Genomic DNA, 57,671 nt, shown 5'->3' on the forward strand with positions numbered 1-57,671 from the left:
TGTGGGGTGCTATGGGGGTGCCGGGAAATTTCCGGGGGAAACGCCGGGGCCCCGCCGCGATCGCTCGCGGCGGGCCCCTCGGTCGTGACGGCCGGTCACGGACTGCCGTGACGGGCGGTCACGGCGCCGGGATGATCGTGGTCAGCCACTCGAAGGCGCTCGGGACCATCTTCTTCCACATGTCGGTGGTGTGCGGCCCGGTGCTCTCCTCGACCTGCACCTTGGTCGGGTCCTTGGCCGCGGCGGCGATCGCCTGGCCGTCCTCGTAGCCGTCGCCCTTGGCGCCGCTGACCAGCAGGGCGACCTTCGGCGGCTGCTGGGCGGTCTTGAGGATGGTGACCGGGTTGTTGGCCTCGCGCAGCTTCGGGTCCTTGCCGACCAGGGAGTCCCCCTCGGTCGCGGGGTCGTTGTAGCCGGACATCGAGATGCCGGCCCGGTAGCGGTTGGGGTGCGCGAGCGACAGCTTGGCGGCGCAGTGGGCGCCGGCCGAGTAACCGGCGATCGCCCAGCGGTCCGCGGACGGGTCCGCGCGGAAGTTGTCCATCACCATCTGCGGGACGTCGCGGGTGATCCAGGCGTCGGCGTTGATCTTGCCGGGGATGTCGGTGCAGCCGGCGTCCTGGTGGTTGCCCAGCAGCAGGGTGCGGGGCGAGACCAGGATGAACGGCGCGACCTTGCCCTGCTGCATCAGCGGCTTGAGCTGCTCGGACACCTTGAGGGTGCCGTACCAGGTGGAGGAGGAGCCGGGGTAGCCCGGGATCAGCTCGACGACCGGGAACTTCTTGTCCTTGAACGCCGGGTCGTTGTACTGCGGCGGCAGCCAGACCAGCACCTCGCCGTCGACGCCGGAGACCTGGCCCTTCAGCTCGGTCTTCTGCACGTCGCCGGGCACCGCCGGGTCGTTCACGCCGCCGAACTTCTGCAGCACCTTCGGCGGCTGCTTGCCGGCGTCCCCGGACTGGCCGTTCCTGCCGCCCGCGGCCTGGTCCGCCGGCGGTACCGAGGGCACCGCGCGGACGTGGTCGCCGGTGCCGAGCAGGTCGTCCCAGTTGCCGTAGATCAGGTTGGCGTTGTTCACCATGACGAAGACCATCAGGACGGCCGTGACCTGGCAGAACATGATCATGACGAGCCGGGAGAGCACGCGCACCGGCTGGGGGCCGCGCACCTTCCCCCAGAACAGCAACGCCACTGCGATGGACACCGGCACAAGGATGACGGTGAGGATGAAGAATGGCGTACCTGTCAGTTCCATCAAGTTCTCGTATCCGGGTCGCTCGCCGCCCGGGCCCCACTCGCCCGAACGCACGTCAATGGCATCAGACGGCTGTGAACCGGTGATCGGTTGCCGTCCGAATCTGTGCGGAACCTGAGAGGAACATCACGTTGTGGTGATGCTCCAGCTTCGGATCGGCGCTTAGTCTGCCACCCGGACAGCTGTGATCCGGACCAGATGTTCAGCGAACTACCAGGAAGGTCCCCCAAGGCACCTTACAACCCGGGCCGTTCGCGCCGCCGGGCGAGGCGGTGCGAGAGCGCGCGGCCGGGCCAGAGAGACTAGGGGGATGAGCACAACCCGCTTTCGCCCCTCCCGCCGCTTCTGGCCCGTGTGCGCCGTCCTGGCCCTCGCGGTCACCGCGGCCGGCTGCAGCAGTACCGGAGGCAGACGCGCCGAGGAGGCCCGCGCCAAGGCCGCGGCCACAGGCGGCAGCGCCGTCACCACCCCGCGCTGGAAGGTCGCCATGGTGACCCACGCCGGCGCCGGCGACGCCTTCTGGGACAGCGTGCGCAAGGGCGCCGAGCAGGCCGCCGCCAAGGACAACATCACCTTCCTGTACTCCAACGACGCGCAGACCCAGAACCAGGTCCAGCTCGTCCAGGCGGCCATCGACCAGAAGGTGGACGGCCTGCTGGTCACCCTCGCCAAGGGCGACGCCATGGCCGACGTCCTCCGGAAGGCCGAGGCGGCGGGCATCCCCGTCATCACCGTCAACTCCGGCCAGGAGTTCTCCGCCAAGTTCGGCGCGCTCACCCACATCGGCCAGGACGAGACCACGGCCGGGCAGGCGGCCGGCGCGGAGCTGGCCTCCCGCGGCCGCAGGAACGTGCTCTGTGTGATCCACGAGCAGGGCAACGTCGGTCAGGAGCAGCGCTGCTCCGGCGCGCAGTCCAAGTCCGGCGCCGCCTTCCAGGTGCTCTACGTCAACGGCGTCGACATGCCCGACGCCCGCGCCGCGATCTCCGCCAAGCTGCAGTCCGACCCGGGCATCGACACCGTGCTCACCCTCTCCGGCCCGATGGCCGCCACCGGGCTGCAGGCCGTCCAGGACGTCCACCGGACCATCGAGCTGGACACCTTCGACCTCGGCCAGCAGGTGGTCGCCGGCCTCAAGTCCGGCAGTGTCGGCTTCGCCGTCGACCAGCAGCCCTACCTCCAGGGCTACGAGGGCGTCGACCTGCTCTGGCTGTACAAGTCCAACCTGGACATGCTCGGCGGCGGCAAGCCCGTCGCGACCGGCCCGCAGATCCTGACCAAGGACAACGCCGACGCGCTCGCCGAGTACGTCGCGAGGGGGACCAGGTGAGCACCCCCGACCTCCTCACCCGGGACGGCCTGCTCCAGGACCGCCCGGCCCCCCTGCGGCGGCTGCTCGCCCGCCCCGAGCTCGGCTCGCTGATCGCCGCCGTCGCGGTCTTCGCGGTCTTCGCCGCCGTCGCCGGACCCTTCCTGCGGGTCTCCTCGCTGGGTACCGTGCTCTACGCCGCCTCCACCATCGGGATCATGGCCGTGCCGGTCTCGCTGCTGATGATCGGCGGCGAGTTCGACCTGTCGGCCGGCGTGCTGGTCACCACCGCCGCGCTGACCTCCTCGATGGTCTCGTACCAGTTCACCGCCGTCACCTGGGTCGGCGTCCTGGTCTCGCTGGCGACCACGCTCGCGGTCGGCTGGTTCAACGGCTGGATGCTCGGCCGCACCAGGCTGCCCAGCTTCATCGTCACCCTGGGCACCTTCCTGATGCTGACCGGCGCCAACCTGGGCGTCACCAAGGCGGTCTCCGGGACGGTCTCCACCAAGTCGATCGCCGACATGCAGGGCTTCGAGTCCTGCCGCCGGCTGTTCGCCTCCGAGGTCACCATCGGCGGACTGACGGTCAAGGCCACCGTCTGGTGGTGGCTGGGCCTGCTGGTCGTCGGCAGCTGGGTGCTGCTGCGCACCCGCTTCGGCAACTGGATCTTCGCCGTCGGTGGCGACGCGGCGGCCGCCCGCGCCGTCGGTGTGCCGGTGGCCCGGACCAAGACCGTGCTCTACCTCGGCGTCGGCTTCGGAGCCTGGGTGCTCGGGCAGCACCTGCTGTTCTCCTTCGACACCGTGCAGTCCGGCGAGGGAGTCGGCAACGAGCTGATCTACATCGTCGCGGCCGTCATCGGCGGCTGCCTGATCACCGGCGGCTACGGCTCGGTGGTCGGCTCCGCGCTCGGCGCGCTGATCTTCGGCATGGCCAGCAAGGGCATCATCTACGCCCAGTGGAACCCGGACTGGTTCAAGTTCTTCCTCGGCGCGATGCTGCTGCTGGCCGCGCTGCTCAACGCCTACGTCAAGCGCCGGGCGGAACGGGGGCCGCGGTGACCACGGGAGCGGTGAACACGGGAACGGTGAACAGGGAACCGGTGGACGGGGAGCTCCTGGCGCTCGAAGGCGTCGGCAAGACGTACGGGACGGTCCGCGCGCTGCAGGACGTCTCGCTGACCCTGCGGGCCGGCGAGATCAGCTGCGTGCTGGGCGACAACGGGGCCGGCAAGTCCACCCTGATCAAGATCATCTCGGGGCTGCACCAGCACGACGAGGGCAGGTACACCATCGGCGGCGAGGAGGTCCGCTTCCACTCCCCGCGCCAGGCCCTGGACCGCGGCATCGCCACCGTCTACCAGGACCTCGCCGTCGTCCCGCTGATGCCCGTCTGGCGCAACTTCTTCCTCGGCTCCGAACGGGGCATGCGCCGCTGGGGCGGCCTGCGCCTGGACGCCGACGGCATGCGGACCACCACCCGCCGGGCGCTCGCCGAGATGGGCATCGACCTGCACGACGTCGACCGGCCGATCGGCACCCTCTCCGGCGGCCAGCGCCAGTGCGTGGCGATCGCCCGCGCCGTGCACTTCGGCGCCCGGGTGCTCATCCTGGACGAACCGACCGCGGCGCTCGGCGTCAAGCAGTCCGGGGTGGTGCTCAAGTACGTCACCGCGGCCCGCGACGCCGGGCTCGGGGTCGTCCTGATCACCCACAACCCGCACCACGCCTACCTCGTCGGAGACCACTTCACCCTGCTCAAGCGGGGACGGATGGCCGGCAGCCACCCGCGCGCCGAGATCGGCCTCGAGCAGCTCACCACCGAGATGGCGGGCGGCTCCGACCTCGCCGAACTCTCGCACGAACTGGGCCGCCCGTCAGCGGGCGACGCCGGGCGTGCCGCCTCCGACCCCCGTACCGACTCCGATTCCCGTGAGGAGCGTCCGCAGCCGTGACCAGCCCCCAAGGCAGCACCCGGCCGGCCGTCCTGCCCACCCTCCTCGGACTCGGCCCGCGCGCCGAACGCCGGCGCCGCGCCCTGCCCGCGGGGATACTGCGGCTGCCCACCATCGGCGTCGACATCGGCGGCACCAAGGTCGTCGCGGGCGTCGTCGACGGCGAGGGCAAGGTGCTGGAGAAGCTGCGCACCGACACCCCCGACAAGAACAAGAGCGCCAAGGTCGTCGAGGACGTCATCGTCGAGCTGGTGCTCCAGCTCGCCGACCGGCACGACGTCCACGCGGTGGGCATCGGCGCGGCCGGCTGGGTCGACGCCGACCGCTCCCGGGTGCTCTTCGCCCCGCACCTCAACTGGCGCAACGAGCCGCTCCAGCAGGCACTCAGCGAGCGGCTGCGCTTCCCGGTGGTCGTCGAGAACGACGCCAACGCGGCCGCCTGGGCGGAGTGGCGCTTCGGCGCGGGGCGCGGCGAGGACCACATGGTGATGCTCACCCTGGGCACCGGCATCGGCGGCGCGGTCGTCCGGGACGGCTACGTCGACCGCGGCAAGTACGGCCTGGCGGGCGAGTTCGGACACATGCAGGTGGTGCCCGGCGGGCACCGCTGCCCGTGCGGCAACCGCGGCTGCTGGGAGCAGTACTCCTCCGGCAACGCGCTGGTGCGGGACGCGCGCGAGCTCGTCGCCGAGGAGTCCCCGGTGGTGCAGCCGCTGCTCGCCCGGGCGGGCGGCACGGTCGAGGGCATCACCGGCCCGCTGGTCACCGAGGCGGCCCGGGACGGCGACCCGACGGCGACCGAGCTGCTCTACGAGGTCGGCACCTGGCTCGGCGTGGGCATCGCCAACCTGGCCGCCGCCCTCGACCCGGGCCGCTTCGTCATCGGCGGCGGCGTCTCCGAGGCCGGCGACCTGCTCCTCGGCTCCGCCCGGGACACCTTCCGCCGCACCCTCACCGGCCGCGGCTTCCGCCCCGAGCCCGCCATCGTCCACGCCGCCCTCGGCAACGAGGCCGGCCTCGTCGGCGCCGCCGACCTGGCCAGGCAGGTCGCCCGCCGCTTCCGCACCATCAAGCGGCGGCGGGTGGAGCGCAGCGCGCTGTAGCGGCGGGCGCGGGGCGGGCGCCACCGGGGGGCCCGGGGCCGGGGGCTTCCCGGGGAGCCGGGGGGGGGCGGACAACATTCAACTGACAGATTTCAGCGAACAACTTTCATTATCTGTTCGCTGAAATCTGTCATCTGTTGTTTGTCAGCCGCACGCACCCGGCTCTTCCCGGCGCGCGCCTTCCGCCGTCAGCCGGCCGCCTTCCAGCGGTCCCGCCCGTCACTGCCGGGGCCGCAGACCATCGGGGTGCCCTTGGTGGTGACCCCGGTCGCTCCCGCAGGGGAGCAGAAGGACCCCGCGTGGACGGTTCCGGCGGACCCGCCGTCCGAACCGGATCCGCCGCCCGTGCTCGAGCCGCCTGAGCCGGAGCCTCCGCCGCCGGTACCGCCGGTGGAGGGCGAACCGCCGCCACCCGTGCTGCCGCCGGTGCCGGACCCCGTCCCCGGGTCGGCCGGCTGCGCGCTGGGGTGCGGGGTCGGCTTGGGGGCAACCGGGGCCGATGGCTCGCCGTGAGTCTGCGGGGCGCGGGTCGGCACGGGCGGTTCCGGGGCGGGCGCGGCCGTCGGAGACCCGGTCGACGTGGGCGCCCCCGTCGGCGTCGGATCCGGTGCCGGAGCAGGGGGCGCGGCCGACGTCTCCGCCGCGGACGGAGGCGGGGCCGGGGACGGGGTCGACGTGGCCACGACCGGGACCGGGGTGGGCGGGTGGTCGGCCGGCTTGGGGCCGAGGACCGCGCCGATCCACAGCAGGCTGCAGAACGCCGCCACCGCCGTACTGGTGAGCTTGCGCCAGAGCGGCCGGGGCCAGGTCCACGCGATGGCGAAGACGGCGAACGGGAACACCAGGAACCCGGCGGCGTGCACGGCGCGGTGCTGCCACCAGGGCCGGTGCGGCGGAACCGCCGGTAGCTGAGGGGGCGGGGGTGGTGGCGGATACACGGAGAAGTCGGGTCCTTCTTGTGGTCGGTCCGTGGTGAGCCATCACACCGTATAGAGATCCCATCAGGAGACGTTGCGATACGTCCGGAACCGATTCCGGACCGTGACCTCCGAATCGCTCCTTTGTTCCTCGTCACGTCAAGTACCGGTTGGTAGCGGCGCGGTGTGGTTGTCGGATTACCGCTGCTGTGGAAGAACTGATGAGTTGACGTCGACTCAGGAGGACTCGGATGAGGGCTCTGACCCGTCTCGCGCCATCACTGCTGCTCGCCACCGTCCTGGTGGGTGCCACCACCGGGCCGGCCGGCGCCGCGGCGCCGCCGACGAAGGCGCCGGAGGCGGTGGGGTGGGGCGGGGCGGTGGCCACCGTGGACGCCGATGCGACCGCGGCCGGGATCGAAGTGCTGCGCAAGGGCGGGAACGCGGTGGACGCCGCAGTGGCGGCTGCGGCGGCGCTCGGGGTGACGGAGCCCTACTCGTCCGGGATCGGTGGCGGCGGGTACTTCGTCTACTACGACCACGCCACCGGCCGGGTGCACACCATCGACGGCCGTGAGGTGGCCGGCCGCACGGCCGACAGCGGGCTGTTCCTCGAGGACGGCAAGCCGCTCGCCTTCGCCGACGCCGTCACCAGCGGGCTGTCCGTCGGCGTCCCCGGCACCCCGGCGACCTGGGACGCGGCCCTGCGGCAGTGGGGCACCAGATCGCTCGCCCGGAACCTCGAGCCCGCCGAGCGGATCGCCGAGAACGGCTTCGTCGTCGACGGCACCTTCCGCGGCCAGACGGCCGACAACTACGACCGGTTCAAGGACTTCCCGGCCACCGCAAAGCTCTACCTGCCGGGCGGCAAGCCCCCCGAGGTCGGCACCGTCCTGCGCAACCCCGACCTCGCCGCCACCTACCGCCTGCTCGCCGACAAGGGCGTGAAGGCCTTCTACCAGGGCGAGTTGGCTCAGGACATCGTCAACACCGTGCAGCACCCGCCGGTCGACCCGGCCTCGGGCCGCAACGCCCGCCCCGGGAAGGTCGACACCGCGGACCTGGCCGCCTACCAGGTCCGCGGCCAGGCGCCCACCCACGTCGCCTACCGCGACTACGACGTCTACTCGATGGCCCCGTCCAGCTCCGGCGGCACCACCGTCGGCGAGGCGCTGCACATCCTGGAGGACGGCGACCTCTCGTCCGACAGCGGCACGCAGTACTACCACCACTTCCTGGAGGCCTCCCGGATCGCCTTCGCCGACCGCAACCGCTGGGTCGGCGACCCCGCCTTCAGCGACGTCCCGACCAAGCAGCTGCTCTCCGAGCGCTACGCCGCCTCCCGGGCCTGCCTGATCAGCCCCGACCGCGCCCTCACCAGCCCGCTCGCCCCCGGCGACCCGCGGCACCCGGCCGACTGCGCCGACACCGGCCAGACCGTCGCCGAGCCGTACGAGGGCCCCAACACCACCCACCTGACGGTCGCCGACCGCTGGGGCGACGTCGTCTCGTACACCCTCACCATCGAGCAGACCGGCGGCAGCGGCATGACCGTCCCGGGCCGGGGCTTCCTGCTCAACAACGAGCTGACCGACTTCGACTTCGCCCCGCTCGCCGCCGGGGTGCCCGACCCCAACCTGCCCGGGCCGGGCAAGCGGCCGCGCTCCTCGATGTCCCCGACCATCGTGCTGCGCGACGGAGAGCCGCTGCTGGCCACCGGCAGCCCCGGCGGCGCGACGATCATCACCACCACCCTCCAGGTGCTGCTCGGGCGCCTGGACCGCGGCCTGAGCCTGGAGCAGGCCATCGCCGCGCCGCGCGCCAGCCAGCGCAACACCGCCGCCACCCAGGCCGAGCCCGGCTTCCTCGACCTGCCCGAGCGGGCCGCGCTGGAGGGCCTCGGGCACCGCTTCACCAACGGCGGCGAGATCGGAGCCGCCACCGGCGTGGAGCGACTGCCGGACGGCCGCTGGGTGGCCGCCGCCGAACCGGTGCGGCGCGGCGGCGGCTCGGCCGCAGTGGTCAGGCCCGCGGGCTGATCGGGTCGGTCAGCCCGAGCGGGCCGGTCCGAGCGGGCCGGTCCGAGCGCGTCGGTATGACCGGGTCGGCCTGTCAGTGGCGGGCGGTATGTTCGGGGTGGGCCTCCCTCGGGGGCCCACCCCCGTCCGTACCGACCGAACCACCGGGAAGGCCGCCCGCCGTGACCGTCCGCATCGCCACCTGGAACATCAACTCCGTCACCGCTCGGCTGCCCAAGCTCCTGGAGTGGCTGGAGAGCGCCAAGCCCGACGTGCTCTGCCTCCAGGAGCTCAAGTGCGCGGCCGACGCCTTCCCCCACGACGAGGTCCGCAAGCTCGGCTACGAGACGGCCGCGCACGGCACCGGCCGGTGGAACGGCGTCGCCGTCGTCTCCCGGCTCGGCCTGGAGGACGTCGTGCGGGGCCTGCCCGACCAGCCCGGTTTCCTGGCCGACGGCGCCCTGTTGGCCGACGTCGAGCCGCGCGCCATCGCCGCCACCTGCGGCCCGGTGCGGGTCTGGTCGGTCTACGTGCCGAACGGCCGCGAGGTCGGCCACGCCCACTACCAGTACAAGCTGGAGTGGCTGGAGGCGCTGCGCAAGGCTGCCGTCGAGGACGCGGCCGGCCCCCGCCCCTTCGCCGTGCTCGGGGACTTCAACATCGCCCCCACCGATGAGGACGTCTACGACGTCGCCGCCTTCGAGGGCCTCACCCACGTCACCCCCGCCGAGCGCGCCGCGCTGGACGCGCTCGGCGGGATCGGCCTGCACGACGTCGTGCCCCGCCCGCTCAAGTACGACCGCCCCTACACCTACTGGGACTACCGCCAGCTGGCCTTCCCGAAGAACCGGGGCATGCGGATCGACCTCGCCTACGGCAACAAGCCGTTCCTCGACGCCGTCACCGACAGCTACGTCGACCGCGAGGCTCGCAAGGGCAAGGGCACCTCGGACCACGCCCCGGTCGTGGTGGACCTCGACCTCTGAGGCGCCGTGTGGGGCCGCGAGGGGATCCGAGCGGAGCTGAGCGGACATGAGGGGGGAGACACCCTGGGTGACGGGCCGTCGCTCGAACGGTCCTGAGCGGTGGCTGGATACCGAACAGGTACCTACCGTCGGTGAATGACCGGGTGCAGTTGCCCCACCACGTGGACTTGGAGTCCCCGGCTGCGCCCCGAGAATCCCGGAGGTTCCGGCATGCGCCCCACGCGTACGGCCGCCGCCGCCCTGATCGGCGCGACGGTGCTGACCGGGCTGACGGCCCCCCTCGCATCCGCCAGGGACGGCGCGGCCTCGGTCAGTCCGTCCCAGGCCGCACCGGGCCAGACCGTGACCGTCACGGTCTCCTGCCAGAAGTCGGACAAGCCCGACGCCAAGACCATCACCGCCCACTCCGCGGCCTTCGAGGGCGGCCCGGCGACCCTCACCCTCGGCGCCGACGGCAAGCACTCCGGCTCCGCCCGGCTGGCCTCCGAGCACCAAGGAGACAGCAAGGTCGACGGCACCTGCCCGGACGGCGGCGCCTTCTCGACCACCGTCACGGTCACCACCGTGGCCGCCGCCAGCCCCGACAAAGGACTCGGTGACTGGGGCAAGGCGGCGGGGGAGTGGGCCGGCTCGCTCGGCCAGTCCGGCGCCGGCAGCCAGCAGGTCGCCCCGCACGGCGCGGTGCAGACCGGTCTCGGTGGCTCGGTCGCGGGCGACCCGGCGGAGCTGGCCGGCGGCCTGGCCCTGGTCGCCGGTGGTGTCGGCGGCTTCTGGCTGCTCCGGAGGCGCGGTGCCTGACGGCCCTCGGCCCGACGCGATCCCGCGTCGCGTCGCCGGACCGGTGACGGGACCGGCGGCGCGAAGGCCTGACAGCGCGACGGAGTGACAGCGCGACGGCCTGACAGCGCGACGGCGCGTCAGACGGCCACCCGAGCCTGCCGCTCCTCGTGCTCAAGGATGCCGCTGGCCAGCAAGTACTGGGCCAGCACGTACGTCGCCATGATCCAGAACTGATGCCCCGGCAGCTCGCGCCACTTCGCCAACTGGGTGGCGATCAAGGTGTCGGAGAGTAGGAACAGCGCTCCGCCCAGACCGGTCCGCCAGCCCAGCCCGGCCGAGCTGACGGCCGTCGAGGCGAGCAGCAGGCTGTAGCCGGCCACCGGCAGCTGCAGCTCCCCGAGGTCCGGCCAGAGGCGGCCGACCATCGCCGCCCAGGCCGTCGCGTACGCGGCCGCGACCACCAGGGTCCGGCGGCGGTCGGTGAGCGCCCTGCGCTGGACGAACATCGTCACGTAGCAGACGTGCGCGGCCGCGAAGGACCCCATGCCGGCCAGGAACGCGGGGTCGCTCTTCAGCTGCAGCAGGACGTCCCCGCCCGCGCTCGCCAGCAGAGCCGGCGCCAGCAGCTTCGGCGCCCGCCTCCCCGCCGTCGCGGCCGCCGTCACGCTGTGTGCGGCCAGCAGCGGCATCAGGGTCGGCTTGGTGGCGTTCCGCAGCGCCGACGCCCCCGACAGGATCGAACCCAGATGCGCCGCCGAGGCGGCCGCGAAACCTCCGAGCAGGCCGGTCGCCGAACGCAGGCGCCCGCCGAGGCCGGCGGCGCGGGTCGTCGTGGGGATGCTCATGCGGGGCCTCCGGGAACGGGCGGTGGTCACTGACCCTAAGGGACCCGGCAACGCCGGGAAAGAGGAGGTACCGGTGCGTAACCCAGGCTGGCCGCGGAGGCTGACGGCCGACCGGGGTAGCGGACCGCGACCGGCCGCTTCGAGGGCTCGTGTGGAGAGTTCCTCAGGAGGGCGGTTGCTGCCACCGGCTGACCGGCCACCGTCTAGTCTGGTCCCCGACATGGAGCAGCAGGAGTACGGGGCCGGCGCCACCCGGGTGGCCGTCGGCGGGCCGGACGGACGTACGGGCGCGGCAGGCCGGGGGACCGCCGACGCCGTCCTCGCCGTACAGGAAGCCGACCTCCTGCCCGGCGCCGCCCCCAGCGACGCTGACGCGGCACCTGAGCCCGGCGCCATACGTGGTGCTGACGGCCCGGAAGCAGCCGGGGAGGGCCTGTCGCCCGACCCGGGACTGCTGCGGCTCGCCCACTGGTTCGCCACCGCCACCTCCGGCACCGCGGACGACCTCTGCACCGCCTCCTTCGGCCTCTACTCCGCCCGCCACCTCGGCGCACCGGCCGAGCCCGCCGACCCCCGGGTCAGCTGGTGGCACGGCCCGACCGCCCACGGCTCCACCGTCCCGCGCGCCCGCAAGGCCCGCTCGGCCGGCGGGCTGCGCCGCGCCCGGCGCGATGAAGCCGCCCTGCCCGTCGTCCGGTCAGGCGCCAAGCCGGGCAGGCCCGGCAGGCACCGCAAGCCGGAGCGGGTCCGGCTGCTCCCGGGCACCCCCGCCGACCAGCAGGATCATTCCGCCGCGCTTCCCGGTGACGTGCTCCCCGACGGCGCGCTTCCCGGTGGCGCGCTTTCCGGCGGTAACGTCGTCGGCGGTGAACTCCCCGGCGCGGAACTCCCCGGTGCGGAGCTCCCCGACGCCGAACGCCGCATCGCCGCCCGACTGCTGCTCGCCCACCCGCTGGTCACCGCCTCCGGCCCGCACGCCGACGGCTTCCCGCTGATCCGCCGTCACCGGGACTGGCTCACCGAGCGCTTCGACACCCTGCTCGGCTACCGCCTGGTCGTCGGTCCCTGGCACGCGCGGCTCTACAAGTCCGGCCTCGGCCCCGGCGCCGCCCGCCGCCTCGAACACCCCACCACGGGCGCCCCGTTCACCCCCGCCGGCTACGCCCAACTCTCGCTCGCCCTCGCCCTGCTGGTCGACGCCCCCGAACGACTCCGGTACGGGCGGCTGCTCGACGCGATGCACGCCGCCGCACCCCGCCTCACCGCCGAACCGGCCGACCTCGCGACGGCCCTCGCCACGCTCGCCGCCTGGCAGGTGCTCGGCGACCTGCCCGCCGACCCGGCCGACACCGACTTCGTGCTCACCGTCGACCGCGAACTCGCCCGCGCCGTCCCGGCCGGCCCGCCCGCCCTCGCCGACGACGCCGCCGACCTGATCCGTCGCGCCGCCGAAGCCGAACCCGCCACCGCCGTCCGCCGCCTCCTCGCCGAGACGCCCGCCGTCCTCGCCGCCGACCTCCCCGAGGACCAGCGCACCTGGCTGCACGAACACCGGCTCAGCGGCCCGGCCGCGCTCGCCGAATTCCTCGGCCTCGAAACCGAACTGCGCGCCGAGGGCGTCGCCCTGCTCGACCCGGCCGCCGAACTCACCGACCTCGCCCTCCCCGGCACCGGCACCCTCGCCCAGGCCACCCTGCTGCTGGTCGAGCGCCTGGTCGAGGAGGTCCGCCCGCTGCCCGGCGAAGCCGCCGACGGCGACGTCCCGATCCCGGACGCGCTGATAGACGGCGTCCTCGGCGACATCACCGACGAGTACGGCCTCCCCACCCACTACCTCGCCGACCGCACCGCCCTGCGCCGCGACGCCCTCGACCTCCTCCACCGTCTCGGCCTCATCACCCCCACCCCGCGCACCACCTGGCTCCTTCGCCCCCCGGCCGCCCGCTACGCCCCGGCCCCCGATCTCCACCCCACTCCCAGCACCGGCCGCCACTCCCGCCCCACTCCGGCGGCCGCACGCGAGGAGCAGTGGGCGTAGAGGCCTGACGATGGGGAGGCCGGTCCGCCACAGCCCCTCGGATGCCGTGAGCGCGGACGGTTCGCACAGGTGTTCACACGAAGGGTGGGGCTGTGGCTGAATGGAGCAGGCGGCCGGCTCGTTCCGGCTGGCGCCTTCATCTGGGTGGGGCGGTCGCAAGAGGACGCCGACGCGGCGCTGGACATCCTGCTCGGCGCGCTGGGGATCGGCCGGGACGCACTGACGTTCCTCGGTGATCCGGAAACGGGTTTCGAACACCTCGACGGCTCGTCGCGATAGGCGCTCGCCGGAGCGGTCGGTCAGCCAGCGGGTGCCCCGCAGCCGCCCGGACCGGCTTGAGCGCCGCTTCGGCCGCCTGCATGGGAAGTCGGCAAGGCCGACTTCCCGCGCCGCGTGGAGCCCGTCGCCTCGGTGGCCCGTGGCTTTCGGCGGCGGGGACGCGAAAGCACCGCGTCCGGGGTGGACGGCGGTGCTGGGGTGGGGCCGGCCTACTTGCTGGCGGTGGTGGTGGCGAGGGGCCCGTGTTGGACGGTTTCGACGGTGGCGCCGACACCGAGGGTTCCGAGGGCGATCGAGGCGAGGACGGCGGTGCAGGCGAGGAGGCGGCGGTGACGCTGGGGGAGCGGGAAGCGCGGTTCCTGGTAGGGCGCCTGAGGACTGGCGTTCATGACAGGGAGCGTTCCAGGACGGCGTTAACGGTCGGTACGCGCGGGTGAAGTCCGGACGGGGGTTGGGCGTCGGTTGGCCGCGTACGCCCCACCGGGCGGGTGGGGCGTACCCGCTGGTCAGCAGGGTCGTCCGCGGTCGACGGAGGCGGGGCCGGGCGCGGCGGCCGCGTCAGGCCGCGTGCTCGGCGCTCGGCTCGTGCGCGGCCGCGAGGTAGTGGGAGAGCGCCCGTCGGCTGCGGGTGAGGTCGGCGATCCGGGCGTCCAGGTCGGCGAGTTCGTCGCGCAGGGTGGCGACGAGGTTCGGGCAGGCCTCCAGGACGGGCAGCGGACCGGTGGCGCAGGGCAGGAGTTCGGCGATCACCCGGGTGGACAGGCCGGCCGCGAGGAGGCTGCGGATCTGCCACACCCGTACGGTGTCCTCCTCGCCGTACTCCCGGTACCCGGCGGTGGTCCGGGCGGGCCGGAGCAGGCCCTGCTCCTCGTAGTAGCGGAGCAGACGGGTGGACACCCCGGTCAGGCGGGCGAGTTCTCCGATGCGCATGATCGGGAAAACGCGGCCACCGGCCGGGGTGTTCCCATCCGTCTCAGGACGTGACGAACTGCAGGGTCACATCGCGCAGTTGGGGCAGCGCCTCGACCACCGGCAGGTGCCCGCACGGCAGTTCGACGTAGCGGGCGCCGGGGATGCCCTCGGCCAGCAGGCGGTGCTGGGACGGCTGGACGAGCATGTCCTCGGCAGTGCCGACGACCGTCGTCGGGACGGTGATCGCGGCCAGCTCGGCCCGGACGTCGGCCCGGGCGGCGAGCCCGAACTGCTGTCGGAAGCCGGCCGGCTGGGGGGACTCGATCGCCTTCGCCAGTTCCGCGAACTGCTCGGCGGGCAGCGCGTCCACCCAGCTGTGGCCGAAGACGACGCCGAGCATCAGCCGGGCGAGGTCACCCGGCCGGTCGTCGAGCGAGATCATGAGCTCCGCGAGCGTGCGCAGCCGGGCCGAGCCGCCGGCCACGCCCGCGAGCAGCAGCAGCGACCGGACCCGCTCGGGGTGACGGGTGGCGATCCGCACGGCGACGGCGGCGCCCAGCGAGTAGCCGGCCAGGTCGAAGGTGGACAGGCCTTCCTCGTCGGCGGTGGCGAGCAGCCGCTCGGCCAGCTCGTCGAGGGTGGGCTCGCCGGGCTCGTACGGGCTGTCCCCGGAGCCCGGGTAGTCGGGGGCGACGACGGTGCGGTGCGCGGAGAGGTCGGGCAGCAGCGGGCCCCAGTTGTCCCGGGCGCTTCCGCCGGCGCCGTGGGCGAGCAGCAGGCCGGGGCCTGAGCCCCGGACGATCCGCGCGAGCGGCGCGAAGGGGGTGGGGACGGGGGTGGACGGCATGGTGGCCTCCTCGGTGGGCGGGGTCGTTCGGACGACGGGAACGCTAGGAGTTCACACCGGTGAGAAGGTCAAGCGGGGCGTCGAGACGCAGGAGCGAGGCGGCGAATCGAGCGGGCGAATCCAGGGGGCGCATCGAGGGGGCGGATGGAGCGCCCGACCGGCGGCCATGGTTACGCGACGCGCCGGAGCGCTTACGCTGAGCTGAGGAGCGCCGTCCGCGAAGCGCCGTACAGCGCTGTGCGGGCGCCGCCGCGCTCCGCCGCCGGGGCGCTCGCCGTGCCCGCGTCGGCCGCGCCGGTGTTCGCCCCGGGCCGGACGGTCGCCGAGGAGGTGCTCAGGCCCCGTGCCCGGAATCGTCAAGCCGCTTCCCGCCGAGTGGTTCGTCGCCCACGGCACCAACGCCGAGATGCGTTGGGACGCCCTGCGCGACGCCGACGGCAAGCCCGCGATCGGCCGTCACGTTCCGACGGAACGGTTCTTCGTCCGCAACCACACCGGCACCCCGCTGATCGACCCGGACGGCTGGCGGCTGAAGCTGTTCGGCAGCGGCCTGCGGGGCGCCCCGGCGGCCGGGCAGGCCGTCGAGTTCGGCCTGGCGGACCTGCGGGCCCTGCCGTCCACCCGGATCGACGCGCTGATCGAGTGCGCCGGTAACGGGCGCCGCTACTACCGGAGCCAGCAGCACCAGTACGTGCCCGGTACGCCGTGGGCGCTCGGCGGCGTCGGCTCGGCGAGCTGGCGCGGGGTCCGGCTGGCCGAGGTGCTGCGGGCCGCCGGGCTGACCGATGACGCGGTGGACGTGCTGGCCGTCGGCCTGGACGCGGACTACGTCGTCGGCGGCGTCAACCACGGCCCGGTGCGTCGCCCGCTGCCGGTGGCCAAGGCCGTGGACGACGTGCTGCTCGCCTACGAGATGAACGACGAGCCGCTGACCCCTGACCACGGTGCGCCGGCCCGGCTGGTGGTGCCCGGCTGGGTGGGCGTCGCCTCGATCAAGTGGGTGGGCAGCATCGAGGTGGCCGACCACCCGCTCCGGTCGCCCTGGAACACCGACTTCTACCGGATGTTCGGCCCGGACTACCCGCCGGGCGGCGGCGCCCCGCTCGGCGCCCAGGTGGTCAAGTCCGCCCTTCGAGCTGGCGGTGGGCGCGGAACTGGCGGTCGGCCACGAGCACCGGCTGCACGGGCGGTCCTGGTCCGGCGGCGCCCCGGTGGACCGGGTCGAGGTGAGCACCGACGGCGGCCGGAGCTGGCGGCCCGCCGACCTCGCCGAGGAGCCGCAAGCCGGCGACTGGACGCGCTGGAGCGTCGACTGGCGCCCCGAGCGGCCCGGTCGGTACGAGCTGCGCGCCCGCGCGACGGACCGGCTCGGCGCCACCCAGCCGGAGCGGGCGCCGTTCAACCGGGAGGGCTACCTGTTCGGCGCCGTGGTGGCGCACCCGGTGACGGTGGTGACGGTGGGCTGAAACGCCCCGGGCTCAGCCGGTGGACTGGACCTCGTACGGGGCCGGGTAGTGGGTCTCGTACGGGGTCAGCACCAGCCGCACCACGTCCTCCAGGCGCCGCCGGGCGTCCCCGAGGGTGGTGCGGCCGGTCACCCAGGCCGTCAGCTCACCCTGCCAGGCGTGCGCGACGATGTGCCGCACCAGTTCGCTGGCCGCCGCCGGCACCTCGGACGTCACCGCCTGCAGGGCGGTGCTGTCGGCCCGGGCCATCCCCTGGAGGGCCTCACTGGCGAAGGGGTCGGTGGAGGCGGCGACGGCCACCCGCAGCCGGGCCAGTTCGGGCTGCCGCTGGTAGGCCCGCATCCCGCCGCGGACGAAACGGACCGCCCGGTCCGTGGCCCCCAGCCCGGCGCGCGGTCCGCGCAGTTCGGCCACCAGATCGGCCAGCAGCAGGCGGTGCCACTCGGCGATCGCGGCCGCCAGGAGGTGGTCCTTGGAGGAGAAGTAGCGGTACGCCGTCCCCAGGGCGACTCCGGAGCGCTCGCAAACCTGCTTCATCTGCAGCCGCTCGACGCCGATCTCGTTCACCAGGGCGAGCGCGGCCGCGATCAGGCTGTCGCGGCGTTCGAGCTGACGCGGAGACATCGCCTCCACCGGTCGTGGTGACAGGTCAACCTTGGTCACCCGCACCATGATACGGGCCGGGGCCGCTCAGGAGTATGACGCCGTCCGGCCCCCGTCCGTTCGCCGGGCGGCCACCGCGGTGCCCGGGGCGTGCGTCCTCCGGCCGAAGCGGCGGCCGGGGGCGCCCGGGGCCGCGGGCATTTTAGGACAGACCGCGGATCAGCGCCTCCTGGACGGCCGAGGCGACCAGCCGGCCGTCCCGGTCGTAGAACTCGCCGAGTGACAGGCCCCGGCCGTCCGCGCAGGACGGGCTGCGCTGGGCGAACAGCAGCCACTCGTCGGCCCGGAACGGGCGGTGGAACCACATGGCGTGGTCCAGCGAGGCCATCAGCAGCCGGGGCGGCTCGGTGCGCTGGAAGAAGTTCGGTTGCTCGTGCAGCCCGGCGGTGGAGGCCAGGGTGAGGTCGGACAGGTAGGTGAGCGCGCAGGTGTGCAGCAGCGGGTCGGCGACCGGGAAGGGGGTGGCGATGCGCAGCCAGACGAACTGCTGCGGCATCCCCGGGACGGCCGGGGGCACACCCGGGGCGTCCGCCGGGACGAAGCGCAGTTCGAGGTCGCGGAACCCGTCGGTGGCCCTGATCGCGGCGCGCAGTTCCTCGTCCCAGTGCGAGAAGGCGTCCGGCAGGGTCTCCGGGCCGGGCACCGGCGGCATCTCGCGGTGACGCCCGCCGGTCGGCTCGGGGTGCTTGAAGGAGGCGGTGAGGCTGAAGATCTCGTTCCGGTCCTGCACCGCCCGGACCCGTCGGGTGGCGTAGGTGACGCCTTCGCGCAGCCGCTCGACCTCGTAGCGGATGGGGCGGGTCGGGTTGCCGGGCAACAGGAAGTAGCCGTGCAGCGAGTGCACCGCACGCCCCTCGCAGGTGCGTCCGGCGGCGGCGAGGGCCTGGGCGGCGACGTGGCCGCCGAAGGCGCGCATCGGGGCACCGGCGTGGCAGTGGCCCCAGGACGTGTTCTCGTCCAGCTGCTTGATCTCCAGCAGGTCGGCGAACGGGGCGGCCGGGTGGGGGCGTCGCCCGGCCGGGATCTGCTGTTCGGTCAGGTCGGTCACCGGCCCATAGTGGCAGAACCCAACCGCGCGGTGGTGTGGCCTCGGTAACAGCTGGACTGATGGAACACGTTTCAGTTCATTCCCCAGCAGGGAGTCAGCGGAGAAGTCGGCGAACGGGCGTCGGCGAACAGCTGACGGCGAACAGGCTTCGGTTGACAGATTTCAGCGAACAGATTTCATCCGACAGATTTTGAAATCTGTTCGCTGAATTCTGTCACCCGTTCCGGCGCCCGGGTCCGCGCCTCCACCCGCCGCTCCGCGACGACCAGCGGCTCGATGCCGCGCGGGGCCGCCGCCACCGCCCGCCACCAGAGCCGTAGCGCCGGAGGGTGGGCCGGCTCGAAGGGCTTGCCGGGGCGGGGCACCACGAGGTGGGCACCGAGGGTGTGGGCGGCGGTGACGACGCGCTCGGCCGGTTCCTCCCACGGATGGGTCGCCAGGTTGAAGGTGCACCAGTGGATCGGCAGCAGCAGCTCGCCGCCCAGATCCAGGTGCGCCCGCACACCCTCCTCGGGCGTCATGTGGACCTCGGGCCAGAACTCGCTGTACGCGCCGACCTGCATCATCGTCGCGTCGAACGGCCCGAGCCGGCGCCCGATCTCCGCGAACCCCGGGAAGTACCCGGTGTCCCCGCTGTGGAAGATCCGGTGCCCGCCGCCCGCCACCACCCAGGACGCCCACAGGAACAGCGCGCTGGTGCGCGGCCCGCGGCTGCAGTAGTGCCGGGCGGGCGTGGCGGTCAGGGTCAGCCCGGCGACCTCGGCCGATTCCCACCAGTCCAGCTCGACGATCCGTCCGGTCGGCACCCCCCAGTGCTCCAGGTGCGCTCCGACGCCCAGCGGGACCGCGAACACCGCCCCGCTGCCGATCAGGGCCCGCACGGTGGCCATGTCGAGGTGGTCGTAGTGGTCGTGCGAGACCACCACCGCGTCCACCGGGCCGAGTTCGGACAGCGGCAGCGGTACCGGGTGCAGCCGCTTGGGACCCGTCCAGCCGAACGGTGAGCAGCGCTCGCCCCAGATCGGGTCGATCAGGACGCGCCGTCCGCCGATCTCGACGAGCACGGTGGCGTGCCCCAGCCAGGTGAGCCGCAGCCCGGACTCCGGCGGCGTCGCCAGGTCGACCGGCAGCAGCCGGTGCACCGGGATGGCGGCGGACGGCGCCCGGCGGGTCTTGTCGCCGGCCAACTGGGCGAGGGTGATCTCCAGCGGGCTCCGCTCGTACACCAGCCGGCGGGTGGGCACCGGGTTGCGGAAGGCGCCGTCGACGAACTGCGGCGAGCGCCGGATCCGGGCCAGCCGCTCGCCCCGCGGCTCGGCTCCGAAGGCGTCGGTCCGGATCCGGTGCCAGGCCGCGCGGGAGAGTCCGGCCAGCCCCGGGACGGCGCGCTCGTCGGCCGGTCCGGCGGACGGCGGGGCGAGCTGTGAGGTCAGACCGGCGAGACGGGAGAACCAGGGGACGGGGCGGGGCACGGCTCCTCCAGGGACGGTCACGGCTACCGGACAGGCCGGGGCGCGTACCCACAGGGACGGATGAGGCGACTGTGGTACGACAACCATCTCGTCGGAGACTACTCGCCGTGGGCCGTCCGGACCCGGTGGAGAGTCCGGCGCGGTCCAATCGGCGTACCGGGCGCGGACCGGGCCGGACGCGGGGCCGAACGCGCCCGAGCCGACGCCGCCAAACGCGGCCGCCCCGAGCGGCGCCCCGCCGGCCGGGCTACGCGTAGAAGCGGGTGATCGCCTCCGCGACGCAGTGCGGCTTGGCGCTGCGCTCGCTGGTGATGGTGAACCGGACGACCGCCTGGACGCCGCCCGGCACCTCGGTGGCCGAAATCAGCTCGGCGGTGGCCCGGATGGCCGTGCCCACCGGCACCGGGGCCGGGAACCGCACCTTGTCCGAGCCGTAGTTCAGCGCCATCCGCACGCCCTCGACGCTGTAGCACTCCTTGGCCAGCACCGGAATCATCGACTGGGTCAGGTAGCCGTGCGCGATGGTCGAACCGAACTGGCTCTCCTTCGCCCGCTCCGGGTCCACGTGGATCCACTGGTGGTCTCCGGTCGCCTCGGCGAACAGGTCGATCTGCCGTTGGTCGATGGTGTGCCACTCGCTGGTGCCGAGTTCGGTGCCGACGGCGGCGGTCAGCTCGGCGAGGGAGGCGAAGGTCGTCACGTGCGCTCCTGGAGGGGGGACGGGCCCGGGTGCGGGTCAGGACGCCGGAAGCGTATGCCTACCGGCCGGTACCTGTCAGGAGTCGGACGTGGAAGGGCCGCTCAGGGCCACACCGCCGCGCGCTCCGGCCGCTCCGGCCCGAGCGGCCCCGGGCCCGGCCCACGCTCCGGCTCCGGCCCACGCCCCGACCCCGCCCCCGGGAAACCCCGCCCGGTCGGGAACAGCCACCGCCCGCTGACCAGCTCCGGCACCAGCGCGATGAACAGCGGCTCCGGATCCCCCACCCACGGCCGCAGCCCGGAACGCAGCACCCGCTGGACCTCCTGCGGGTCCGTCACCGCGTCGGCCCGCCCGTGCACCAGCACGCTCCACCCGGTGCGGGTGACCGGGTCCAGCAGATCCGCCTGGAAGGCCACCACCGTGCCGTCGAGCCCGCGCGCGGTGGCACTTCCCCGGCGTACGGCGAGCACCAGCCGCCCGTCCAGGACCTCGAAGGAGACCGGTAGGACGGCCGGCAGCGCGTGCTCGGTGTACACCACGCGCCCGACGGGCACGGTGCTGAGCAGCCGCAGGCACTCGGCCTCGGCCAGGGTCTCCACACGGTCCTCGCGCTCCATGCGTCCGATCGTCCTCCGGTCGGCCCGCGCGTCGATAGGGCCCATGGTCCCTGGGAGGACGGGCCGGGAGCCCCGTCGGCGGACGCCCGGAGCGGTAGCCTGCCCGGCGGGTGGAGGAACGGTGGAGGAGGGGGCGCAGGGATGGCCGGCGGAGTCGATCTGGTGGTGATCGGGGCGGACGGCGGACCTGACCGCGCGTACGGCGGTTCGGCGCACGCCCCGGAGGGCGCCCGGCTGCTGGCCGAGGTGCTGCCCGGGATGTGCTTCGACACCGGCGCGGCCGGCTGCCGGATCACCGGTACGGCGCCGGACGCGGACGCCAACGCGATGCTCACCGCCGTCCGGGACGCGGCCCGCAACCCCGGGCGCTGGCTGGTGGTCTGCCTGGTCGGCCAGTTGACGGCCGACCCGCGCGGGCGCCGGATCGCCCTGGTCACCGGCGGCAGCACCCCCGCCAACGCCTACCGGCGCGGCCTGGCCTGGGACTGGGTGGTCAGCGCGATGGTGCACGGCGACCACGAGGAGGCGCTGCTGCTGGTCGACGCGGTGGCCGACCGGGACACCTGGGCGGCGCTGGGACGCGGCGGCGAGGACAGCGCGGGCGAGCTGCTCAGCTACTCCCGGGTCCCGCTGTGGGGCCGGATCGGCCGGTACGCCCCGGGCAGACGCGGCCGGGACGCCGTACTGCCGGGCGGCGAGGGCTCGTTCAGCCGGGCGCTCACCACCGTGCTGCGCCACGGTGTGCCGGGTGCCCCCGCGGCCGTCGGCCCCGTGGACCTCCAGCCGGCCGTCGCGGCTTTGCTGGACGGTGGTGGGCCGGCCGGTAGTTCGGGTGCGCCGGGCGTGCGCCTGCTCGTTCCGCCGCAGGGCGGGCGCCTGTTGATGCGCAATCGGGCCGCGGTTCGGGGTGCATTGGCCGGATTGTCGCTTTCCGAAGAACTGTTGGCCGTTCTGTGGCGGGAAAGTGCCCCGACGGAACCGCCTTCCGCGTAAGGTCAGGGGGCCTGAGGTGTTGCCGTGGTGGGGTGGGTTGGCGAAGAATCGATCCCCAGCGGAAACACCCGCGGGACGGCGGAATTCTCCTGGCGGCCGTGGATCACGGATCAGCTCGGTCGCGACGAGGTGGGGCGATGCGGCAGCGCGGAAATGTGTTGCGCTCTGGGGCGATCGGGGTTGTCGAGGCGGTTCTGGTGGTGCTGCTCGGCGCTTGTGCGAGCGGTGGTGCCGGCGGTTCCGTCGATCGTCTCGGGTCGCCCGCGCCCCCTGTTGCGGGAGTGAATCCGTTAACTCCTTCGAGTGGTTCGGTAAACGCCTCGAACGCGCCGACGGACGGCCCGGAGGGGGCGATGGCGCGGTTGGCCGTGAAGGCCTATCAGGATTGGTGGCAGGCCCAGGCGCAGGCTTTCGGGGACAAGGATTCGGACGGTTCGGCGCTGGAGCAGTACTCCTCCGGGCGCGCACTGTCGGACACCCTCGTGGGCCTGCGCCAACTCCACGACGCCAAAGCGGTGATGACCGGAACGCCGCGCAATTCGGCGGTGGTCACGTCGATCGACCTGACAGCGGATCCGCAGACCGCGGTGATCGAGGACTGCGTGGATCTGTCGGCCTGGCACCGCGTCGATGCCGTCACCGGGGCGGCGAAGGACCCCGGGCAGCGCCTGAACCGGTACGTCGCGACCGCGTCCCTGCGCAGGTTCCAAGCACATTGGCTGATCTACGAGTTCACTCGGGAGGTGGACCGGACATGCTGAACGCGCGGAAACCGGCTCGGCGGTTCGCGGTCGTCGCGTCCCTGTCCGCCGGGTTGCTGTTGACCTCGGCGGTGACGGCGACGGCGGACGAACCATCGGGCGGCGGGGCGGAACAGTGCTTCCCGAGCGTGATCTGCGCTCACGCCGGTTCCGGCGGGACGACGCCCGCGCCCGGAGCGTCGCACCCCGGTGGCGGCGGTGGCGGCGGACTCGACCCCGGCCCGCAGGTGTGCAGCTACCACGACGTGCAGTGGGCCTGCCACGACCCGCAGTGGGGCTGGTTCAACAGCGACCAGGGGTGCTACTTCCGCCCGCTGGACACCCCGCTCCCGGAGGGCGACCCCGCCTGGGAAGGGCACACCGCCAAGGACGGCTCGCTCTACTCGAAGGTCTGCCCGCAGACGAACGGCGGCCAGGACGGCGCCCAGATCGTGTTCGTGCCCGACGGTCCGAACGGGCAGCGGCCGAAGACCCTGGCGGAGCTCAAGCAGGAGGCCTTCGACATGGTCCACCTCCCGCAGCCGGTGGGCCGGATCGCGCCCGGCGGGACGGCGGTGGTCAACGCGCCGGTCTGGCTGTGGGCCGAGAACGTGACGCCGCCCAAGCAGGGTCACGCCGCGGCCGGGGACGTCTCGGTCACCGTCACGGCCCGACTGACCGGCAGCACCTGGGACTTCGGCGACGGCCGGACCGCGGAGTGCGCGAGCGCCGGGACGCCGTATGACCCCAAGTACGGCGCCGCCAGGTCCCCGGACTGCGGCTACGAGTTCAAGACCGGCTCGGGTAGCAGGCAGGGCGGCGTCTTCAGCGCCACGGTGACGACGCACTGGGAGGCCGACGTGGTCGTCACCGGCCCGAAACCGGAGAAGTACACGCTCCCCGCGCTCAGGCAGGACAGCGACCCCTTCGCGGTCCGGGTCGGCGAGGTACAGGTGCTCAACTGAGCTCGGCGCGACGGCCGTTCGGCCACTGACCAGCCGAGAAGTCAACGAGGGAAGGGCGGAACCCGGTGGAGAACCGTACATTCGCGACGCCGGGATCCGGCACACCCGCCGGCAGCGCGGTGTCCGTGGCACCTCCGGAGCAGCGGGAACAGGGCCGGGGCGGTGGCCATGCCGCGCCGCACGCGCCCGGGCGGACCCTGCGGGCCCGGCGGCGGCGCCCCGCGGTGCTGGCGATGGCGGTCGCGCTGATCGCGGCCGGCGGGCTGGGCGGTGCCGTCCTCTACAACAGCACCGGGCAGCGGGTCGCGGTGCTGGCGCTGGCCCGGGACGTGCCCTGGGGGCAGGTGATCACCGAGGACGACCTGGTGGTGGCCCGGATCGCGGGCGACCCGGCGCTGCGGCCGGTGGCCGCCCAGGACCGGGCCAAGGCGGTCGGCATGCGGGCCGCCACCGACCTCAAGCGCGGGGCCATGCTGACCGGTTCGGACCTGGCACAGGGGCTGTCGGTGCAGCCGGGCCAGATCGTGGTCGGGGTGTCGGCCAAGCGCACCCAGCTGCCCGCCAGCCGGCTCCAGCCCGGAGTGCAGATCGTCGTGGTCAACACCCCCGACAACGGCCGGCCCGACTCGCTGCCCGCCACGGTCATCACCGTCGGCCGGGTGGACACCGACGGCAGCCAGGTGATCGACGTGGCGGTCGGCTCGGCGGACGGGCCGCGGCTGGCGCAGTGGGTGGCCGGCGGGCGGATCCAGGTGCTGCTGGCACCGCGCGCCGTCCCCGGCGGCAGCGGAAGCACCGGCGGCACCGGCGGCGCCGGCAGTCCGGGGCCGACCGGAGCGGCCTCGCCGACCGCCCCCGCGACCGGCTCGCCGTCCGCCGGAGCGGCCACCCCGCCGACGCCGCAGGCCGGGACGGGCGCCCCCGCCGGTACCGGGGGCGCCTGATGGCGGTGATCACGGTGGTCGGCGGTCCGGGCGCGCCCGGCGCGACCACGACCGCCCTGGCGCTGCTGCTGGCCTGGCCGCTGCCGCCCGGTCGGCGGATCCTCCTGGTCGAAGCCGACCCGGACGGCGGCGCGGTGCTCGCGGGCGCCCTGGAGGGCCGCGTCGAAGCGGTGTACGGGCTGCGCAACCTCGCCGTCGCCGACCGCCGCGGGCTGCTCGCCCAGACCATCTGGGACCAGCTGATCGACCTCTCGCCCGAGGGCGACGCCGAGCGGCTGCTGCTGCCCGGCCTGACCGACCCGGCCCAGGCGCCCGGCCTCGCCTACACCTGGGAGCCGCTCGCCGAACTGCTGCACGGCATCGAGCAGCAGGGCTACGACGTCATCGTGGACCTCGGCCGCTCCGGCGCCACCGGGGCGAGCGCGGTGCTGGCCCGCCGGGCGGACGTGGTGGCGGCGACGGTCCGCACCACGCTGCGCGGGCTGAGCGCGGCGCGCCCCCGGCTCGCCGCACTCGCCGACGACCTGACCGCCGGTGGGACGGGCGCGGACGCGCTCGGGCTGCTGCTGATCGCCGAGGGCCCGTACTCGGCGGCGGAGGTCTCCCGCGAGTTCGGCCTGCCGGTGCTCGGGGTGCTGCCGCACGCCGTCCGTACCGCGCGGGTGCTCTCCGACGGCGGGGACACCACCGACCGCCGGTTCATCCGCTCGGAGCTGATGCGCACGGCGCGCTCGGCGGCCGACGAGGTGCAGGCGCTGGTGCACCGACGGCGGCAGCGGCTCGCGCCGACCGCCGCGGCCACCACGCCGATCGCGCCCGCCGCGGCCGCCGCGCCCACCGTGCCCGTGCCCGCCCCGGTGGCCGTTCCCGTGCCGGGTCCCGTTCCCGTGCCGGGGCCCGGGCCCGTGGTGCCGCCGGTGTCCGCCCCGGCCGCGTACGGGCCGCAGCTGTACGGCCAGGAGCGGTATGGGCAGGAGCCGTACAGGCAACCGTCATACGGCCAGCAGGCGTACCCGCAACCGTCGTACGGGAATCCGGTCCGCGGGCCGGGCGAGGACGAGCAGCCCGCGTACGCCCCGCCGGTGATCACCACCGGCCCGGTCGCACCGCTGGCCGGCCTGGCGCCGCACCCGGCCGCCCCCGCGCCGTTCCCGGCGCACGTCCAGTCGGCGAAACCGGACGAGGAGGACAGGCAGTACCCGCTCCAGCAGCCCGCGGCGGCGGAGCACCAGGCCAACGGACGGCCGTACCCCCACAACCCCGGGGAGGTGCTCCGTGCGCGGTAGCCCCCTGCACCAGCGCCCGACCGCCGACCCGGCCGCCCTGCCCTGGTCGACACCCACGCCCGCGTCCGCGCCCGCGCCTGCGTCCGCGCCGCCGCCCGCCGCCGCCCCGCCCCAGGCGGCGCCCGGCTACCGGCCCGGCCCGGTCACGCCCAAGCCCGTCGCCCCCGGTGGTCCCTTCAGCCACGGCGCCCCCGGCGGCGCCACCGCGCCCACCGCCGTGCCCTCCCAGCTGCCCTCGCTGGACCTGCGCGGCGCCGCCACCCGGCCGGCCGTCGACCCGCAGGTCGCGCGCGAGCTCAAGCGCCAGGTCGCGGCCGAACTGCACCAGCAGATCAGCCGGTTGACCGCCGGCTCCGGCGCCGAGCCGGACCGCGCCACCCGCCGCCAGCGCGGCCGCGCGCTGATCGAGGAGGCCGTCGCCCGCTGGTCCGACGCCTACGCCCAGACCCACGGCATCCCGCCCACCCGGGAGCAGGACCGCGCTCTCGCCGAGGCGGTGTTCGACCTGCTGTTCCGGGCCGGCCGGCTCCAGCCCTACCTCGACGACCCGGAGATCGAGAACATCCTGATCAACGGCTGTGACGACGTCTGGGTCTCCAAGGTGCACCAACCCCTGCGCCAGGTCCCGCCGGTGGCCGAGAGCGACGCCGAACTCGTCGAACTGCTCCAGGACCTGGCGCGCCAACACGGCGGCGGCGAGCGCAGCCTCTCCACCGCCAGCCCCACCCTCGCCCTGCGCCTGGAGGGCGGCATGCGCCTCCAGGCGCTCACCGAGGTGACGCCCCGCCCGTACGTGGCCATCCGACGCCACCGGGTCGCCTCGGCGACGCTCCCGGAGATGATCGAACTCGGCACGCTGGACGGCACCTTGGCCGCCTTCCTGGCCGCCGCGATCCGGGCCCGGAAGAACGTGATGATCACCGGCACCCAGGGCGTCGGCAAGACCAGCCTGCTGCGCGCGATGGCCGCCGAAATCCCCCCGGACGAGCGGATCGGCACCCTGGAGTCGGAGTTCGAACTCTGGCTGCACACCCTCGGCCACCTGCGCCAGGTCGTCCCGATGGAGGCCCGCGAGGGCAACGGCGAACGCGTCGAAGGCCGCCTCGCCGGGGAGTTGACGATCGGCGACCTCATCCCCGCCGCACTGCGCATGACGCTGTCCCGCATCATCGTCGGCGAGGTCCGCTCCGGCGAGGTCGTCCCGATGCTGCGGGTCATGACCAACGGCGAGGGCGGCTCGATGTGCACCCTGCACGCCCGCGGCCCGCACATGGTGGTCGACCGCATCGCCGAACTCTGCCTGGAGTACGGCTCGCACATGACCGACGCCCTCGCCTACCGGCTCACCGCCAACGCCCTGGACCTCATCGTGCACGTCACCATGGTCGACGAGACCGCCGTCGGCGGCCGCCGGCACCGCTTCGTCTCCCACGTCCTGGAGGTCACCGGCCTCGGCGAGAGCGGCCGGCCCGCGCTGAACACCGTCTTCGGCCCCCGGCCGGACCTCGGCGAGCCGCGCGCCGTCCCGCACACCCCGCCGCAGTGCCTGGACGACCTGCGCCGGGCCGGCTTCGACGCCTCCCTGCTCGGCTCCCGGTACGGGAGTTGGGCCGCCCCGCTGCAACTGCGGATCGGCGGTGGCGCACGGTGATGCTGCTGTTCGCCCTGTGCGGGCTGGCGGTCGCGGGCGGCCTGGTCGCCCTGGCGGTCTGGGTCCGCGGCAGCGAGCCCGCCGGCGAGGACGAGCCGGACCGCCCGGACAACCCGCTGGCCACCCGCGCCCACGTCTTCTGGTACGGCGCCCCCGGCGCGGCCTCGCCGCGGACGGCACGGCTGCGCCGCATCCAGCTGCCACTGGCGCTCACCGGCGCCCCGCTGGCCTGGCTGTTCACCGGCATCCCGCTGACCGCGCTGCTGCTGCTGCCGCTGGCCGTCTTCGGACTGCCCTGGCTGTTCGACACCACCCGCCCGGACACCCACCGGATCGAGCGCCTGGAGGCGCTGTCCGAGTGGACCCAGCGCATCGCCGACGTGCTGCTGCTCGGCGTCGGCCTCAACCAGGCCATCGTCACCAGCCGACGCACCGCCCCCGCCGCCCTGGAGGACGAGATCGGCGAACTGGCCGCCCGCCTCCAGGCCCGCTGGCGGCCCGAGGAGGCGCTGCGCGCCTTCGCCGACAGCCTGGCCGACGCCACCGCCGACAAGGTGCTCGCCGCCCTCGTGCTGCGCGCCGGGGACAGCGGCCCGGGCCTGGCCCGAGCGCTGTCCGACATGGCCGACTCGGTGCGCGAGGAGGTCCGCCAGCGCCGCACCATCGAGGCCGACCGGGCCAAGCACCGCACCACCATCCGCTGGCTGGTCGGCATCATCGTGCTGGTCGTCACCGTCGGCTCCTTCAACACCGAGTACACCCGCCCCTACGGGACCTTCCTCGGGCAGATCGTGCTCGCCGTCGTCGCCGCCCTGTTCGTCGCGATCATCGCCTGGATGCGGGCGCTGGCCTCGCACCCGCCGGTGCCCCGACTGCTCACCCCCGACCGGCGCAGCAAGAGCGGACGCCGGCCGGCCGGACCCGCCCAGCAGCCCGCCGAGCAGCTCGGGGAGGCCCGGTGATCTCCCCCTGGTCCGTCCTGGCCGGCGCCGTCGCGGCCGGCGGCCTCGCCCTGCTCATCGCCGAACTGCGCCCCGCGCCACCCGACTTGCGCCAGGCCCTGGACCGGCTGCACCGCACCCCGGCCGACCGGCCGCAGGACCCGGACGAGCGCCCGCGCTGGTACGACCGGATCGGCGAGCGCTCGCTCACCCTGCGCGGGGTGTCCATCCCGCGCCGCGAACTCGCCCTGATCGGCCGCACCCCCGCCCGGTTCATGGTCCACAAGCTGCTGTTCGCCGCACTCGGCCTGGTGCTGCCCGCCTACCTCGGGGCGATGGCCGCGTTGATGGAGGTCGGCCTGCCCTTCGCCCTGCCGCTGTCCGCCGGACCGCTGCTGGCCGGGCTGCTGTTCTTCATTCCGGACGCGATCGTGCGCGGCGAGGCCAAGGAAGCGCGCAGCGAGTACCTGCACGGCATCGCCGCGTACCTGGAACTCGTCGCCCTGGAACGCGCCGCCGACTGCGGCCCCGCCGAGGCGCTGCGTCGGGCCGCCGCGGTCGGGCAGGGCGTGGTGTTCCGCCGGATCCGCGACGCCCTGGAGCGCGCCGCCACCGACCGCCTCCCGCCCTGGGCCGGACTGGACGCCCTCGCCGAGGAGTTGGGCCTCAGCCCGCTCCAGGACGTGGCCGACATCATGCGGCTGTCCGGTACCGACGGCGCGGCCGTCTACGACACCCTTCGGGCCCGCGCCAGGGGCCTGCGCGGCGAACTGCTCGCCGAGGACCTCGCCCGCGCCAACGCCGACAGCGAGCGGATGGTGGCGCCCGGGGCCGCCCTGACCCTGCTGATGACCGTCCTGATCGTCTTCCCCGCGCTCCACCAGATGCTCAACTGAAGCCCCTGCCAGAGCAGCCGACACCACACCACACCCCGGGAGAACCCGATGACCGTACGACTCGCCCAGCTGGCCGGCCGGGTGCTGCGGCCCGTCCTGCGGCCCGTTCTGCTGCCCGTGCAGTTCGCCCTGCTGCTGTTCACGCTCCGGCTGGGTCGGCTGCGGGCCGCCCGGGCGCGCGGCGACCGCGGTGCCATCAGCATCGAACTCGCCCTCGCCATCATCGCGTTGGTGTTCGTCGCGGGCGCCGTCGCGACCGCGCTGTACCTGCTGAAGGACAAGGTCGTCACCAAGGTCGAGCAGGACCCGAACATGCCCGGTGGAGCGGGCGGCGCCACCAAGTGATCCGTCCGCCTCGCCGCCGCGGCGACCGGGGGTCGATGAGCATCAGCCTCGCCATCGTCTTCCCGGTCGTCCTGCTGCTCGTGCTGCTCGTCGTCCAGGCCTCGCTGTGGTGGTACGACCGGCAGGTCGCCCTCACCGCCGCCCGGGAGGGCGTGGACGCCGGGCGGGTGCAGGGGAACGCGACGGACGAGGTGAAGGACGCGGCCGCCCAGCGGCAGGCCCGGGACTTCCTGGACCGCCAGGGCGTGCGCTCCTACGAGGTGCGCACCGACGGCAGCACGCCCGAGACGATCCGGATCACCGTCGAGCTGACGCCTCCGCTGCTGATACCCGGGCTCACGGCGCCCAGCATCCGGCAGTACGCCGAGGCGCCGCGCGAGCGCTTCGTCCCGCCGGTGGTGACACGGTGAGCGGCGGCGGCGTGGTGCTGCGCGGGCGTGGCGGCGGGTGGGTATGGGTGTGGGGCCGGGAACGGGGCCGGGGCCTGGGTCGGGGGCCGCGGTGGCGCCCGCGCCGCCGGGACCGGGGCGGGATCGCCATCGAGGCGGCGATCGTGGTGCCGGGCGTGGTCGGGCTGGTCCTGCTGGCGATCGCGGCCGGCCGGGTGCAGACCGCGGCCGGCACGGTCGAGGCCGCCGCCCGCGCCGGGGCCCGGACCGCCTCGCTGCAGCGCAGCGCCGCCGGGATGGACCAGCCGGCCAGGGACTCCGCCCTCGCCGTGCTGCGCCAGCAGGGCGTCTCCTGCCGCAACGGTGACGTCCGGCTGGACCAGGGCGAGCTGGACCTGCCGGACGGGCCGGTCGCGACCGTCAAGGTCACCGTGGTCTGCGACGTCGAACTCGCAGACCTGCTCGGCGGGCCGTCCGGCGTGCCCGTGACGAAGCACCTCGCCGGGGAGTTCACCTCGGTGGTGGACCGCTACCGCGGCACGTGACGGCGGCACGGGAAGACGGCACGTGGCGCGCGCGGGCCGTGCCGGGCGATCGGGGGATTGGGGACCGTCCGCGCGGGGGAAACGCAAGCGGAGAGCGCTCGGGGGATGACGCAACGGCACCGAGCGGCGCCCGGTGGGGGCCGGTGGGGAGGCATCGTGCGGATCGGGGGGAGGGGATGCGAGTGCTGAACGGACTTCGGCGCCGCCGGCCGTACCGGGGCCCACGCCGCTCGGACCGGGGCGCGGTCGCCCTCTTCGTGGCCATCTGCGCGGCCTACCTCGTGCTCGTCATCGCCCTGGTGATCGACGCGGGCGGACGCCTGCGGGTCACCGAGCGCACCGACGCCTACGCCCAGGAGGCCGCCCGTGTCGGCGGGCAACAGCTCGACCAGGCGGCCGTCCTGCAGGGCAAGGGCTTCAAGGTCCAGCAGGCGTACGTCCAGCAGGCCGCCGACGCCTACCTGCGGCTGTACGGGCTGCGGGCCGGGGACGTCGAATTCTCCGGTGACGGCAAGGTCGTCACCGTCACCGTGCGGGCCGACTACCGGCCGGTCCTGCTGGGCGCCCTCGGGGAGCGGAAGGTAACGGGCAAGGGCAGTGCGACCCTCGTCCACGGAGTCGAGAAAGCGGAGACCGACTGATGGCCGCGCCACGTGCCAAGGACCAGGCCCGAACCGACCAGGCCCGTACCGCCCAGACCCGTACCGGCCGGACCGGCACCGGGCCCGGGAACGACCGGGATCGACCCGCGGGGGGCCGAACGGCGACCGGCCGCGACCGCAGCGCGCACCGGGCCGGACGCGGACGCGGCGGCGCGTTGATCGCCGCGCTCGCCGCGCTGGTCACCCTGCTCGCCCTGCTGTTCGGCGTCCCCGCGCTGCTGCTGTACGGCACCCACGCGGTCGCCTCGATGGGCGACGTCGCGCCGGGCGGCGTGGGCGAGGCGCTCACCAGTCCGGACGACGGGCGGTTGTTCCTCTGGCTGCTGGTGGTGGTCGGCTGGCTGGCCTGGGCGTGCTTCGCGCTCTCCGTCCTGCTGGAGATCCCCGCCCAGCTGCGCGGCCGGATCGCCCGCCGGATCCCGGCCTTCGGCTGGAGCCAGCGGCTGGCCGCCGGGCTGGTCGGCTCGGTGCTCGCCCTGCTGCCGGTGGCCGGTTCGGCCTTCGCCGCGGTGCCCGAGCAGGCCCACAAGCCGGCCGCCCAGGCCCAGTTGACCCCGGGCGTGCAGCGGGCCGCGCTCCCCGCCGCGCAGTCCGCGCCCGCGCTGAGCCCGGCCGCGGAGCAGCACCCCGTGTACACCGTCCGGGACAGCCGGCCGGCCGACAGCCTCTGGTCCATCGCGGAGCGCCAACTGGGCTCCGGAGAGCGGTGGGTGGAGATCGCCAAGCTCAACGACGGCCGGGTGATGGACGATTCGGGCCTCCGCTTCGACGCGGACCGGCCGATCCAGCCCGGCTGGGAGCTGCTGATGCCCGGGGACGCCAAGCCGGACGAGGCGAAGGTGCCGGCACATGCCCCGGCACAAGCCCCGGCTCCGGCCCCCGCTGCGGGCCAGGGGCAGGCCACGGCTCCCGCGCAGTCGCCGCAGTCCGGGACGGAGCCCCGGTCGGACGGGCAGAGGACCGTGACCGTCCAGCCCGGGGACAGCCTGTCGGCCATCGCCCAGCGGGAGTTGGGGGACGGCGAGGCCTGGCCGAAGCTCTTCGAGGCCAACAAGGGGGTGCAGGCACCGGACGGGGAACGGCTGACCGACCCGGACGTGCTCGAACCGGGAATGGTGCTCACCGTGCCGGGCACGGCCGCCCCGGCAGCCCAGCCCCCTTCCCCGCCCGCCCGGACGCCCGCACCGCCTGCCCAGACCCCCGCCCCCGCGCCTGCTCCGGAGCAGACGCCCGCTCCCGGGCAGGGCCCGGCCGCCCCGGCGCCGGCCGCCCAGACACCGCCCCCCGCGTCCACCCAGGCCACCCCGGCGCCCGGCACGGCGACACCGGCCGCGCCGACGCCCGCGCCCGCCCGCACACCCGCCTCCGCCCCCGCCGCGCACGCCGACCCGGCCGCCGGCAGCGACTACACCGTCGCCCTGGCCGCCTCCACCGTCGGCGTCCTGCTCGCCGCCATCATGGTCGGCACCGTCGCCCACAAGCGCGGCACCCAGCAGCGCGCCCGCCGCCCCCGGCACCGGATCGCGATGCCCGACGCCGAGGCCGCCGCCTTCGAGAACGAGCTGATGGCCCGGCAGGACCAGCCCGGCCTGGAACTGCTGGACCGCGCCCTGCGCACCCTGGCCCGCAACACCGTGCGCGGCGGCAAGCGCCTCCCGGCCATCGTCGCGGCCCGGATCACCCCCGGCCACACCGTCGAACTGCACCTGTCCGGACCGGCCACGCCCATCGCGCCGTTCCGCGCCGCGCACGCCGCCAACGTCTGGTGGTGCAGCGAGGAGTCCAGCGACCTGCTCAGCGCCGGCCAGGCCCGCAAGACCGCCGCGCCCTACCCGGCGCTGGTCACCCTCGGCACCTCGCCCGACGGCTCGGTGGTCCTCGCCGACCTGGAGGCCGTCCGGCTGCTCCACCTCTCCGGGCACCCCGACGACGCCCGCGACGTCCTGCGCACCCTGGCCATCGAACTCGCCCACAGCCCGCTGGCCGACCGGCTCCACCTGCACCTGGTGGACCTCGCCGAGGAGGTGCCGATCAGCGGCCCGGCCGCCGAGCGCGTCCACCGCCACCCCACCCTGGAGGCAGCCCTCGCCGCGCTCGGCCCGCGCACCGCCAAGGCTCGCGCCACCCTGACCGCCGCCGGGGCCTCCAGCCCGCGCGAGGCGCGCAGCCGGGGACAGGCGGACGAGTCCTGGGTGCCCGAGATCGTGCTCTGCGCCCACCAGCCCGGCGGCGACACCCCCGCCGAGCTCGGCCGACTGCTGGACGCCCGCCCGCGCACCTGCGTGGCCGTCATCACCCGTGCCCCCGAGCGGGGCACCGGCCCGGTCGCCCGCTGGACCCTGCCGACCACCGGCCAGGCCGCCGTCCCCGGCCTGCACCTGACCGTCGAACTCCAGCGGCTCGACGGACAGCAGTACGACCGGATCGCCGAGCTGCTCCGGGCCGCGGACGACACCACCCAGTACCCGGCGCCCGCCTGGACCCTGGACGGTCCCGGGCTCGGCCCGGACCCGGACGACGAGGCGGACACCGCCGAGCTGCCGTCCGCCGTACCGGTGTTGGCCGTCGTCGGCGGCCCCGCCACGGAGGCCGCCGAGGCCGGGGCGACGGGGACCACCGGAACGACCGGGACCGCCGGGACGACCGGCATGACCGGCGTGACCGGGGATGCGGCGGGCGCTGCCACCGGGCCTCGGCTGCTGCCCCGGGTCATCGGCACGGGGGCCAGCCCCTTCGCGGGAACCGACCCGGTGACGCCCGCACCCGCCCCGACTCCCGCCCCCGCGCCGGCGGGTCCGGCGCGCTTCGCCGTCAACGGGCAGGGGCGGCAGGCCGCCGGGACGGAGCAGGTCGTCGCCGGGGCGGAGCGCACCGCCGAGGCGACCGGGCAGCCCGGCGACGAGGCCACCCGCGACCTACGGCTGCCGGGCGGGCCGACCGCGACCGCGGACGTTCCGGTGGATACCGCAGCGACGGCCGAGACGCCCGAGACCGCAGAGACGGCCGAGACTGCAGAGACTGCCGAGATCGCAGAGACGGCCGAGACCGCGGGGACGCCCGAGGCGGCGGAGGCGACGCCGGCCCACGCTCCGGCGGCCGTCCTGGCCGTCCAGCCGGTCCAGCCCGTGCCACCGCTGATCCCGCCGTCGGCCGGCCAGCCCGCCCCGGCGATCGCCGAACCCGCACCGACTCACCACAGCGCGCCCGCGCCCGCCGGCGTCGACCCGCGCGTCCCGTCCCGGCCCGAGCCCGGTCCCGCCGCCGAGCGCCCGGCCACGACCGAGGGACGGCCGGAGCCGGAGGCGGAGCCCGGACCGGCCGCCGTCGCCACGGTCGCCCGGACCAGCCCCGGCCGCAGCGACAGCGACGACCTCCTCGCCATCCTCCGCTCCCCGGAGGCGCACACCCCGCGCAACGCCCCCCGGATCCGGCTGCTCGGCCCGGTCGACGTGGCCGGCACCGTCGGCACCGTCGAACCCGGCGCGCTGTCCCGGCTCACCGAGCTCGCCGTCTACCTCGCGCTGCGCCCCGGCGCCGACCACCACGCCCTCGACCACGACCTGCACCCAGGCGCCGCCCACCTGGACCCGCACCCCACGGCGGCCGACGCCAAGAGCCCGCTCCCGGCCAAACTCGCCGACCTGGCCGCCTGGTTCGGCGCCTCCGCCGAGGGCCTCGCCTACCTGGCCACCGACACCACCGACGGCTACGCCTTCGCCCCGGCCGTCACCTGCGACTGGGACGAGTTCCGCAGCCTCTACCGGCGCGGTATGCGCAGCACCAGCGCCACCGCCGACGCCGCCCTGGCGCACGCCCTGGCCCTGGTCCGCGGCGCCCCGTTCGCCGAGGCCCCGCCCGCCTCCTACGGCTGGGCCGAGGCGGAGCGCCAGGACATGATCGCCGCGATCGTCGACACCGCCCACGAACTCGCCGCCCGCCGCCTCCAGTACGGCGACCACCGCAGCGCCGAGGCCGCCGTCTTCCGCGGCCTCGCCGTCGCCCCGGACGTCGAACTGCTGCACCGGGACCTCTTCTACGCCTACGCCTCGGCCGGCGCCCGGGACCAACTCCTGCGCGCCGTCAACCGCCTGGACGCCCTGAGCCGCCGCACCGGCCGCGACCTGGACGCCGACACGGTCGCCCTGCTGCGCGACCTGCTGGCCGGCGCGTAGGGCCGCCCGCCAGCCGCCTGGTCACCCCGCCCGGTCACCCCGCCCGGTCACCCCGCCCGGGTCACCCCGCCCCGGGCGCGGCCGGACGGACGGTTCGCAGCCAGGCGTCGAGGACGGCGAAGTCGGCGTCGGTGAGGCCGACTCGGGGATCGACGCGGTGCGGCAGGGCGGGGGCGGCGGAGTGGGCCTCGACCCAGCGACGGTCGGCCGGCGAGATCTCGTCGTCCACCCAGGCGAAGGGGCGTCCGGCTGCCCAGGCGACCAGCCCGCGGGTCTTCCAGTGCAGGCCGCCGGGCTCACCGGCCTGCCCGCCCTCCGCCACCGGCCAGTGCACGACGGGCAGTTGCGGCAGTCCCAGGCGGGGCGAGAGACACTCGTTGGCCTCCTCGACCCAGGTGGTGGCCCAGACCAGTTCGCAGGGCAGGGCCAGCAGCCGAGGGCCGAGCGCCGGATCGACCCGGGCCACCAGCGGGTTGCCGGCCGCATCCGGGCCCGGGTGGACGGGGTAGCCGCCCGGGGGCGGGGCGCCGAAGGGGATGAGCGGTCCGTCGACGTCGAGGAAGAGCAGGGGCGTTCCGGGGCCGGTCATGGCCGCACGATAGCGGGTACTCCGGGCCGGGTGGCACGCCGATCGGCACCCGGCCTGGATCGGGCGTGCCGGGATCTCGTAGGGTGGCGCGCGGGACGTGGTGGCAGGCACCACGCGGACAAGGGCATCAGACGCCGCGAGAGCGGCGGGGCGGGGCGGTGACCAGAAGATGGCGGAGACGACAGCTGTTTCCGGAGGTCCCGAGCCGACCGCGGACTCGGGCCCCTGGGACGCCGTACCGCCGCCCGCACGCTTGCCCGCCGAGGAGCACCCGCCCGGGCCCGCCGCCCTGTACGAGCCGCCGCCGGCACCCCCGGTGCCGCCCGCGCCTCCGGTGCCGCCCGCGCCTCCGGTCGCGTCCGCTCCGACGGTGCCCCCCGCGCCGCCGGTCGCGCCCACCGGGTGGACCCTCACCGGATTGGCCGCAGTGGGCCCGTCGGCCTCGGACGCGCCGTCGTCGGGCACGCCGTCCGCCGCCGCGCCGTTCTCCGCCGCGCTGCCGCCGTTCACGGCTCCCGGCGGCGCGGCCGCCGCTGCGGGCGGGCTGGGCGCGGCACCGCGCGGCCGGATCCTGGTGATCGAGGGCGGGTACGGCAATTCCGGCCGCCGCACCTGGGGCCGAGGCGGTCCGGCCCAGGCGCCGGTGCTGTCCGCGATGCTGGCCGCCGTCTCGCCGCAGGTGCTGCTCGCCGCGGACGCGGTGGACGCGGTCCACCTGCCCGGCGCCAGCGACCCGCACACCGTCCTCGCCCACCTGCGCGCCGCCTCCCGGCACCCCGGGCCGCTGCTGGTGCACCTCGGCGGGCACGTGGTCGCCGACAAGCGCGGCGGCCAACTCCAGCTCACCCTGCGCGACTCGAAGCAGGACGGGCTGCCCTGGCAGGCCCTGGCCGCCGAACTGAGCCACCGTCCGGCCGAATGGCAGACCCTGGTCATCGCCGACCTGAGCGCCGACCAGAACGCCTGGCCGTACCTCCAGGGCACCGTCTCGCCGCTCAGCGAGGGCATCCCGCTGTGGGCTGTCGTCAGCCCGGACCCGGAGCAGATCGGCACCTTCACCCGCGCCCTGATCGAGGCGCTGCACGGCGGCCGCCCGGGCGCGGGCGACGTGCTGGCGCCCGAGCAACTGCGGCAGCAGGTGTACTCGGTGCTGCGGCCGGACGTGGTCATCCTGGCCACGCACGTCCCGGACCGCCCGGTCTTCCGCAACACCGCCCGCCGCGGCGAGGCGCAGTCGCTCGACGTGCTGCCTGCGGCAGACCCGGCCGCGGCGGGGCATCCGCTGCCGCCGTCGTCTCCATCGCCCGCGGTGCCGCCGTTGCCGCGTCAGGCCGGGCCGCGCGACACCGACACCGACACTGAGGCCGAGCGCTCGGCGCCCGCGCCCGTCCCGGGTGGACCGGTGAGTCTGATCAAGCCGGGTGTGCCGCCCACCCCGCCGCGACCGGCCCGGCCGGTCAGCCTGGCGAAGGCTGGCGAAGAGGCTGCCGAGACCTCGAACGTGAGCCTGCACAAGGCCGTAACGACCGACGTCGACGCCGAAGTCCCGCCGAAGGCCACTGCCCGCCCGGTGGGGGTGACGCTGCGCAAGGCGCAGCCGCAGCCGGAGCCGATGCCGGAGCCCGGGTCCGGGGACGTTGGCGTCGCCGACGCGTCTGAGGCCGCCGACGAGCACGAGGCGGTCGACTCCGTGGCGGAGCCCCGGGAGGCCGTCCCGGCCGACTACCTGCCGGTCGAGACCGAACCCCCGGGAGCCGACCCCGTCGAAGCCGACCCCGCCGAGGCCGCCCCCGCCGAAGCCGCGCCGACGGACGGAGTGCCGCAGGATCAGGCCCCGGCCGACGAAGCGCCCGCCGACCAGTCGCCCCCGCCTGCCGACACCCCTGCCGATGCCCCCGCCGACTCGCCTGTGGACGCCGACGCTGACGCTTCCGAAGCCCCGGCCGCCACCGCGCCCCGCGCGGACTACCGCGAGGTGATCGGACGGATCGTCCGCAGCGCCGACGCCGGGGACCACGCCGCGGCGACGGACCTCGCCTTCGCGCTCGAACTGGAGGCGATCGCGGAGCACGGGGCCGTCTCCGAGCCCGTCCTCCAGGTGCGTCAGGTGCGGGCGCACGTGTGCCGGCTCGCGGGCCGCCTGGCGGAGGCGGCCGACATCTACCGCGAAGTGGCCCTCTCGCTGCTCCGCTCGCAGGGCGGCGCCCACCCGGAGACCCGGCAGGCGGCCACCAACGCGGAGGCCTGTTGGCGCTCGATCACCGACCGGGCGGAGGCCATCCGCATCGCTCCGGACATCATCGAGATGCGCGCCTACCTCCCGGGTCCGGAGGGCCGCAAGCTCCGCGCCGCCGAGCGCTACCTCGCCCAGCTGGCTGCCGCGTCGGCCCCGGCCGAGCAGGCCTGACCCGCGGCGCGACGGAGGACGGCGAACAGATAACAGCGAACGGATAACAGATTTCAAAATCTGTTATCCGTTCGCTGTTAGTTGTCGGCTGTTACCCGTCAGCCGTTCGCGTCATCCGTCAGCGGTCGCCGCCGCCCTGCACGTCGCCGGCGAGCGCGTGGACGAACTTGGTGGCGTCGATGGTGCCGAGGCCGCTCGCGAGGTCGTAGCCCGCGGTGGCGTTGTAGCCGGTGACGCCGTTCCAGCCGTTGTCGCCGTCCTTGACGTCGACGATGCCGCTCCACTTGCTCGGGAGCAGGTTCAGGCCGTACATGCGCCAGTTGAGCTGGCCGAGGCGGTGGCCGGCCAGCTGGTCGGCGAGGGCGACGACGCCCGAGAACAGCGGGGTGGCCTCGCTGGTGCCGCCGGTGAGGTGCCAGCCGACGGCGGTCGGGTCGTAGGACTCGTAGGTCCAGGCCGCGCCGTCGACGGCCGCGCTCATGCTGATGTCCGGCGTGCCGCGGTGGTTGCCGGTGACGTTGGCGACGCCGGCCTGGTACCACGGGCGGTCGAAGATGCCGGAGACGCCACCGCCGCCGGCCCCCGACTTGTCGTGCCAGACCTTGTCGGCCGCGGTGCGGCTGCCGTTGTCGTCCAGGGTGAGCTGGGTGCCGCCGACGGAGGTGACCAGCGGGTCCGAGGACGGCCAGGAGTTGACCTTGAACGGGTACAGGTCGCTGCCGTTCTCCTGCGCGTCGGTCGCGCCGTTGTCGCCGGAGGCGGCGAGCACGGTGACGTTGCGGTCGGCGGCGGCCTTGAAGGCGTAGCGCAGGTCGGTCAGCGACTTGAAGTCGCCCTTGTCGTAGCCCGGGAAGGTGTTCTCGGTGGCGCCGAAGCTCTGCGAGATGACGTCGCCGCGGCCTTCCTTGATGAGGGCCTTCTCGGCGTCCATCATCTCGGGCAGACCGGTGGTGCCCTCGGTCTCGGCGACGCCGGTCTCGACCAGGATGATGTGTGCGTCGGGGGCGATCGCGTGGGCGTACTCGACGTCCAGGGTGGTCTCGCCGGCCCAGCCGGTGTGGTCGGGGTTCTTCGGGTCGAAGACGGGGACGTTGCCCCACTTCTTCACCTCGACCTGGGTGTCCGGGATGCCCCACTGCTTGTCGAAGACCTCCAGGTCGTGCTGGATGGTCGGCGAGCCGAAGGAGTCGACGATGACGATCGTGCGGCCCTTGCCGGTGATGCCCTGCTGGTACAGCGGGTCCAGGTTGTAGGCGGTGCGGTACTGCAGCGGCGAGTAGCAGTGGATGCCGATCTGGCTGACGCACTGGGTGGTGCTCAGCGGCGCGACGCGCGCCTGGGCGTTGTGGTGGCCGAAGGAGGCCGGGCGGACGTGGACGCCCGAGAGGTCGTGCGAGGGGGCGGCGGTCGCGGCGCCGACGGCCGGTACGGCGATGGTGCCGGCGGTGAGGGCGGTGGCCCCCACGGCGAGCAGAGCCAGGGCGCGGCGGAGGGTAGCGGGGCTGCCCATGGGACTCCTTGAGGGGGACGCAGGGCCCGACCTTGGTCCGGTCGGGTCGGTCCGGCCATCCCATCGACTGCCGCATGATCATGCCATAGTCATTTGGTGGGGTAGTCCGATCAGCTGCATGGTCATGCTCGGCCACGCGGAAAGGTAAAGGCCGTCCCAGGAGAAGGTAACCCCTCACCTGGGACGGTTGCCTGATCACCCGTCAGTCGCGCTCACGGATTTCACAGTTTTCACCGAGTTGGCCAAGTTTACCCAGTTGACCGGCTTCTAGTAAGCCCCCGTCAGGTCATCGGGCGCCCCCGTTGACGTACAGTGTCTGCCCACTGACGTACGAGGCGTCCTCGCTGGCCAGGAAGGCCACCACCGAGGCGATCTCCTCCGGCTGCCCGACCCGGCGCAGCGGTGTCCGGGCGGCCACCTCGGCCTGGTGGTCCTCGGCGGTGGCGCCGACCCGCTCGGCGGTGGCCGCGGTCATCGCGGTGGCGATGTAGCCGGGGGCGACGGCGTTGACGTTGATGTTGAACGGCCCGAGCTCGATCGCCAGGGTCGCCGTGAGCCCCTGGATTCCGGCCTTGGCGGCCGCGTAGTTGGCCTGGCCGCGGTTGCCGAGCGCGGAACGGGAGCTGAGCGAGACGATCTTCCCGTACTTCTGCGCCACCATGTACTTCTGCGCGACGTGGCTGCAGTTGTACGCGCTGGTCAGGTTCACCGTCAGCACCGCGTCCCAGTCGGCCTTGGGCATCTTGAAGAAGAGGTTGTCCCGGGTGATCCCGGCGTTGTTGACCAGGATGTGCGGCCCGCCGAGCTCCTCCGCGATCCGCGCGAACACCGCCTCGACGGAGTCGTAGTCGGCCACGTCGCAGCCGTACGCCCGGGCCGTGCCGCCCTTGGCGGTGATCTCGGCGACCGTCCCGGCAGCCCGCTCGGCGGTCAGGTCGACCACTGCGACCGTCGCGCCCTCCTCCGCCAGCCGACGGGCGGTGGCGGCTCCGATGCCCTGCGCCGCGCCGGTCACGACGGCGACCTTCCCCGTGAAACGGGCCATGTCAGTTCCTCCGGTCACTGGAAACTCCCTCACTGGCGACTCCCGCCCTGGGAACCGCGTCAGACGTTCTCGACCAGCACGGCCGTACCCTGCCCCACGCCCACGCACATCGTGGCCAGGCCGCGCCGGGCGCCGGTGCGGTGCATCCGGTGCAGCAGGGTGGTGAGGATGCGGGCGCCCGAGCCGCCCAGCGGGTGGCCGAGGGCGATCGCCCCGCCACTCGGGTTGACCACCTCGTCGGCCTGCTCCGGGCGGAAGCCGATGCCGTCGGCGGAGGCCAGGGCCTGGGCGGCGAAGGCCTCGTTGAGCTCGGCGGTGTCCAGGTCGGCGAGGCTCCAGCCGGCCCGGTCGAGCACCTTCCGGGTGGCCGGCACCGGGCCGATGCCCATGACGTCCGGGTGCACCCCGGCCGAGGCGCCGGCCACGTAGCGGCCGAGCGGCCGCAGCCCGAGGTCGCGCAGCGCCTCCTCGCTGACCAGGACCAGCCCGGCCGCGCCGTCGTTCATGGGCGAGGCGTTGCCGGCCGTGACGGTACCGTCCGGACGGAAGGCCGGCTTGAGCCGGGCGAGCTTCTCCAGGCTGGTGTCCTCGCGGATGCCCTCGTCCTGGCCGACCGTCACCCCGTCCGGCCGCTCGACCGGGACCAGCTCGGCGTCGAAGTGCCCGTCCTTGCGGGCGGCGGCGGCCCGCTGGTGGCTGCGCAGGGCGAAGGCGTCCTGGCGCTCGCGGTCGATGCCGTACCGGCGCGCGACCTCCTCGGCGGTCTCGCCCATGCTGAGCACGCCGTGCAGCTCGGCCATCCTCGGGTTGGTGAGCCGCCAGCCGAGCCGGGTGTCGTAGGTCTCGATCCGGTGCGGCAGCGCCTCGTCGGGGCGGGGCAGGACGAAGGGCGCGCGGGTCATCGACTCGCAGCCGCCGGCCAGCACCACGTCGGCCTCGCCGGAGCCGATGGCCCGGGCGGCGAGGGTGACGGCCTCCAGTCCGGAGGCGCAGAGCCGGTTGACGGTGGCTCCGGGGACGGTTTCCGGCAGGCCGGCCAGCAGCAGGGCCATCCGGGCGGCGTTGCGGTTGTCCTCGCCGGCCTGGTTGGCGGCGCCCCAGTAGACGTCGTCGATCCGGGCCGGGTCCAGGGCGGGGACGTCGGCGAGCAGGGCGCGCAGCACGGTGGCCGAGAGGTCGTCAGGGCGGACCGTGGCGAGCGCTCCGCGCAGCCGGCCGATGGGTGTGCGGCGGGCGGCGGCGAAGTAGACAGGACGCACGTCGTGCTCCTCATCAGGTGATCGGGTGAGCTGGGTGATCCGAGGGAGGTGGGTCAGAAGGCGTTGACGCCGGTCAGGGCGCGCCCGATGAGCAGTTGGTGGATCTGGCTGGTGCCCTCGTAGAGGGTCATCACCCGCGCGTCGCGCAGGTACTTGCCGACGGGGTACTCGTCGATGAAGCCGTAGCCGCCGAACACCTGGAGCGCGTTGTTCGCGGCCCGGACGGCGGCCTCGCTCGCGTGGAGCTTGGCGATCGAGGACTCGGTGGCGAACGGCAGCCCGCGTTCGATGTGGTCGGCGACCTTCCAGGTGAGCAGCCGGGCCGCCTCGACGTCCACCGCGATGCCCGCCAGCAGTTCCTGGACGAGCTGGTGCGAGGCGATCGGGCGGCCGAACTGCTCGCGCTCGCCCGCGTAGCGGACGGCGGCCTCCAGGCAGGCCCGGGCGATGCCGACGCAGCCGGCCGCGACCGACATCCGGCCCTTGGCCAGCGCCGCCATCGCCACCGTGAAACCCTTGCCGACCTCGCCGAGCCGGGCGCTGTCGGGCACCCGGACGCCGTCCAGGGCGAGTTCGGCGGTGGCCTGGCCGCGCAGGCCGAGCTTGCCGTGGATGGTGGTGCGGCCGAAGCCGGGCAGGTCGGTGGGGACGAGGAAGGCGGTGACGCCCCGGTGGCCCTGCTGGTCGGGCTCGCTGCCGCCGGTGCGGGCGAAGACCAGTGCGACATCGGCCCAGGTGCCGTTGGTGATGAACATCTTGGCGCCGCTGATCAGCCAGTCGTCGCCGTCCCGGACGGCCCGGGTGGTGAGGTTGGCCGCGTCCGAGCCGGTGCCCGGCTCGGTGAGCGCGAAGCAGCCGAGCGCCTCGCCCGAGGTGAGCCGGGGCAGCCAGTGCCGCTTCTGCTCCTCGGTGCCGTAAGCGTTGATCGACTTGCCGACCAGGCCGAGCGAGACCGAGACGATCCCGCGCACGGCCGAGTCGCCGCGCCCGAGCTCCTCCAGCACCAGGCAGTAGGCGAGGTGGTCGCCGCCGCTGCCGCCGTACTCCTCGGGGATGGTCAGGCCGAGAAAGCCGACCTCGGCGAGCTTGCCGATGATCGCCCGGTCCACGGACTCGACGCGGTCCCACTCGGCGGCGTACGGCACGATCTCGCGGTCGGTGAAGGAGGCGGCGAGGTCCCGGACGGCGCTCTGCTCCTCGGACAACTCCAGGTTCACGGCGGCTCCCGTCTCAGGCCCGCCGGCAGCTGCGCGGCTGCGAGCGACTGCGGCGGCTGCGGGCGGATAAACTAGCGCTGCAAGTTTTTACGGGGGGACTGTAGCCCCGGGCGGGCCGCGCTGGGAAGAGGCACCTGCCAGAATCGGTCCCCCACCCACCCGGCCGGGGGAGAGCCGGCCGGAGGAACCGGAGGAAACCGCCGCGATGGCCCGTCCGCGCAACCCGCTGCTCAGCCGCGAGCGCATCGTCACCGCCGCGCTGCGGCTGATCGACGAGGAGGGGCTGGACGCCCTCTCCACCCGCCGGCTGGCCACCGAGCTGTCGGTCAGCGGGCCCTCGCTCTACAACCACTTCGCCACCAAGGACGAACTGCTGGACGCGGTGGTGGACAGCGTCATCGGCGAGGTCGACTTGTCGATGTTCGACGGCGGAGCGCCGGCCACCGGCTCCGCCGACGCCCCGACCACGCCGTCGACCCCCTGGCCGGTGGCGCTGCGCGACTGGGCCCGCTCCTACCGGGCCGCGCTGGCCGCCCATCCCAACATCGTCCCGGTGCTCGCCCAGGGCCCGGGGCGGCGGCCGAACGCGCTGCGGCTGGCCGACGCCGTCTTCGGGCACCTGGTCGAGTCCGGGTGGCCGCGCGGCCAGGCCACCCGGATCGGCGCGCTGATGCGCTACTTCGTCACCGGCTCCGCGCTCGCCTCCTTCGCGGCCGGCTTCCCGGCGGACGCCGAGGTCTACGACGCGGCCGACTACCCGCACCTCGGCGAGGCGCACCGACTGGCCGGGCACCGCGGGACGGTGGACGAGGGCGCCTTCGAGACCGGCCTGGAGGCGTTGCTGGACGGACTCGCGACGCGCTTCGAACGGCTGGCCGCGCCCTCGTAGCCGGCGTCAGGAGCTACCAGGGCTCGCGGGCCACGAAGGCCGGCCGCTGCGCCGGGTCCACCGGGTCGTAGTACCGGTGGTAGACCGGCGTCAGCCCGCCGGAGACCGGGGGCACGATCCAGCTCCAGTCGGCCGGCGTCGGACGGCCGAGCCGCTTCTCCTGGGCGACGTGCTTGAGGAAGCGCTCCGACTCGGTGTGGTGGTCGGCGATCGTCACCCCCGCCTCCTGGAAGGAGTGCAGCACCGCGATGTTGAGCTCGACCAGTGCGCGGTCGCGCCAGAGCGTGCGGTCGCTGGAGGTGTCCAGGCCCAGCCGCTCGGCGACGGTGCCGAGCATGTCGTAGCGGTCGGCGTCGGCGAGGTTGCGGGCGCCGATCTCGGTGCCCATGTACCAGCCGTTGAACGGCGCGGCGGGGTAGCGCACGCCGCCGATCTCCAACGTCATGTCGCTGATCGCGGGCACCGCGTACCAGCGCAGCCCGAGGTCGGCGAACCAGCCGTGCTCCGGGTGGCTGAGCGGTACCTCCAGCGTGGTGCCGTCCGGAAGCTCGTACCAGACGGGCCGCTCGCCCGGGCGTTCCTGGATGATCAGCGGCAGCACCTCGAAGCGGTCCTCGGCGCACTTCCAGCCGAGGTCCCGGGCCCGGGCGGCGAGCACGGTGCCCGCCGGGTCGCCGACCACGGCGCCGTCCACCCGGTGCCCGGCGTAGCGGACCAGCTGCTGGTTGAGGATGCGGGCGGCCGGGCGGCCCGGGCGGTCGGGGGCGAACACCGAGATCACCGGGCGGATCCGCCCGCCGTTGCCGGCCGTCCGCAGGTGCTCGAAGCACTCGGCGGCGATGTCGTCCGCCGAGGAGAGGTGGCGCAGGTCGCGGACCACCAGGCTGCGCCAGTAGAGCCGGCCGATGCACCGGGCGGCGTTGCGCCAGGCGAGTTTGGCGCCGTAGCCGAGTTCGGCGGAGGTGTGGCGGTAGGTACCGGTGCGGTCGATCTCGTCCAGCACGGCGCGCAGCCGCGGCTCCGGGGCGCCGGCGGCGGGTTGCTCGCAGTGGAACTGGCGGATGAACTCGGCGGCCTGGTCCGGATCGGTGAACGGATCGGTGAACGGGTCGGTGAACGGGGCAGCGTGCGCGTCGGTGAACGGCGCCGGCGTGGATGGCGTCGGGGGCTCCGGCCACTGCGGTGCGGACGCCGGGCCGGGCGGCGGCGGGAACGGGCCCGGCGCACCGCCGTGGGTGTGGGCATGGGCGTGGGGACAGCCGCCGCTCGGGGCGGCGGTGGTTCTGCGGGGGCGAAGCCGGTTGAAAATCAAGGACACATCCCTCCTCCTGTCGCCCAGGAGTACCGGAGGTGGCCGGGCCGCCGCATAGAGTGAACGATTCGGCCCCCGCGCCCGCGCTGATCGCGCTAGGGTGCGGGGGCCGAAGGTCCGACCGTCGGACCAGCCGATGATCGGCTGGTCAGCCCATGTCCTCCAGTCGGACGCCCTTGGTCTCCTTCATGAACTTCGCCACGAAGACGAGCGACAGCGCCGCGAAGGCCGCGTACACGAGGTAGGTCGCCGAGAGGTTCCAGCGCGACAGGGACGGGAACGAGACGGTGATCGCCCAGTTGGCGATCCACTGCGCGGAGGCGGCGACGGAGAGCGCGGCGGCGCGGACCCGGTTCGGGAACATCTCGCCGAGCATCACCCAGACGACCACGCCCCAGGACATCGCGAAGAACAGCACGAAGGCGTTCGCGGCGACCAGGGCGACGGTGCCCTGCAGGTCGGGCAGCGAGACGTTGTCGCCGGAGCCGGTGGCCGAGGAGAACGCCCAGCCGGCCGCGGCCAGGGTGACGGCCATGCCGGCCGAGCCGATCAGGGCGAGCGGCTTGCGGCCGATCCGGTCGACCAGCAGGATCGCGATCACGGTGCCGAGGATGTTGATGACCGAGCCGATGAAGCTGATCAGCAGCGAGTTGCTCTGGTCGATGCCGACCGACTGCCACAGGATCGACGAGTAGTAGAAGATCACGTTGATGCCGACGAGCTGCTGGAAGACCGACAGTCCGATGCCGACCCAGACGATCGGGAGCAGGCCGAAGCGGCCGCCGAGCAGGTCGGTGAAGCGCGGGCGGTGGTCGGAGGCGATCAGCGTCTGGATCTCGGCGATCCGGGCGTCGGTGTCGATGCCCTCGCCCTCGACCTCGGCCAGCACCTTGCGGGCGTCGTCCAGGCGCTCGGCCTGGATCAGGTAGCGCGGGGACTCGGGGATCACCGAGGACAGCACGAAGTAGACCGCGGCCGGCACGACACAGATGCCCAGCATCCACTGCCAGGCCTCCAGGCCGAGCAGGTGGCCGCGGGTGTCGCCGCCGGCAGCGTCCGCCAGCACCCAGTTGACCAACTGCGAGATCGCGATGCCGAGGACGATCGCGGCCTGCTGGAAGGAGGCCAGCCGGCCCCGGTACTTGGTCGGCGCGACCTCGGCGATGTAGGTCGGGGCGATCACCGAGGCGATGCCGATGGCCGCTCCGCCGAGGACGCGCCACAGGGCGAGGTCCCAGGAGGAGAAGGGCAGCATCGAACCGACGGCGCTGACGGCGAACAGCAGCGCGCCCGCCTTCATGACCTTGATGCGGCCGTAGCGGTCGGCGAACCGGCCGGCCAGCGCGGCGCCGACCGCCGAGCCCAGCAGCGCCGAGGAGACGATCAGGCCGGTCTCGCCGCTGCCGACGCCGAACTTCCCCTGGATGCCGGAGACGGCTCCGTTGATCACGGAGCTGTCGTAGCCGAACAGGAAGCCGCCGAGGGCCGCGGCCGCGGTGATGAAGACGACGAAGCCGAGGCGGCCGGGTGCGGGGGCCTCGACCGCCCCGGAGGGCTTCTGGGTGACGCTCACAATCTTGACTCCTGGTACTCAACGCTGAGCTCGGTAGCCGAGATCGTAACCCCATTCGTTTAAGTCTTGTACACCAGGGGCCGCTGGTTTCCTCCCAGAATTCGTAAGGTGAACAAGCAAATTGAGCTGTCTCGAAGCGCGGCCGCTCGGGCGTCCGAGCGGCGATCGGTCCCGCAGCCGCAGCTCACCCGCCGATCCGGCCCGCGCTCACCCGGTTGTCCACACCGCCGCTCACCCCGCCGTTCACGCCGTCGCTCGCCCCCCGCTCAGGCCGGCCCCGAGAGCGACAGGCCGAACCGTCCCTGCGGGTCCGTCCACCAGTGGGTCAGCCGCAGCCCGGCCGCCGACAGCTCCCCGGCCACCCGCTCCCGGCGGAACTTGGCCGACACCTCGGTGCGCAGCTCCTCGCCCCGGTCGAAGTTGACCGGCAGGTCCAGCGCCGGGATCTTCACGGTCTGCGAGCGCAGCGAGCGCAGCCGCATCTCGATCCACTCCTGCTCGGCGTCCCAGCGGGCGACGTGCTCGAAGGCGTCCGGGTCGAAGTCCGCACCGAGTTCGCGGTTGAGCACGTTGAGCACGTTGCGGTTGAACTCGCCGGTCACCCCGGCGGCGTCGTCGTAGGCGGCGACCAGCACCGCCGGGTCCTTGACCAGGTCGGTGCCGAGCAGCAGGAAGTCGCCCGGGTCCAGGGCCGCGCGCAGGCCGCGCAGGAAGGCCGCCCGCTCCGGCGGCAGCAGGTTGCCGATGGTGCCGCCGAGGAAGGCGACCAGGCGGGGGCCGCCCTCCCGGGGCAGGTCGAGCCGGGCGGTGAAGTCGGCCAGCACGCCGTGCACGGCGAGGCCGGGGTACTCGGCGGCGAGCGCGGCCCCGGCCGCGGTCAGCGCGCTCTCGCTGACATCCACCGGGACGTACGCCTCCAGGGTGCCGAGCGAGCGCAGCGCGTCCAGCAGCAGCCGGGTCTTCTCGGAGGAGCCGGAGCCCAGCTCGACCAGGGTGCGGGCCCCGGTGGCGGTGGCGATCTCGCCGGCCCGAGCGGTCAGGATCGCCCGTTCGGCGCGGGTCGGGTAGTACTCGGGCAGTCGGGTGATCTCCTCGAACAGCTCGCTGCCCCGGGCGTCGTAGAACCACTTGGGCGGCAACCACTTCGGCTGGGAAGTCAGCCCCTGCTGCACGTCGTGGCGCAGCGCGGTGCTGAAGTGGTCGGTGGGGAGCAGCCGGGTGAGACCGAATGTGTCCATGACAGGGTGGTTCCTCTGTTCAGAAGGTGAAGGGAGAGCGCCGGATCAGCCGCGCGTGGGCAGCTGCCGGAGGGTGACGCCGCGGGCGTCGGCCAGCAGCAGCGAGCCGTCCGGCACCGAGATCCAGCCCGGGTCGTCGTCGTACGGCTCGGAGGCCACCACCGTGCCGAGCCCCGGCAGGGTGCGGTGGTGGAGGTCGTCGCCCCAGGTGGTCGCGGCGAGCGCGGTGCCGTCGGTGAGCAGCAGGTTGAGCCGCCCGGTGGTGTGCGCGGCGACGTCCGCCACGGTCCCCGCCAGCGCCTCGCCGAGGCCCGCGCCCCGGCGCAGCCTGTGCAGGGTGAGGGCCCACAGCAGGGCGGAGTCGGTGCGCGCCTCCAGCTCCAGCAGCTCGGCCGGCGGGAGCAGGGCGGCGAGCGCGTCCAGCTTGCCCGGCCAGCCGGCCACCGCGCCGTTGTGGCTGAACAGCCAGCGCTCGGCGGCGAACGGCGCGGCCGCGGACTCGCCCGCCGCGCAGCCCTCGGTGGCGGAGCGGACGGCCGCCAGCAGCGCCCGGGTGCGGATCACCCGGGCGAGGTCGGCGAAGGCCGGATCCGCCCAGATCGGCCCGGCCCGACGGTAGCGCGCGGGCAGCTCGTCGCCGTCCGCGTACCAGCCGAGACCGAAGCCGTCGACGTTGACCGTGCCGTACTGCTGGATCCGCGGCGCCCAGGACTGCCGGTGCAGCGCGTACGGCGGGTGCACCAGCAGCTCCTGCGGCGCCAACGGCTCACCGAGGTATGCGATATGACGGCACATCAGTCGACCTCCGGGCTGCGGGCGGTGCGGAAGCCGGAGAAGATCTGCCGGCGGACCGGGTAGTCCCAGTTGCGGAAGGTGCCCCGGCAGGCGACCGGCGCCACCGCGAAGCAACCGCCGCGCAGCACCTTGTACTCCGGCCCGAAGAAGACCTTCGAGTACTCCTCGTACGGCCAGGCCCGGAATCCCGGATAGGGGCGGAAGTCGCTGGCCGTCCACTCCCACACGTCGCCCATCAACTGCCGGACTCCGTACGGGGACTGACCGTGCGGGTAGCCGCCCGCCGGGGCCGGGCGCAGGTGGCGCTGGCCGAGGTTGGCGTGCTCGGGGCCGGGCGGCCCGTCGCCCCACGGGTAGCGGCGCGAGCGGCCGGTGGCCGGGTCGTGCCGGGCGGCCTTCTCCCACTCGGCCTCGGTCGGCAGCCGTCGGCCGGCCCAGCGGGCGTACGCGTCCGCCTCGTACCAACTGACGTGCAGCACCGGCTCGTTCGGCGGGACCGGCTCCACGGTGCCGAAGCGTCGGCGCAGCCACTGGCCGTCCTCGCGCCGCCAGAACAGCGGGGCGGTCAGCTCGGCCCGGCGGCGGTGCTCCCAGCCCTGATCGGTCCACCAGCGCGGGTCGTGGTAGCCGCCGTCCTCGATGAAGCGCTGGTAGGCGGCGTTGGTGACCGGGGTGGTGTCCAGGTAGTAGGCCGGCAGGTCGACGGTGTGAGCCGGACGTTCGTTGTCCAGCGCCCACGGCTCAGTGTCCGTGCCCATGGTGAACGGCCCGGCGGGGATGAGGACTTCGGCGGGCAGGGTGGCCGCGTCGGCGGGCGCGGGCGGCGGCGGGGGAGCGGCCAGCGCGGGCTCGCCCTTGCGCAGCTGATGGGTGATCAGCATGGTCTCGTCGTGCTGCTGCTCGTGCTGGACGATCATCCCGAAGGCGAACCCGGCGTCCAGCAGCGGCGCGCCCTCCAGCGGACTGGCGGCCAGCAGGTCCAGCACCCGGCCGCGCACCTCGTGGGCGTAGGCGCGGGCCTCGGAGGGCGGCAGCAGCGGCAGGCTGGGGCGCTCGGCGCGGGGGTGCTGGAAGGCGTCGTACAGCGGGTCGATCTCGGGGTGCATCGGATCGCGGCCGCCGACGTTGCGCAGCAGCCAGAGTTCCTCCTGGTTGCCGATGTGCGCGAGGTCCCAGACCAGGGGCGACATCAACGGCGAGTGCTGGGCGGTGAGATCGGCATCCTCGACGCAGTCGGTCAGCGCGGCGGTCCGGGCCCGGGCGGCCAGCAACTCGGCGGCGATGCTCTCGCGCAGCGCCTCGGTGCCCGTGTCCGGGGCGGCGGGCGGTCGGACGTCGGTCATGGTGCCTCCTCCGGCGGAGTGCGTCGGGTGCCGGAGCGCAGGGCGTCCAGCTGGTCGTCGGCCGGGCAGCGACCGCGCGCGGGGTAGCGCTCGGCGAACTCGGCGACGGCGCTGCGCAACCGCCCGGCGCCGGGCAGGCGGCCCAGCGCGGCGTCGGCGGCGGCGAAGCAGGCGAGGGCGGCGCGGCGCAGCTCGGGGTCGGCGACGGCCAGGGTGGCGGCGCGGCGCCAGACCTCGCTGCGCGGCGGGCGCCGGTCGGCGGCGCCCGCCCGCCCGTCGAGGGCGTCCAGCGGCTCCAGTGCGGCCAACGCGGTGTCGGCGGCGACCGGGTCGTCCAGTAGCGCGGTGACCAGGGCGGTGACCACCGTCCAGCCGTCCCCGGGCTGGGCGTCGACCATCCGCAGTTCGAGATGGCCGCGTGGGCGCACCGGCGGGAACAGCGTCGTGCAGTGGTACTCCAAGTCGGCGAGCGTGGGCGGTCGTTCGCCCGCGCCGCGGATCCAGTCGCGGAAGGTCAGGCCGGGCGGGGCCGTCCACGGCATGCCCTCCGGCCGTCGCACGCACAGGACTTCGGCGTCCAACACGTACCGGGCCCAGGCCTCGCGCGGGTCACCGTGGTCCGGCTCGGGCGCGAGGGTGCGGGTCGGGTCCATCCGGGACCAGACGGTCTGCCGGGTGGACCGGTGGCCGGTCGGTCTGCCGTCCAGCAGCGGGGAGTTGGCGAACGCGGCGACCAGCACCGGGCCCAGCCGGTGGACCAGCCGCCAGCGCCGCTCCACCGCGTGCGGGCCGTCCGCCTCCCCGGCGTCCAGGCACACCTGTACGGACGCGGTATCGGTCATCATGACCCGGCCCCAGGGGCCCGCCGAGTCGAAGAACCGCTCCATCGCGCGGTAGCGGGGGTGGTCCAGCACCATCCGGCGCGGGCGTTCCAGCGGGTCGGTCCCGGTGCCGGTGAGGCGCAGGCCCTGCGCCGCGAACGCGGCCCGCAGGGCGGCCAGATCGCGCCGGGTGCCGTCGACGCAGGCGGTGAGGCCGATGGCGGGCGGGGAGCTGAGCTCGACCTGTCCGCCGGGTTCGAGCGTGAGGCGCGAACCGGAGGGGAGCGAGGTACCGTCCGAGCCGCCGAGGGGCAGCGACTCCAGTGCGGCACGGAGTAGTTCGGGTCGTACGGGTCGATTCGGACATCGGTCGTCGTGGACGAACCACTCGACCTCGACGCCTACCAGGCGGGGTGGTCCGATCTTGAAACAGACCCCCGACACGTGGCTGTGCGCCCCGGATTCGGTCAGTGGGGCCACCCCCGTCGGGGGCGGTGGGGCGCTCTGCCAGTCGGGTGGACTGGTGCGGGACGTCGGTATCACCGGACTTACCATCCTCGGGGTCACGATTACGGCCCGGTCTACTGTGCCCAGTCTGCTACGGAGCATGCGGGGCCGCTCCGCGAATATCGCGTGAATGTTCGTTTCCGCAGGTGGGAGGCCCGGCGATCGGGTGAATACGGGGGTCGTGGGCGGGTCGTGGCCGGGGCGTGAGGGGCGCTCCCGGCACGGGCACATGCCCGGGTCACAGGCGGTCCAGCCGGGCCAGGACGGTGTCCAGCACCGGGCCCGGCAGGGCGTAGTTCAGCCGCAGCGCGCCCGCGCCGCCCGGGCCGAAGTCGGCGCCATCGGAGGCCTCCAGTCCGCAGCGCTCCAGCAGCGCCCGGCGGGCGGTGGCGGGCGGCAGGCCGAGGGCGGCGGCGTCCAGCCAGAGCAGGTAGGAGGCCTGCGGCGTCGAGCGGACGGCCGCGCCGAGGCGCTCGGTGAGCCGGGCGCGGGCGGCGGCGAGGTGGGCGAGCAGGGCGTCCAGCCAGGGGCCGCCCTCGCGCAGCGCGGCCTGCTGAACGGTCTGCTCCAGCAGCCCGCCCTCCCAGAGGCCGTAGCCGGCCATCGTGTCGGTGAGCCGGACGCGCAGGGCGGGATCGGGGACGAGGGCGAAACTGCTCGGAACGCCGGAGCAGTTGAAGGTCTTGCCGACGGAGTTCAGAGTGACGACTCGGTCGCGGAGGGCCGGGTCGACGGTGGTGACGGCGACGGGGTGGGCGTGCCTGGGGTGGGTGAGGTCGCCGTGCACCTCGTCCGAGACCAGCAGCGCGTCCGCCTCGGCGGCCCGCTCGGTGAGGGCGCGCAGTTCGGCGGCGGACCAGACCCGGCCGGAGGGATTGTGCGGATTGCTCAGCAGGAGGGCGGCGGTGGGGCGGGGCAACGGGGCGTCGGGCAGGCGGTAGCCCCCCGGGCCGACGGGCAGCGGCAGCTCGCGGTGGTCGATCCCCGCCGCGCGGCAGAGCTGGGCGAAGCCGCCCCACTCGGGGGTGGGGGAGACGACGGGAGCCTGCGGGCGCAGGGTGTCCAACAGCAGGCGGAGGGCGGTTCGGGGGCCGCAGGGCAGCAGCAGGACCCAGTCCGGGTCCACAGCGGCGCCGTGCCGGGCGCGGTACCAGTCCGCGACCAGCGCCCGACCGGCCGGGTCGCAGACTGTGTAGCCGTACGCGCGGTGGCGGGCCCGCCGTTCCAGCGCTTCGGCGACGGCGGGCGGGCCGGGCAGGTCCATGTCGGCCAGACCCATCGGGATCACCCCGGGTGCTTCGGCCCGGGCCCACTTGCTGCTGCCGGTGCCGGTGCGGTCGAAGGGGGTGTCGAAGGCGAAGACGGCGGAGGCTGGGGTGGGGGTGGGGGTGGAGGGGGTGACGCCGGACGAACAGCGAACAGCTGACAGGTTTCGAAAGTTGTTATCTGTTCGTTGAAAGTTGTTATCTGTCATCTGTTCGTCGCCCCCGCTGCCCCCGTCGCTCCCGGAGCCGCCTCACGCCGTCCGCCGTCGGCGTCCAAGTACGCCGCGAGACCCCGTCGCCCCCGCCGCATCATCACCGCGTGGTTGGCCCGGAACAGCGGGTGCAGCGGCAGGGCGAGGCGCCGCAGCAGGAGCTTGCCGGGTCGGGCGTCCTCCTCGAACAGCACCCGGCACCCCGCCCCGCCCGGCCCGTCCGGTGTGACCGTGAACCGCGACCACCCGTCGAGGTCGCCCCGCATCGCCACCTCCAGCACCCCGGCGTCCGGGACCCGCCGGGTCGCCACCAGGCGGATCACCAGCCGGTACGGCAGCAGCGCGCGCACCACCACGTCCCCGGAGTCCTCATCCACCCGCCGGACCTCGCGGATCTCCGGCCACCACAGCGGGTAGCCCTGCACGTCCTCCAGCGCCGCGTACACCGCCGACGCCGGCGCCGGGAGGCGCCACACGCCCCGGAAACGGTAGTGGTTGGGGTCCACGCGCCCCACCCTAGCCCCGCAGGGGCCCGGCCCTCCCGACCTTCCGCACGGACCCGGCCTCCCAGCCCCACGGGAAGGGCACACTCCGCTTGCACCCGTTCGAGGTGCGGGGGAGGATCTTCCGTGCTTGTAGTCTCATCAGTCACGGCAGCATCCCCGGACGCTGCACCCCTGGAACCGGAGTGAAGGAGTCACAGGCATGCGGCGACCGAGCTGGGTACCGGAGGGCACGGACCTGGACAAACCGAACGCCGCACGGGTCTACGACTACTACCTCGGGGGCTCGCACAACTTCGAGGTCGACCGGGAGATGGCCCGCAAGGCGATCGCCCTGTGGCCCGAACTGCCCCAGATCATGCGCTCCAACCGGGCCTTCCTGCGCCGCGCGGTGACCTTCCTCGCCGAGCAGGGCGTCACCCGCTTCCTGGACATCGGCTCGGGCATCCCCACCTTCGGCGCGGTGCACGAGATCGCCCGCGCGATCCGGCCCGAGGCGCGGGTCGTCTACGTGGACCGCGATCCGGTCGCCGTCGCGCACAGCCGGCTGCTGATGCAGGACGACCCGGCCAGCGCCGTCGTCCGGGCCGACCTGCGCGACGTCGAGGACCTGCTGGGCCAGCCCGAGGTCACCGAACTGCTGTCCGCCGGCGAGCCGGTGGCCGTGCTGCTGGTGGCCGTCGCCCACTTCGTCACCGACGACGAGGACCCGTGGAAGCTGATCCGGGTGATCCGCGACGTGCTCCCCGCCGGCAGCGCGCTGGTCCTCTCGCACGCCTCCCTGGAAGCCCGCCCGGACCAGGCCGAAGACCACCAGAAGCTGTACCGGATGACACCGACCCCGCTGACCATGCGCACCCGCGAGCAGGTCACCGCGATGTTCGCCGGCTTCGAGCTGGTCGAGCCCGGCGTCGTCCCGCTGCCGCAGTGGCGCCCGGACCAGCCGCACACCGTCGGCGAGCACCCCGAGCGGATCGCCGGGATGGCGGGCGTGGGGTTCCGCTCTTGAGCGGACGCAGCGGGAGCGCGACCGGCGCGAGAGCCCACCTCCGCAGGAGGGCTCACGCGGGAGTGCCGGCCCGTGGCACCGGGGCGGCCGGATGAGCGGGCCCACCCCGGCCAGCGGCAGCGCCGAGCGGTTCCACGAGGACTGGTCGCGGCTGCTCTCCGCCGACCACGGCATCGCCGTCCACCCCGGCCTGCTCGGCCGCGTCGTCGCGCGCACCGCCGCGCTGCTCCACCGCGCCCAGCAGGACGAACCCTTCGAACCCCGGCTGGCCGCCCAGGCCGGCGCCGAACTGGTCGACGCCCACTTCACCGACCCGCTCCTGCTGGCCCGCGCGGTCGAACTGCTCCACGCCCAGCCGGTCGCCGACGATCGCGGCCCCGCGCTGACCGGCGCCTTCGCGGCCGGCTGGGCCAACGCCCTGCGCGAGCGCACCCTGCGCGAGCAGGAGGCCATCCGCACCGCCGCCGATGTCGCCCGAAAGGAGGCGGAGCGCGCCCTGCGCGCCTCCGAGGCCCGGTTCCGCGCCCTGTTCGAGAGCGCCGCGATCGGCATCGGCATCGGCGACACCGACGGCAAGATCCTCGCCGTCAACAAGGCCCTGCAAGAACTGTTCGGCGCCGGACCGGCCGACATGGTCGGCGTGCGGGTCGGCGACCTCGTCCACCCCGAGGACGCCCCGGGCGTCTGGGAGGCCTACGAGGACCTGATCAGCGGCAAGCGGGAGTACTTCCAGTTCGACAAGCCGTACTACCGCCAGGACGGCGAGGTGGTCTGGACCCACCTGACGGTCTCGCTGATCCGCGACGACGACGGCGTGCCGCAGTACCAGGTCGCAATGCTGGAGGACATCACCGACCGCTACCGGCTCCAGGAGCGGCTGCGCCACCAGGCCACCCACGACCCGCTGACCGGCCTGCCCAACCGCGCCGCCTTCTTCGAGCGGCTGGAGAAGCTGTTCGAGGACCCGGAGCCGGGCGCCCGTTTCGGCCTCTGCTACGTCGACCTTGACGGCTTCAAGGTGGTCAACGACAGCCTCGGCCACGACATGGGCGACCAACTGCTGTCGGAGGTCGCCACCCGGCTGAAGGCCGCCCTCACCCCGCTCGGCCACCTGGTGGCCCGGCTCGGCGGCGACGAATTCGTCGTCCTCCTGGAGAACTGCCGCGGCGAGCAGGAGGCGGTGGCCGCCGCCAAAACCGTGCTCAAGGCGCTGGCAGGTCCGGTGCTGATCGGCGACCACAAGCTCGCCGTCGGCGCCAGCGTCGGCGTGCTGGAACGACGGGTGTCCACCACCACCCCCGGCGCGGCTGTCCGGGCCGCCGACCTCACGCTCTACCGGGCCAAGGAGGCCGGCCGCGGCCGCTGGACACTGTTCGACCCCAAGGAGAACGCCCGCGCGGTCAGCCGCTACGCGGTGTCGGTCCGGATGCCGGCCGCCCTCGACCGCGGCGAGTTCTTCATCGACTACCAGCCGCTGTACAAGCTCGCCGACGGTCGGATGGCCGCCGTCGAGGCGCTGGTGCGCTGGCGCCACCCGCAGCTGGGCGTGCTCGGCCCGGACGAGTTCGTCACCACCGCCGAGGAGACCGGGCTGATCATGCCGCTCGGCCGCTGGGTGCTGGAGCAGGCCTGCGGCCAGGCCGCCGACTGGATCAAGCGGTACGGCGACGCCGCGCCCCAGCTGAACGTCAACCTCGCGGTACGGCAGGCGCGCAGCGCCGCGCTGGTCACCGACCTCGGCCGGATCCTCGACAGCACCGGGCTGGACCCGTCCCGGCTGCAACTGGAGATCACCGAATCCACCGTGGTCGGCCCCGAGGACGAGGCGCTGCGCACCCTGCACGGGCTGGTCGACCTAGGCGTCTCGCTGGCCGTGGACGACTTCGGCACCGGCTGGTCCAACCTCGCGTACCTCCGCGATCTGCCGGTGTCCGGATTGAAGATCGCCGGATCCTTCGTCGGTGACCTGCACGACCCGGCCAAGGACGGTGCCACCGGGTGGCGGATCGTCAGCGGCCTGGTGTCGATGGCGCACACGCTCGGGCTGACCGTCACCGCCGAGGGCGTGGAGACCCGCAAGGACGCCGAACGGCTGCGCACGATGGGCTGCGACTGGGCGCAGGGCTGGCACTTCGGGCGCCCGGTGCGGCCGGTCGAGATCGCCCGCCGGATCGTCGAGGAGCCCGAGGGGCGCCCGGTCGAGGGCTGACCGTCCGGGCCGGGATGACGGCGCCTGGGGCCTCGATCGACTGGCCGCTCTGAGCGAAGATCACGGAGTGTTACTGAAAGTTGCCACAATGGCAGTCAGAGACCCCTTGACGTGACTGTGAGTGTCGACGGACGATGAAGTCCTGGCGCAACTCCGCACAGGCGATCAGAGGACATCGGCCAGTTGGCGCCATGCGTGCGGTTCGTACGATCGGCGCCTATCGGCGC

49 protein-coding genes and 1 pseudogene are annotated in these 57,671 nt (G+C 74.2%); 27 read left to right on the forward strand and 23 right to left on the reverse strand.

Annotated features, from left to right (window positions below; translation table 11 throughout):
- Positions 1-118: 118 nt before the first annotated feature.
- Positions 119-1,204: an alpha/beta hydrolase gene (locus ACZ4WV_RS25180; RefSeq protein ID WP_465750390.1), complete on the reverse strand. Its 1,086-nt coding sequence runs from the start codon at positions 1,202-1,204 to the stop codon at positions 119-121.
- Positions 1,205-1,565: 361 nt separating this feature from the next.
- Here ACZ4WV_RS25180 and ACZ4WV_RS25185 point away from each other — a divergent pair, with 361 nt between their 5' ends.
- The 7 genes from ACZ4WV_RS25185 to ACZ4WV_RS25215 all read left to right on the forward strand — a co-directional run bounded on the left by ACZ4WV_RS25185 (position 1,566) and on the right by ACZ4WV_RS25215 (position 10,343).
- The gene (locus ACZ4WV_RS25185) at positions 1,566-2,585 is read left to right on the forward strand and encodes a substrate-binding domain-containing protein (RefSeq protein WP_465750392.1); all 1,020 of its coding nucleotides are present in this window, start codon (positions 1,566-1,568) and stop codon (positions 2,583-2,585) included.
- The gene (locus ACZ4WV_RS25190; protein WP_465750394.1) at positions 2,582-3,628 is read left to right on the forward strand and encodes an ABC transporter permease; all 1,047 of its coding nucleotides are present in this window, start codon (positions 2,582-2,584) and stop codon (positions 3,626-3,628) included. Before ACZ4WV_RS25185 ends, ACZ4WV_RS25190 begins: the two co-directional genes overlap by 4 nt.
- Positions 3,629-3,654: 26 nt before the next feature.
- Entirely contained in the window at positions 3,655-4,521 is an 867-nt protein-coding gene (locus ACZ4WV_RS25195) for an ATP-binding cassette domain-containing protein (RefSeq protein WP_465750396.1), read from the forward strand.
- On the forward strand, positions 4,518-5,624 hold the full coding sequence (locus tag ACZ4WV_RS25200) for an ROK family glucokinase (protein WP_465750398.1): 1,107 nt from the start codon (positions 4,518-4,520) through the stop codon (positions 5,622-5,624). Before ACZ4WV_RS25195 ends, ACZ4WV_RS25200 begins: the two co-directional genes overlap by 4 nt.
- 1,168 nt (positions 5,625-6,792) lie before the next feature.
- Positions 6,793-8,580: a gamma-glutamyltransferase gene (gene ggt, locus ACZ4WV_RS25205; RefSeq protein WP_465750400.1), complete on the forward strand. Its 1,788-nt coding sequence runs from the start codon at positions 6,793-6,795 to the stop codon at positions 8,578-8,580.
- Positions 8,581-8,741: 161 nt separating this feature from the next.
- Complete coding sequence (locus tag ACZ4WV_RS25210) at positions 8,742-9,545, forward strand: exodeoxyribonuclease III (protein WP_465750402.1); 804 nt, start codon at positions 8,742-8,744, stop codon at positions 9,543-9,545.
- Between the two features lie 210 nt (positions 9,546-9,755).
- Positions 9,756-10,343: a hypothetical protein gene (locus ACZ4WV_RS25215; protein ID WP_465750404.1), complete on the forward strand. Its 588-nt coding sequence runs from the start codon at positions 9,756-9,758 to the stop codon at positions 10,341-10,343.
- Positions 10,344-10,462: 119 nt separating this feature from the next.
- On the opposite strand, the gene ACZ4WV_RS25220 is transcribed toward ACZ4WV_RS25215, so the two are convergent.
- The gene (locus ACZ4WV_RS25220) at positions 10,463-11,170 is read right to left on the reverse strand and encodes a lysoplasmalogenase (RefSeq protein WP_465750406.1); all 708 of its coding nucleotides are present in this window, start codon (positions 11,168-11,170) and stop codon (positions 10,463-10,465) included.
- A gap of 220 nt (positions 11,171-11,390) precedes the next feature.
- Here ACZ4WV_RS25220 and ACZ4WV_RS25225 point away from each other — a divergent pair, with 220 nt between their 5' ends.
- Complete coding sequence (locus ACZ4WV_RS25225; protein ID WP_465750408.1) at positions 11,391-13,208, forward strand: DUF2398 family protein; 1,818 nt, start codon at positions 11,391-11,393, stop codon at positions 13,206-13,208.
- Positions 13,209-13,292: 84 nt separating this feature from the next.
- Complete coding sequence (locus tag ACZ4WV_RS25230) at positions 13,293-13,487, forward strand: hypothetical protein (protein WP_465750410.1); 195 nt, start codon at positions 13,293-13,295, stop codon at positions 13,485-13,487.
- Positions 13,488-13,696: 209 nt separating this feature from the next.
- Here ACZ4WV_RS25230 and ACZ4WV_RS25235 read toward each other — a convergent pair whose 3' ends face one another.
- The 3 genes from ACZ4WV_RS25235 to ACZ4WV_RS25245 form a co-directional block, all read right to left on the reverse strand.
- Positions 13,697-13,876 (reverse strand): hypothetical protein, encoded by a 180-nt coding sequence (locus ACZ4WV_RS25235; RefSeq protein ID WP_465750412.1) that lies wholly within the window; start codon positions 13,874-13,876, stop codon positions 13,697-13,699.
- A 169-nt stretch (positions 13,877-14,045) separates the two neighbouring features.
- Entirely contained in the window at positions 14,046-14,417 is a 372-nt protein-coding gene (locus tag ACZ4WV_RS25240; RefSeq protein WP_465750414.1) for a MerR family transcriptional regulator, read from the reverse strand.
- Positions 14,418-14,460: 43 nt separating this feature from the next.
- Entirely contained in the window at positions 14,461-15,246 is a 786-nt protein-coding gene (locus tag ACZ4WV_RS25245; RefSeq protein WP_465750416.1) for an alpha/beta fold hydrolase, read from the reverse strand.
- 276 nt (positions 15,247-15,522) lie between these two features.
- Here ACZ4WV_RS25245 and ACZ4WV_RS25250 point away from each other — a divergent pair.
- Positions 15,523-16,712, forward strand: a pseudogene (locus ACZ4WV_RS25250) (sulfite oxidase).
- Between the two features lie 12 nt (positions 16,713-16,724).
- On the opposite strand, the gene ACZ4WV_RS25255 reads toward ACZ4WV_RS25250, so the two are convergent.
- From ACZ4WV_RS25255 to ACZ4WV_RS25275, 5 genes are all read right to left on the reverse strand, one after another.
- Positions 16,725-17,375: a TetR/AcrR family transcriptional regulator gene (locus ACZ4WV_RS25255; RefSeq protein ID WP_350740111.1), complete on the reverse strand. Its 651-nt coding sequence runs from the start codon at positions 17,373-17,375 to the stop codon at positions 16,725-16,727.
- Between the two features lie 142 nt (positions 17,376-17,517).
- Positions 17,518-18,423: an acyl-CoA thioesterase gene (locus ACZ4WV_RS25260; protein ID WP_465750418.1), complete on the reverse strand. Its 906-nt coding sequence runs from the start codon at positions 18,421-18,423 to the stop codon at positions 17,518-17,520.
- Between the two features lie 176 nt (positions 18,424-18,599).
- The gene (locus ACZ4WV_RS25265) at positions 18,600-19,796 is read right to left on the reverse strand and encodes an MBL fold metallo-hydrolase (RefSeq protein WP_465750523.1); all 1,197 of its coding nucleotides are present in this window, start codon (positions 19,794-19,796) and stop codon (positions 18,600-18,602) included.
- Positions 19,797-20,142: 346 nt separating this feature from the next.
- Positions 20,143-20,595: a MaoC family dehydratase gene (locus tag ACZ4WV_RS25270; RefSeq protein WP_465750420.1), complete on the reverse strand. Its 453-nt coding sequence runs from the start codon at positions 20,593-20,595 to the stop codon at positions 20,143-20,145.
- A 101-nt stretch (positions 20,596-20,696) separates the two neighbouring features.
- On the reverse strand, positions 20,697-21,212 hold the full coding sequence (locus ACZ4WV_RS25275; protein ID WP_465750422.1) for a pyridoxamine 5'-phosphate oxidase family protein: 516 nt from the start codon (positions 21,210-21,212) through the stop codon (positions 20,697-20,699).
- Positions 21,213-21,353: 141 nt separating this feature from the next.
- On the opposite strand from ACZ4WV_RS25275, the gene ACZ4WV_RS25280 reads away from it, so the two are divergent.
- The 13 genes from ACZ4WV_RS25280 to ACZ4WV_RS25340 all read left to right on the forward strand — a co-directional run bounded on the left by ACZ4WV_RS25280 (position 21,354) and on the right by ACZ4WV_RS25340 (position 35,741).
- Positions 21,354-22,205, forward strand: coding sequence for a hypothetical protein (locus ACZ4WV_RS25280; RefSeq protein ID WP_465750424.1), 852 nt, complete (start codon positions 21,354-21,356; stop codon positions 22,203-22,205).
- Between the two features lie 137 nt (positions 22,206-22,342).
- Positions 22,343-22,966, forward strand: coding sequence for a hypothetical protein (locus ACZ4WV_RS25285; RefSeq protein ID WP_465750426.1), 624 nt, complete (start codon positions 22,343-22,345; stop codon positions 22,964-22,966).
- Positions 22,960-23,910 (forward strand): hypothetical protein, encoded by a 951-nt coding sequence (locus ACZ4WV_RS25290; RefSeq protein ID WP_465750428.1) that lies wholly within the window; start codon positions 22,960-22,962, stop codon positions 23,908-23,910. The genes ACZ4WV_RS25285 and ACZ4WV_RS25290 overlap by 7 nt, the downstream gene beginning before the upstream one ends.
- Before the next feature lie 65 nt (positions 23,911-23,975).
- Positions 23,976-24,854: an SAF domain-containing protein gene (locus ACZ4WV_RS25295; RefSeq protein ID WP_465750430.1), complete on the forward strand. Its 879-nt coding sequence runs from the start codon at positions 23,976-23,978 to the stop codon at positions 24,852-24,854.
- Complete coding sequence (locus ACZ4WV_RS25300) at positions 24,854-26,140, forward strand: CpaE-like family protein (RefSeq protein WP_465750432.1); 1,287 nt, start codon at positions 24,854-24,856, stop codon at positions 26,138-26,140. The genes ACZ4WV_RS25295 and ACZ4WV_RS25300 overlap by 1 nt, the downstream gene beginning before the upstream one ends.
- Positions 26,130-27,791, forward strand: coding sequence for a CpaF family protein (locus ACZ4WV_RS25305; protein WP_465750434.1), 1,662 nt, complete (start codon positions 26,130-26,132; stop codon positions 27,789-27,791). Before ACZ4WV_RS25300 ends, ACZ4WV_RS25305 begins: the two co-directional genes overlap by 11 nt.
- On the forward strand, positions 27,791-28,753 hold the full coding sequence (locus ACZ4WV_RS25310; protein WP_465750436.1) for a type II secretion system F family protein: 963 nt from the start codon (positions 27,791-27,793) through the stop codon (positions 28,751-28,753). Before ACZ4WV_RS25305 ends, ACZ4WV_RS25310 begins: the two co-directional genes overlap by 1 nt.
- Positions 28,750-29,628 carry a serine/threonine-protein kinase gene (locus tag ACZ4WV_RS25315; protein ID WP_465750438.1) on the forward strand — a complete coding sequence of 293 codons (879 nt, stop codon included), beginning with the start codon at positions 28,750-28,752 and terminating at the stop codon, positions 29,626-29,628. Before ACZ4WV_RS25310 ends, ACZ4WV_RS25315 begins: the two co-directional genes overlap by 4 nt.
- Before the next feature lie 48 nt (positions 29,629-29,676).
- A complete protein-coding gene (locus ACZ4WV_RS25320) occupies positions 29,677-29,973 on the forward strand; it encodes a hypothetical protein (RefSeq protein ID WP_465750440.1) in 297 nt (98 codons plus the stop codon).
- A gap of 35 nt (positions 29,974-30,008) precedes the next feature.
- Positions 30,009-30,383, forward strand: coding sequence for a TadE/TadG family type IV pilus assembly protein (locus tag ACZ4WV_RS25325; RefSeq protein WP_465750442.1), 375 nt, complete (start codon positions 30,009-30,011; stop codon positions 30,381-30,383).
- Positions 30,380-30,907, forward strand: a complete 528-nt coding sequence (locus tag ACZ4WV_RS25330) for a TadE/TadG family type IV pilus assembly protein (protein ID WP_465750444.1) — start codon at positions 30,380-30,382, stop codon at positions 30,905-30,907. The genes ACZ4WV_RS25325 and ACZ4WV_RS25330 overlap by 4 nt, the downstream gene beginning before the upstream one ends.
- A 182-nt stretch (positions 30,908-31,089) precedes the next feature.
- A complete protein-coding gene (locus tag ACZ4WV_RS25335) occupies positions 31,090-31,548 on the forward strand; it encodes a hypothetical protein (protein ID WP_465750445.1) in 459 nt (152 codons plus the stop codon).
- Complete coding sequence (locus ACZ4WV_RS25340; protein WP_465750447.1) at positions 31,548-35,741, forward strand: LysM peptidoglycan-binding domain-containing protein; 4,194 nt, start codon at positions 31,548-31,550, stop codon at positions 35,739-35,741. Before ACZ4WV_RS25335 ends, ACZ4WV_RS25340 begins: the two co-directional genes overlap by 1 nt.
- Positions 35,742-35,802: 61 nt before the next feature.
- Here the strand turns inward: ACZ4WV_RS25340 and ACZ4WV_RS25345 are convergent, their stop codons facing one another.
- Positions 35,803-36,330, reverse strand: a complete 528-nt coding sequence (locus ACZ4WV_RS25345; protein ID WP_465750449.1) for an HAD domain-containing protein — start codon at positions 36,328-36,330, stop codon at positions 35,803-35,805.
- A gap of 418 nt (positions 36,331-36,748) precedes the next feature.
- Between ACZ4WV_RS25345 and ACZ4WV_RS25350 the strand changes: the two genes are divergently transcribed.
- Entirely contained in the window at positions 36,749-38,737 is a 1,989-nt protein-coding gene (locus ACZ4WV_RS25350) for a hypothetical protein (RefSeq protein ID WP_465750451.1), read from the forward strand.
- Positions 38,738-38,855: 118 nt separating this feature from the next.
- Here ACZ4WV_RS25350 and ACZ4WV_RS25355 read toward each other — a convergent pair whose 3' ends face one another.
- From ACZ4WV_RS25355 to ACZ4WV_RS25370, 4 genes are all read right to left on the reverse strand, one after another.
- Positions 38,856-40,247 carry a S53 family peptidase gene (locus ACZ4WV_RS25355; protein WP_465750453.1) on the reverse strand — a complete coding sequence of 464 codons (1,392 nt, stop codon included), beginning with the start codon at positions 40,245-40,247 and terminating at the stop codon, positions 38,856-38,858.
- Between the two features lie 286 nt (positions 40,248-40,533).
- Positions 40,534-41,292, reverse strand: a complete 759-nt coding sequence (fabG, locus tag ACZ4WV_RS25360) for a 3-oxoacyl-ACP reductase FabG (RefSeq protein WP_465750455.1) — start codon at positions 41,290-41,292, stop codon at positions 40,534-40,536.
- 59 nt (positions 41,293-41,351) lie between these two features.
- Positions 41,352-42,551, reverse strand: coding sequence for a thiolase family protein (locus tag ACZ4WV_RS25365; protein WP_465750457.1), 1,200 nt, complete (start codon positions 42,549-42,551; stop codon positions 41,352-41,354).
- Between the two features lie 53 nt (positions 42,552-42,604).
- Complete coding sequence (locus tag ACZ4WV_RS25370) at positions 42,605-43,768, reverse strand: acyl-CoA dehydrogenase family protein (RefSeq protein ID WP_465750459.1); 1,164 nt, start codon at positions 43,766-43,768, stop codon at positions 42,605-42,607.
- 205 nt (positions 43,769-43,973) lie between these two features.
- On the opposite strand from ACZ4WV_RS25370, the gene ACZ4WV_RS25375 reads away from it, so the two are divergent.
- The gene (locus ACZ4WV_RS25375; protein WP_465750461.1) at positions 43,974-44,657 is read left to right on the forward strand and encodes a TetR/AcrR family transcriptional regulator; all 684 of its coding nucleotides are present in this window, start codon (positions 43,974-43,976) and stop codon (positions 44,655-44,657) included.
- Between the two features lie 13 nt (positions 44,658-44,670).
- Here ACZ4WV_RS25375 and ACZ4WV_RS25380 read toward each other — a convergent pair whose 3' ends face one another.
- The 8 genes from ACZ4WV_RS25380 to ACZ4WV_RS25415 form a co-directional block, all read right to left on the reverse strand.
- Positions 44,671-45,975, reverse strand: coding sequence for a nitric oxide synthase oxygenase (locus tag ACZ4WV_RS25380; RefSeq protein ID WP_465750463.1), 1,305 nt, complete (start codon positions 45,973-45,975; stop codon positions 44,671-44,673).
- Positions 45,976-46,117: 142 nt separating this feature from the next.
- Positions 46,118-47,542, reverse strand: a complete 1,425-nt coding sequence (locus ACZ4WV_RS25385; RefSeq protein WP_465750465.1) for a sugar porter family MFS transporter — start codon at positions 47,540-47,542, stop codon at positions 46,118-46,120.
- A 266-nt stretch (positions 47,543-47,808) separates the two neighbouring features.
- Positions 47,809-48,780, reverse strand: coding sequence for an L-histidine N(alpha)-methyltransferase (gene egtD, locus ACZ4WV_RS25390; RefSeq protein ID WP_465750467.1), 972 nt, complete (start codon positions 48,778-48,780; stop codon positions 47,809-47,811).
- Positions 48,781-48,825: 45 nt separating this feature from the next.
- On the reverse strand, positions 48,826-49,575 hold the full coding sequence (gene egtC / locus ACZ4WV_RS25395; RefSeq protein ID WP_465750469.1) for an ergothioneine biosynthesis protein EgtC: 750 nt from the start codon (positions 49,573-49,575) through the stop codon (positions 48,826-48,828).
- Positions 49,575-50,918 carry an ergothioneine biosynthesis protein EgtB gene (gene egtB, locus ACZ4WV_RS25400; RefSeq protein WP_465750471.1) on the reverse strand — a complete coding sequence of 448 codons (1,344 nt, stop codon included), beginning with the start codon at positions 50,916-50,918 and terminating at the stop codon, positions 49,575-49,577. The genes egtC and egtB overlap by 1 nt, the downstream gene beginning before the upstream one ends.
- Positions 50,915-52,294 (reverse strand): ergothioneine biosynthesis glutamate--cysteine ligase EgtA, encoded by a 1,380-nt coding sequence (gene egtA, locus ACZ4WV_RS25405; protein ID WP_465750473.1) that lies wholly within the window; start codon positions 52,292-52,294, stop codon positions 50,915-50,917. The genes egtB and egtA overlap by 4 nt, the downstream gene beginning before the upstream one ends.
- 190 nt (positions 52,295-52,484) lie before the next feature.
- Entirely contained in the window at positions 52,485-53,720 is a 1,236-nt protein-coding gene (locus tag ACZ4WV_RS25410) for a MalY/PatB family protein (protein WP_465750475.1), read from the reverse strand.
- Positions 53,717-54,229, reverse strand: a complete 513-nt coding sequence (locus ACZ4WV_RS25415; protein WP_465750476.1) for an SRPBCC family protein — start codon at positions 54,227-54,229, stop codon at positions 53,717-53,719. The genes ACZ4WV_RS25410 and ACZ4WV_RS25415 overlap by 4 nt, the downstream gene beginning before the upstream one ends.
- Positions 54,230-54,428: 199 nt before the next feature.
- On the opposite strand from ACZ4WV_RS25415, the gene ACZ4WV_RS25420 reads away from it, so the two are divergent.
- A complete protein-coding gene (locus ACZ4WV_RS25420) occupies positions 54,429-55,235 on the forward strand; it encodes an SAM-dependent methyltransferase (protein WP_465750478.1) in 807 nt (268 codons plus the stop codon).
- 91 nt (positions 55,236-55,326) lie between these two features.
- A complete protein-coding gene (locus ACZ4WV_RS25425; RefSeq protein ID WP_465750480.1) occupies positions 55,327-57,444 on the forward strand; it encodes a putative bifunctional diguanylate cyclase/phosphodiesterase in 2,118 nt (705 codons plus the stop codon).
- Positions 57,445-57,671: the final 227 nt, after the last annotated feature.

This window comes from Kitasatospora sp. NPDC029312 (assembly GCF_055569215.1).

Excerpts from the sequence above, each read along its gene's own strand:
- ACZ4WV_RS25185 (WP_465750392.1), top strand. The coding sequence starts at position 1,566 with ATGAGCACAACCCGCTTTCGCCCCTCCCGCCGCTTCTGGCCCGTGTGC.
- ggt (WP_465750400.1), top strand. The coding sequence starts at position 6,793 with ATGAGGGCTCTGACCCGTCTCGCGCCATCACTGCTGCTCGCCACCGTC.
- ACZ4WV_RS25215 (WP_465750404.1), top strand. The coding sequence starts at position 9,756 with ATGCGCCCCACGCGTACGGCCGCCGCCGCCCTGATCGGCGCGACGGTG.
- ACZ4WV_RS25220 (WP_465750406.1), bottom strand. The coding sequence starts at position 11,170 with ATGAGCATCCCCACGACGACCCGCGCCGCCGGCCTCGGCGGGCGCCTG.
- ACZ4WV_RS25225 (WP_465750408.1), top strand. The coding sequence starts at position 11,391 with ATGGAGCAGCAGGAGTACGGGGCCGGCGCCACCCGGGTGGCCGTCGGC.
- ACZ4WV_RS25235 (WP_465750412.1), bottom strand. The coding sequence starts at position 13,876 with ATGAACGCCAGTCCTCAGGCGCCCTACCAGGAACCGCGCTTCCCGCTC.
- ACZ4WV_RS25240 (WP_465750414.1), bottom strand. The coding sequence starts at position 14,417 with ATGCGCATCGGAGAACTCGCCCGCCTGACCGGGGTGTCCACCCGTCTG.
- ACZ4WV_RS25245 (WP_465750416.1), bottom strand. The coding sequence starts at position 15,246 with ATGCCGTCCACCCCCGTCCCCACCCCCTTCGCGCCGCTCGCGCGGATC.
- ACZ4WV_RS25275 (WP_465750422.1), bottom strand. The coding sequence starts at position 21,212 with ATGGAGCGCGAGGACCGTGTGGAGACCCTGGCCGAGGCCGAGTGCCTG.
- ACZ4WV_RS25280 (WP_465750424.1), top strand. The coding sequence starts at position 21,354 with ATGGCCGGCGGAGTCGATCTGGTGGTGATCGGGGCGGACGGCGGACCT.
- ACZ4WV_RS25285 (WP_465750426.1), top strand. The coding sequence starts at position 22,343 with ATGCGGCAGCGCGGAAATGTGTTGCGCTCTGGGGCGATCGGGGTTGTC.
- ACZ4WV_RS25290 (WP_465750428.1), top strand. The coding sequence starts at position 22,960 with ATGCTGAACGCGCGGAAACCGGCTCGGCGGTTCGCGGTCGTCGCGTCC.
- ACZ4WV_RS25300 (WP_465750432.1), top strand. The coding sequence starts at position 24,854 with ATGGCGGTGATCACGGTGGTCGGCGGTCCGGGCGCGCCCGGCGCGACC.
- ACZ4WV_RS25310 (WP_465750436.1), top strand. The coding sequence starts at position 27,791 with ATGCTGCTGTTCGCCCTGTGCGGGCTGGCGGTCGCGGGCGGCCTGGTC.
- ACZ4WV_RS25320 (WP_465750440.1), top strand. The coding sequence starts at position 29,677 with ATGACCGTACGACTCGCCCAGCTGGCCGGCCGGGTGCTGCGGCCCGTC.
- ACZ4WV_RS25325 (WP_465750442.1), top strand. The coding sequence starts at position 30,009 with ATGAGCATCAGCCTCGCCATCGTCTTCCCGGTCGTCCTGCTGCTCGTG.
- ACZ4WV_RS25340 (WP_465750447.1), top strand. The coding sequence starts at position 31,548 with ATGGCCGCGCCACGTGCCAAGGACCAGGCCCGAACCGACCAGGCCCGT.
- ACZ4WV_RS25345 (WP_465750449.1), bottom strand. The coding sequence starts at position 36,330 with ATGACCGGCCCCGGAACGCCCCTGCTCTTCCTCGACGTCGACGGACCG.
- ACZ4WV_RS25355 (WP_465750453.1), bottom strand. The coding sequence starts at position 40,247 with ATGGGCAGCCCCGCTACCCTCCGCCGCGCCCTGGCTCTGCTCGCCGTG.
- fabG (WP_465750455.1), bottom strand. The coding sequence starts at position 41,292 with ATGGCCCGTTTCACGGGGAAGGTCGCCGTCGTGACCGGCGCGGCGCAG.
- ACZ4WV_RS25375 (WP_465750461.1), top strand. The coding sequence starts at position 43,974 with ATGGCCCGTCCGCGCAACCCGCTGCTCAGCCGCGAGCGCATCGTCACC.
- egtD (WP_465750467.1), bottom strand. The coding sequence starts at position 48,780 with ATGGACACATTCGGTCTCACCCGGCTGCTCCCCACCGACCACTTCAGC.
- egtC (WP_465750469.1), bottom strand. The coding sequence starts at position 49,575 with ATGTGCCGTCATATCGCATACCTCGGTGAGCCGTTGGCGCCGCAGGAG.
- egtB (WP_465750471.1), bottom strand. The coding sequence starts at position 50,918 with ATGACCGACGTCCGACCGCCCGCCGCCCCGGACACGGGCACCGAGGCG.
- egtA (WP_465750473.1), bottom strand. The coding sequence starts at position 52,294 with ATGGTAAGTCCGGTGATACCGACGTCCCGCACCAGTCCACCCGACTGG.
- ACZ4WV_RS25410 (WP_465750475.1), bottom strand. The coding sequence starts at position 53,720 with ATGACAGATAACAACTTTCAACGAACAGATAACAACTTTCGAAACCTG.
- ACZ4WV_RS25420 (WP_465750478.1), top strand. The coding sequence starts at position 54,429 with ATGCGGCGACCGAGCTGGGTACCGGAGGGCACGGACCTGGACAAACCG.
- ACZ4WV_RS25425 (WP_465750480.1), top strand. The coding sequence starts at position 55,327 with ATGAGCGGGCCCACCCCGGCCAGCGGCAGCGCCGAGCGGTTCCACGAG.